At 60.0% G+C, this 53,385-nt stretch carries 63 protein-coding genes (1 of these 63 only partly in view); 35 read left to right on the top strand and 28 right to left on the bottom strand.

Translation table 11 applies throughout. The features are described from left to right. The 19 genes from NBE95_RS20515 to NBE95_RS20425 form a co-directional block, all read right to left on the bottom strand. A protein-coding gene (locus tag NBE95_RS20515; RefSeq protein ID WP_289896710.1) for a hypothetical protein crosses the window boundary here: on the bottom strand, nucleotides 1-1,556 show its 5' portion. 799 nt of this gene lie to the left of the window's left edge; the window shows 1,556 of its 2,355 coding nt (coding positions 1-1,556); it begins with the start codon at nucleotides 1,554-1,556; the stop codon falls past the left edge of the window. A gap of 14 nt (nucleotides 1,557-1,570) precedes the next feature. Beyond that, nucleotides 1,571-1,888, bottom strand: a complete 318-nt coding sequence (locus NBE95_RS20510) for a hypothetical protein (protein WP_289896709.1) — start codon at nucleotides 1,886-1,888, stop codon at nucleotides 1,571-1,573. Further along, entirely contained in the window at nucleotides 1,885-2,151 is a 267-nt protein-coding gene (locus NBE95_RS20505) for a hypothetical protein (protein ID WP_289896708.1), read from the bottom strand. The genes NBE95_RS20510 and NBE95_RS20505 overlap by 4 nt, the downstream gene beginning before the upstream one ends. Nucleotides 2,152-2,164: 13 nt before the next feature. Continuing rightward, nucleotides 2,165-3,769: a DotG/IcmE/VirB10 family protein gene (locus NBE95_RS20500; RefSeq protein ID WP_289896707.1), complete on the bottom strand. Its 1,605-nt coding sequence runs from the start codon at nucleotides 3,767-3,769 to the stop codon at nucleotides 2,165-2,167. Nucleotides 3,770-3,784: 15 nt separating this feature from the next. Continuing rightward, a complete protein-coding gene (locus NBE95_RS20495; RefSeq protein WP_289896706.1) occupies nucleotides 3,785-5,155 on the bottom strand; it encodes a DotH/IcmK family type IV secretion protein in 1,371 nt (456 codons plus the stop codon). After that, nucleotides 5,155-5,676 carry a DotI/IcmL family type IV secretion protein gene (locus NBE95_RS20490; protein ID WP_289896705.1) on the bottom strand — a complete coding sequence of 174 codons (522 nt, stop codon included), beginning with the start codon at nucleotides 5,674-5,676 and terminating at the stop codon, nucleotides 5,155-5,157. Before NBE95_RS20490 ends, NBE95_RS20495 begins: the two co-directional genes overlap by 1 nt. Next, the gene (locus NBE95_RS20485) at nucleotides 5,677-6,333 is read right to left on the bottom strand and encodes a DotI/IcmL family type IV secretion protein (RefSeq protein WP_289896704.1); all 657 of its coding nucleotides are present in this window, start codon (nucleotides 6,331-6,333) and stop codon (nucleotides 5,677-5,679) included. A gap of 3 nt (nucleotides 6,334-6,336) precedes the next feature. Then, nucleotides 6,337-6,687 (bottom strand): hypothetical protein, encoded by a 351-nt coding sequence (locus NBE95_RS20480; protein WP_289896703.1) that lies wholly within the window; start codon nucleotides 6,685-6,687, stop codon nucleotides 6,337-6,339. Beyond that, the gene (locus NBE95_RS20475) at nucleotides 6,684-7,463 is read right to left on the bottom strand and encodes a hypothetical protein (protein ID WP_289896702.1); all 780 of its coding nucleotides are present in this window, start codon (nucleotides 7,461-7,463) and stop codon (nucleotides 6,684-6,686) included. The genes NBE95_RS20480 and NBE95_RS20475 overlap by 4 nt, the downstream gene beginning before the upstream one ends. A gap of 243 nt (nucleotides 7,464-7,706) precedes the next feature. Then, complete coding sequence (locus NBE95_RS20470; protein ID WP_289896701.1) at nucleotides 7,707-8,963, bottom strand: hypothetical protein; 1,257 nt, start codon at nucleotides 8,961-8,963, stop codon at nucleotides 7,707-7,709. A 19-nt stretch (nucleotides 8,964-8,982) separates the two neighbouring features. Further along, nucleotides 8,983-9,735 (bottom strand): hypothetical protein, encoded by a 753-nt coding sequence (locus NBE95_RS20465; protein WP_289896700.1) that lies wholly within the window; start codon nucleotides 9,733-9,735, stop codon nucleotides 8,983-8,985. Nucleotides 9,736-9,835: 100 nt separating this feature from the next. Next, complete coding sequence (locus NBE95_RS20460) at nucleotides 9,836-10,429, bottom strand: hypothetical protein (RefSeq protein WP_289896699.1); 594 nt, start codon at nucleotides 10,427-10,429, stop codon at nucleotides 9,836-9,838. Further along, nucleotides 10,372-10,659: a hypothetical protein gene (locus NBE95_RS20455; protein WP_289896698.1), complete on the bottom strand. Its 288-nt coding sequence runs from the start codon at nucleotides 10,657-10,659 to the stop codon at nucleotides 10,372-10,374. The genes NBE95_RS20460 and NBE95_RS20455 overlap by 58 nt, the downstream gene beginning before the upstream one ends. Continuing rightward, nucleotides 10,656-11,234, bottom strand: a complete 579-nt coding sequence (locus NBE95_RS20450; protein ID WP_289896697.1) for a DUF882 domain-containing protein — start codon at nucleotides 11,232-11,234, stop codon at nucleotides 10,656-10,658. The genes NBE95_RS20455 and NBE95_RS20450 overlap by 4 nt, the downstream gene beginning before the upstream one ends. Further along, complete coding sequence (locus tag NBE95_RS20445) at nucleotides 11,212-12,381, bottom strand: ATPase, T2SS/T4P/T4SS family (RefSeq protein WP_289896696.1); 1,170 nt, start codon at nucleotides 12,379-12,381, stop codon at nucleotides 11,212-11,214. Before NBE95_RS20445 ends, NBE95_RS20450 begins: the two co-directional genes overlap by 23 nt. A 4-nt stretch (nucleotides 12,382-12,385) precedes the next feature. Then, a complete protein-coding gene (locus NBE95_RS20440) occupies nucleotides 12,386-13,294 on the bottom strand; it encodes a type IV secretory system conjugative DNA transfer family protein (protein ID WP_289896695.1) in 909 nt (302 codons plus the stop codon). An 8-nt stretch (nucleotides 13,295-13,302) separates the two neighbouring features. Continuing rightward, nucleotides 13,303-13,608 carry a hypothetical protein gene (locus NBE95_RS20435; RefSeq protein WP_289896694.1) on the bottom strand — a complete coding sequence of 102 codons (306 nt, stop codon included), beginning with the start codon at nucleotides 13,606-13,608 and terminating at the stop codon, nucleotides 13,303-13,305. Beyond that, complete coding sequence (locus NBE95_RS20430) at nucleotides 13,608-14,678, bottom strand: hypothetical protein (RefSeq protein ID WP_289896693.1); 1,071 nt, start codon at nucleotides 14,676-14,678, stop codon at nucleotides 13,608-13,610. The genes NBE95_RS20435 and NBE95_RS20430 overlap by 1 nt, the downstream gene beginning before the upstream one ends. Further along, nucleotides 14,678-14,821, bottom strand: coding sequence for a hypothetical protein (locus tag NBE95_RS20425; protein WP_289896692.1), 144 nt, complete (start codon nucleotides 14,819-14,821; stop codon nucleotides 14,678-14,680). The genes NBE95_RS20430 and NBE95_RS20425 overlap by 1 nt, the downstream gene beginning before the upstream one ends. A 169-nt stretch (nucleotides 14,822-14,990) precedes the next feature. Here NBE95_RS20425 and NBE95_RS20420 point away from each other — a divergent pair, with 169 nt between their 5' ends. Further along, nucleotides 14,991-15,932 carry a hypothetical protein gene (locus NBE95_RS20420; RefSeq protein WP_289896691.1) on the top strand — a complete coding sequence of 314 codons (942 nt, stop codon included), beginning with the start codon at nucleotides 14,991-14,993 and terminating at the stop codon, nucleotides 15,930-15,932. A gap of 187 nt (nucleotides 15,933-16,119) precedes the next feature. On the opposite strand, the gene NBE95_RS20415 is transcribed toward NBE95_RS20420, so the two are convergent. Genes NBE95_RS20415 through NBE95_RS20405 form a run of 3 tightly spaced genes read right to left on the bottom strand, consistent with a single transcriptional unit; the run spans nucleotide 16,120 to nucleotide 17,485 of the window. Continuing rightward, nucleotides 16,120-16,404 carry a hypothetical protein gene (locus tag NBE95_RS20415; RefSeq protein ID WP_289896690.1) on the bottom strand — a complete coding sequence of 95 codons (285 nt, stop codon included), beginning with the start codon at nucleotides 16,402-16,404 and terminating at the stop codon, nucleotides 16,120-16,122. After that, nucleotides 16,401-16,787 (bottom strand): hypothetical protein, encoded by a 387-nt coding sequence (locus NBE95_RS20410; RefSeq protein WP_289896689.1) that lies wholly within the window; start codon nucleotides 16,785-16,787, stop codon nucleotides 16,401-16,403. Before NBE95_RS20410 ends, NBE95_RS20415 begins: the two co-directional genes overlap by 4 nt. Continuing rightward, nucleotides 16,787-17,485: a ParA family protein gene (locus NBE95_RS20405; protein WP_289896688.1), complete on the bottom strand. Its 699-nt coding sequence runs from the start codon at nucleotides 17,483-17,485 to the stop codon at nucleotides 16,787-16,789. Before NBE95_RS20405 ends, NBE95_RS20410 begins: the two co-directional genes overlap by 1 nt. A 714-nt stretch (nucleotides 17,486-18,199) precedes the next feature. Between NBE95_RS20405 and NBE95_RS20400 the strand changes: the two genes are divergently transcribed. From NBE95_RS20400 to NBE95_RS20325, 16 genes are all read left to right on the top strand, one after another. Next, the gene (locus NBE95_RS20400; protein ID WP_289896687.1) at nucleotides 18,200-19,477 is read left to right on the top strand and encodes a hypothetical protein; all 1,278 of its coding nucleotides are present in this window, start codon (nucleotides 18,200-18,202) and stop codon (nucleotides 19,475-19,477) included. A 15-nt stretch (nucleotides 19,478-19,492) separates the two neighbouring features. Then, complete coding sequence (locus NBE95_RS20395; protein ID WP_289896686.1) at nucleotides 19,493-25,735, top strand: strawberry notch C-terminal domain-containing protein; 6,243 nt, start codon at nucleotides 19,493-19,495, stop codon at nucleotides 25,733-25,735. A gap of 354 nt (nucleotides 25,736-26,089) precedes the next feature. Further along, nucleotides 26,090-27,043, top strand: a complete 954-nt coding sequence (locus NBE95_RS20390; protein ID WP_289896685.1) for a DnaA N-terminal domain-containing protein — start codon at nucleotides 26,090-26,092, stop codon at nucleotides 27,041-27,043. Between the two features lie 60 nt (nucleotides 27,044-27,103). Further along, nucleotides 27,104-27,274 carry a hypothetical protein gene (locus NBE95_RS20385; RefSeq protein ID WP_289896684.1) on the top strand — a complete coding sequence of 57 codons (171 nt, stop codon included), beginning with the start codon at nucleotides 27,104-27,106 and terminating at the stop codon, nucleotides 27,272-27,274. Between the two features lie 12 nt (nucleotides 27,275-27,286). After that, a complete protein-coding gene (locus NBE95_RS20380) occupies nucleotides 27,287-27,736 on the top strand; it encodes a hypothetical protein (protein ID WP_289896683.1) in 450 nt (149 codons plus the stop codon). Then, nucleotides 27,714-28,472: a hypothetical protein gene (locus NBE95_RS20375; RefSeq protein WP_289896682.1), complete on the top strand. Its 759-nt coding sequence runs from the start codon at nucleotides 27,714-27,716 to the stop codon at nucleotides 28,470-28,472. The genes NBE95_RS20380 and NBE95_RS20375 overlap by 23 nt, the downstream gene beginning before the upstream one ends. Further along, nucleotides 28,469-29,452 carry a hypothetical protein gene (locus tag NBE95_RS20370; RefSeq protein ID WP_289896681.1) on the top strand — a complete coding sequence of 328 codons (984 nt, stop codon included), beginning with the start codon at nucleotides 28,469-28,471 and terminating at the stop codon, nucleotides 29,450-29,452. The genes NBE95_RS20375 and NBE95_RS20370 overlap by 4 nt, the downstream gene beginning before the upstream one ends. Next, nucleotides 29,452-30,480, top strand: coding sequence for a hypothetical protein (locus NBE95_RS20365; RefSeq protein ID WP_289896680.1), 1,029 nt, complete (start codon nucleotides 29,452-29,454; stop codon nucleotides 30,478-30,480). The genes NBE95_RS20370 and NBE95_RS20365 overlap by 1 nt, the downstream gene beginning before the upstream one ends. Next, entirely contained in the window at nucleotides 30,477-30,809 is a 333-nt protein-coding gene (locus NBE95_RS20360; protein WP_289896679.1) for a hypothetical protein, read from the top strand. Before NBE95_RS20365 ends, NBE95_RS20360 begins: the two co-directional genes overlap by 4 nt. After that, complete coding sequence (locus NBE95_RS20355; RefSeq protein WP_289896678.1) at nucleotides 30,799-31,317, top strand: hypothetical protein; 519 nt, start codon at nucleotides 30,799-30,801, stop codon at nucleotides 31,315-31,317. The genes NBE95_RS20360 and NBE95_RS20355 overlap by 11 nt, the downstream gene beginning before the upstream one ends. Beyond that, a complete protein-coding gene (locus NBE95_RS20350) occupies nucleotides 31,314-32,891 on the top strand; it encodes a hypothetical protein (protein WP_289896677.1) in 1,578 nt (525 codons plus the stop codon). Before NBE95_RS20355 ends, NBE95_RS20350 begins: the two co-directional genes overlap by 4 nt. Before the next feature lie 6 nt (nucleotides 32,892-32,897). Further along, a complete protein-coding gene (locus NBE95_RS20345; RefSeq protein ID WP_289896676.1) occupies nucleotides 32,898-35,186 on the top strand; it encodes a DotA/TraY family protein in 2,289 nt (762 codons plus the stop codon). Then, on the top strand, nucleotides 35,186-37,648 hold the full coding sequence (locus NBE95_RS20340; RefSeq protein WP_289896675.1) for a hypothetical protein: 2,463 nt from the start codon (nucleotides 35,186-35,188) through the stop codon (nucleotides 37,646-37,648). The genes NBE95_RS20345 and NBE95_RS20340 overlap by 1 nt, the downstream gene beginning before the upstream one ends. A gap of 59 nt (nucleotides 37,649-37,707) precedes the next feature. Next, nucleotides 37,708-37,974 carry a hypothetical protein gene (locus NBE95_RS20335; protein WP_289896674.1) on the top strand — a complete coding sequence of 89 codons (267 nt, stop codon included), beginning with the start codon at nucleotides 37,708-37,710 and terminating at the stop codon, nucleotides 37,972-37,974. Nucleotides 37,975-38,134: 160 nt separating this feature from the next. Then, nucleotides 38,135-38,398, top strand: coding sequence for an AbrB/MazE/SpoVT family DNA-binding domain-containing protein (locus NBE95_RS20330; RefSeq protein ID WP_289896673.1), 264 nt, complete (start codon nucleotides 38,135-38,137; stop codon nucleotides 38,396-38,398). Between the two features lie 8 nt (nucleotides 38,399-38,406). Then, complete coding sequence (locus NBE95_RS20325) at nucleotides 38,407-38,796, top strand: type II toxin-antitoxin system VapC family toxin (protein ID WP_036747427.1); 390 nt, start codon at nucleotides 38,407-38,409, stop codon at nucleotides 38,794-38,796. An 88-nt stretch (nucleotides 38,797-38,884) separates the two neighbouring features. On the opposite strand, the gene NBE95_RS20320 is transcribed toward NBE95_RS20325, so the two are convergent. Further along, a complete protein-coding gene (locus tag NBE95_RS20320) occupies nucleotides 38,885-39,460 on the bottom strand; it encodes a hypothetical protein (RefSeq protein WP_289896672.1) in 576 nt (191 codons plus the stop codon). A 10-nt stretch (nucleotides 39,461-39,470) separates the two neighbouring features. Then, nucleotides 39,471-39,848 (bottom strand): hypothetical protein, encoded by a 378-nt coding sequence (locus tag NBE95_RS20315; protein ID WP_289896671.1) that lies wholly within the window; start codon nucleotides 39,846-39,848, stop codon nucleotides 39,471-39,473. A gap of 74 nt (nucleotides 39,849-39,922) precedes the next feature. Between NBE95_RS20315 and NBE95_RS20310 the strand changes: the two genes are divergently transcribed. The 8 genes from NBE95_RS20310 (at nucleotide 39,923) to NBE95_RS20275 (ending at nucleotide 45,373) form a co-directional block, all read left to right on the top strand. After that, nucleotides 39,923-40,660 (top strand): hypothetical protein, encoded by a 738-nt coding sequence (locus NBE95_RS20310; RefSeq protein WP_289896670.1) that lies wholly within the window; start codon nucleotides 39,923-39,925, stop codon nucleotides 40,658-40,660. Between the two features lie 3 nt (nucleotides 40,661-40,663). Continuing rightward, nucleotides 40,664-42,298 carry a M23 family metallopeptidase gene (locus NBE95_RS20305; protein WP_289896669.1) on the top strand — a complete coding sequence of 545 codons (1,635 nt, stop codon included), beginning with the start codon at nucleotides 40,664-40,666 and terminating at the stop codon, nucleotides 42,296-42,298. Next, a complete protein-coding gene (locus tag NBE95_RS20300; protein ID WP_289896668.1) occupies nucleotides 42,295-42,915 on the top strand; it encodes a hypothetical protein in 621 nt (206 codons plus the stop codon). The genes NBE95_RS20305 and NBE95_RS20300 overlap by 4 nt, the downstream gene beginning before the upstream one ends. After that, nucleotides 42,897-43,196 carry a hypothetical protein gene (locus tag NBE95_RS20295; protein WP_289896667.1) on the top strand — a complete coding sequence of 100 codons (300 nt, stop codon included), beginning with the start codon at nucleotides 42,897-42,899 and terminating at the stop codon, nucleotides 43,194-43,196. The genes NBE95_RS20300 and NBE95_RS20295 overlap by 19 nt, the downstream gene beginning before the upstream one ends. 14 nt (nucleotides 43,197-43,210) lie before the next feature. Continuing rightward, nucleotides 43,211-43,804 carry a hypothetical protein gene (locus NBE95_RS20290; protein ID WP_289896666.1) on the top strand — a complete coding sequence of 198 codons (594 nt, stop codon included), beginning with the start codon at nucleotides 43,211-43,213 and terminating at the stop codon, nucleotides 43,802-43,804. Then, the gene (locus NBE95_RS20285) at nucleotides 43,794-44,483 is read left to right on the top strand and encodes an ABC transporter substrate-binding protein (RefSeq protein WP_289896665.1); all 690 of its coding nucleotides are present in this window, start codon (nucleotides 43,794-43,796) and stop codon (nucleotides 44,481-44,483) included. The genes NBE95_RS20290 and NBE95_RS20285 overlap by 11 nt, the downstream gene beginning before the upstream one ends. Then, nucleotides 44,480-44,980 carry a PH domain-containing protein gene (locus NBE95_RS20280; protein ID WP_289896664.1) on the top strand — a complete coding sequence of 167 codons (501 nt, stop codon included), beginning with the start codon at nucleotides 44,480-44,482 and terminating at the stop codon, nucleotides 44,978-44,980. Before NBE95_RS20285 ends, NBE95_RS20280 begins: the two co-directional genes overlap by 4 nt. Before the next feature lie 87 nt (nucleotides 44,981-45,067). Continuing rightward, nucleotides 45,068-45,373: an H-NS histone family protein gene (locus tag NBE95_RS20275; RefSeq protein ID WP_289896663.1), complete on the top strand. Its 306-nt coding sequence runs from the start codon at nucleotides 45,068-45,070 to the stop codon at nucleotides 45,371-45,373. A gap of 109 nt (nucleotides 45,374-45,482) precedes the next feature. Here the strand turns inward: NBE95_RS20275 and NBE95_RS20270 are convergent, their stop codons facing one another. Both NBE95_RS20270 and NBE95_RS20265 read right to left on the bottom strand, forming a co-directional pair. After that, nucleotides 45,483-45,812, bottom strand: a complete 330-nt coding sequence (locus tag NBE95_RS20270) for a hypothetical protein (RefSeq protein WP_289896662.1) — start codon at nucleotides 45,810-45,812, stop codon at nucleotides 45,483-45,485. Between the two features lie 332 nt (nucleotides 45,813-46,144). Next, complete coding sequence (locus tag NBE95_RS20265; RefSeq protein WP_289896661.1) at nucleotides 46,145-46,336, bottom strand: hypothetical protein; 192 nt, start codon at nucleotides 46,334-46,336, stop codon at nucleotides 46,145-46,147. A gap of 348 nt (nucleotides 46,337-46,684) precedes the next feature. Here NBE95_RS20265 and NBE95_RS20260 point away from each other — a divergent pair, with 348 nt between their 5' ends. Next, complete coding sequence (locus NBE95_RS20260) at nucleotides 46,685-47,113, top strand: hypothetical protein (RefSeq protein ID WP_289896660.1); 429 nt, start codon at nucleotides 46,685-46,687, stop codon at nucleotides 47,111-47,113. A gap of 21 nt (nucleotides 47,114-47,134) precedes the next feature. On the opposite strand, the gene NBE95_RS20255 is transcribed toward NBE95_RS20260, so the two are convergent. After that, a complete protein-coding gene (locus NBE95_RS20255) occupies nucleotides 47,135-47,722 on the bottom strand; it encodes a recombinase family protein (RefSeq protein ID WP_289896659.1) in 588 nt (195 codons plus the stop codon). Between the two features lie 118 nt (nucleotides 47,723-47,840). Between NBE95_RS20255 and NBE95_RS20250 the strand changes: the two genes are divergently transcribed. The 4 genes from NBE95_RS20250 to NBE95_RS20235 all read left to right on the top strand — a co-directional run bounded on the left by NBE95_RS20250 (nucleotide 47,841) and on the right by NBE95_RS20235 (nucleotide 49,157). Next, nucleotides 47,841-48,041: a hypothetical protein gene (locus NBE95_RS20250; RefSeq protein ID WP_289896658.1), complete on the top strand. Its 201-nt coding sequence runs from the start codon at nucleotides 47,841-47,843 to the stop codon at nucleotides 48,039-48,041. Nucleotides 48,042-48,065: 24 nt separating this feature from the next. Next, entirely contained in the window at nucleotides 48,066-48,251 is a 186-nt protein-coding gene (locus tag NBE95_RS20245) for a hypothetical protein (RefSeq protein ID WP_289896657.1), read from the top strand. Nucleotides 48,252-48,286: 35 nt separating this feature from the next. Continuing rightward, a complete protein-coding gene (locus tag NBE95_RS20240) occupies nucleotides 48,287-48,562 on the top strand; it encodes a hypothetical protein (protein ID WP_289896656.1) in 276 nt (91 codons plus the stop codon). A 463-nt stretch (nucleotides 48,563-49,025) separates the two neighbouring features. Next, nucleotides 49,026-49,157: a hypothetical protein gene (locus tag NBE95_RS20235; RefSeq protein WP_289896655.1), complete on the top strand. Its 132-nt coding sequence runs from the start codon at nucleotides 49,026-49,028 to the stop codon at nucleotides 49,155-49,157. A gap of 277 nt (nucleotides 49,158-49,434) precedes the next feature. Here the strand turns inward: NBE95_RS20235 and NBE95_RS20230 are convergent, their stop codons facing one another. Continuing rightward, a complete protein-coding gene (locus NBE95_RS20230; protein ID WP_289896654.1) occupies nucleotides 49,435-49,770 on the bottom strand; it encodes a hypothetical protein in 336 nt (111 codons plus the stop codon). A gap of 83 nt (nucleotides 49,771-49,853) precedes the next feature. Here NBE95_RS20230 and NBE95_RS20225 point away from each other — a divergent pair, with 83 nt between their 5' ends. From NBE95_RS20225 to NBE95_RS20205, 5 genes are all read left to right on the top strand, one after another. Further along, nucleotides 49,854-50,432: a recombinase family protein gene (locus NBE95_RS20225; protein ID WP_289896653.1), complete on the top strand. Its 579-nt coding sequence runs from the start codon at nucleotides 49,854-49,856 to the stop codon at nucleotides 50,430-50,432. 225 nt (nucleotides 50,433-50,657) lie between these two features. Then, nucleotides 50,658-51,092: a hypothetical protein gene (locus NBE95_RS20220; RefSeq protein ID WP_289896652.1), complete on the top strand. Its 435-nt coding sequence runs from the start codon at nucleotides 50,658-50,660 to the stop codon at nucleotides 51,090-51,092. After that, complete coding sequence (dut, locus tag NBE95_RS20215; protein WP_289896651.1) at nucleotides 51,089-51,529, top strand: dUTP diphosphatase; 441 nt, start codon at nucleotides 51,089-51,091, stop codon at nucleotides 51,527-51,529. The genes NBE95_RS20220 and dut overlap by 4 nt, the downstream gene beginning before the upstream one ends. Before the next feature lie 252 nt (nucleotides 51,530-51,781). Continuing rightward, nucleotides 51,782-52,264, top strand: a complete 483-nt coding sequence (locus NBE95_RS20210; protein WP_289896650.1) for a hypothetical protein — start codon at nucleotides 51,782-51,784, stop codon at nucleotides 52,262-52,264. A 25-nt stretch (nucleotides 52,265-52,289) separates the two neighbouring features. Beyond that, nucleotides 52,290-53,180, top strand: coding sequence for a hypothetical protein (locus NBE95_RS20205; RefSeq protein WP_289896649.1), 891 nt, complete (start codon nucleotides 52,290-52,292; stop codon nucleotides 53,178-53,180). Nucleotides 53,181-53,385: the final 205 nt, after the last annotated feature.

Raw genomic sequence — 53,385 nt, 5'->3', positions numbered from 1 at the left:
TCAATGAAGCCAGAAGAGGAAGGGCCAATGTCCACGACGCCGATGAATGGCAGGACCGTTCCCGGCGTGAACACTGCGAACTCTGCATTGGTGCGGTTCAGAAAGACCGACTTACCCGACCCCGGTGGGGCCGAAATAAGCGTCAGCCAGAAATTCTGATCCGGGGAATGCGCCTGGAGCGGGACGGGCTTGCCTTCGGGCGAGATCATCACAGATTGCCCTTTGGGATAGATCGAAGCCGTCCGATGGAAAGGCCACGACAGCGACAGCTCGGTGATTGCTCCGGCAGCCTGTTTTGCAACCTTGGCAGTTCGGGTCATGCCTGCGGCCGTCTCGGCAAGCGCCCGCATGGGATCGCCAGCGACCTCGATGATCGTGGGGCTGTTCCAGCTCTCCAGCGCTCTCACAAGCCGAGACCGCCGCTGCGTCAGCAGCTCGCGGTTCTCATGAGGCTCAACCCACGTCACCGCCATGAGGCGAGCGCCGACGAAGGTTTCCCTATCGCCCTGTTTAAGCGCGCGAACCTCCATATTGGCCAGGCGTTTCTGTTCATTCATCGGTGACAGAAAGGCCATCATCGTGTTCATGACATCGGCCAGCGGGGAGATTTTTACCCCCCCGCTCAAATGGAGCGCGTAGCGCCAGGGGATGTCCTCCTCGCCCTGGCCATCGTAGCGTTCCAGCTTCGAGGCAAGGAGATTGAACAGCGGCATCTGGCGCGGGAACATCGAGGCAAAGACGACAGCGTATGAACGACCGCCGAAATCCACGGAGCGCATATCCGACTTCGCCTTTGCGGCGCTGGTCATGATTTGCTGCGACAGCGGCGGCGCGAACAGGCCGGAAAGATCCTTGGTGGCATACTCCTTCAGCTCATAGGACGTGCGCTCGAAGGTGGTCTGGGGCGTCCAGTTCTCCGGGGTCTCGTGGAACAGCAGGGCGCGACGGACAGCGGCCAGGTCGCGGCGCGTGGTGTCCGTGCTGTCGCTCAGCAGCTCCGCCTTGATCTTCGCGCTACGCAGCGCGTCGAGAATGCCGCCGACGAACGACATATGGGGGCCTTCGAGGTTCTGAACCGCGATCAGCGGATTCATCGCCGTGGGCGTATTGATGCGGCCCCAGGTGGCGCGATTCTCGGCAAACTCCGCGTTGGTCTCTTCGGGATAGCCCGCCCCGATGCCCGTCCAGCAGGCGATCAGGATTTCTTCATAGACGATGCGTTCCTTGAGGACCGTCAGGGTTTCCTCGACCAGAACGGATGCGTTCAGCTTCTTTGCCTGCGCCTCGCGCTGACGCTCACGGCGGAAGCGCTCGACATATTCGGAATTGTTGAGCGATCTCTCGAAGGTGATCGTCAGGGAGTGGTGCGGCCCGCGCAGCAGCGCGCCTATGCTCTGCGCAGCCACAGCCATACGCTTCTGGAACTCGTTGGCCGAGGCGATGCTGTCGCAGCCGTGGACGCGGATGATCGAGCAGTTTGCGTGATCGTGCGCGGTGAAATAGGGCTTCGCGCGGTCGAAGCCGTGCAGATCGCAATATTCGTCGGAAAAGGCCATCTTATGCGGCTCCCTTAATGCTGCTCGATCACAAGAATGTCGGGCAGCGTGTCGAAAACGGTGCTGCTGATGTCGTCCAGCTCGGCTTTCGAGCATTGCAAGACACGGATCAGGGCAGTGCGTCCGGCCTGTTCGCGGCGCTTCAGTTCATCCTCGATCCGCCGTTCGGCGTCTCGGGAATACTTCCCCTCCTGATCGCCGCGCTCGATGCTCTGCCAAAGGCTGTGCATCCTCTGAACGAGATCCTTTGCGGCCTGGCGGTCATCGTCCGTCAGGAACTCAGTGTCTTCGGCCGAGACCGGGCCAGTGTAGTAGTAGAAACGGCGGGTCATGCCGGACTCCACAGCAGCGAAGCAAAGCCGTAGATCAGACCCGATACCGAGATCAGACCGGCGAGTATGACCGCCATGATGTGGCCCCACGGCACGTCTTCCCCACCGTTCTCCCGCACATGCCGAGCCATGCGGATGAACGAGTTCAGGGACATAGCCAGGCCGAGAACCGACAGCCCGATGATAATCACGGTGAATGCCAAGCCTATCCATGCCGTCCCAGCCTGGAACACGTCACCCAAATCGCGGGATTCCTCTTCCATCAGCGCCCTGCCCTTACTGCACCTGGCCGAAGGTCAGACCTTCGAGGAATACGATGGAGAGGCCGAAGCCTGCCGGGGCGGTGACGGTCGGTTTTCGCCGGAAGCCCTGCGCTGCGGCCGAGGCCATTTCGTCACCGATGGGCTTTACCGCGCCCATGGCGATAGCGGCCTTGTCTGCATCACTGAACTTGTCGTCGGGGTAGCGGTCGGTGGTGGTGCCATCACCGATGATGATGACGTTATCGGCCCGGTCATATTTGTTCTCGATGATCCGGGTTCCGACATCGCCCACGCCCTTGATGAAGCCGGAGACGAGCAGCGAAGAATAGCGCGAGAGCGTATGACGGTTTACGTTCTTGAAAACGCCGACGCGCAGCTGATCCGCACTGATGCCCATCGCCTGGATCGGCACGACGCGACCGTCCTGCAAGATCAGCTTGTCGAACTCCATGACGGCGCTTTCGGTCGATAGCCGGAGGGTGCCTTGCACCCGTGCGCCGTTCAGGAAAGCAGAACTTGCCGGGCCGTAATCATGCAGCTGGGCGAAAACCGGCAGCTGGGCCGCGTCGTCGCTGTTGAACCCATACATGAGCGTGGCGTAGCGCTGATCCCCCGGCAGAATGAGGGTTCCTGCGTCGAACGCCTGTGCATTGCGGGCGGTGTCGTAGATCCGCGAATTGTTGTCGATCCCGATTGCGGATTGCGCGACCTGGTAGGGCTGTCGCCAGTCGTATTCGGCATCATGATCCTTCGAGAGCGCAGCAAAGGCCCCGCCCCCGATGGCATCCTGCAAAGCGCCCTCGATGTAAGAAGATGGCGTGTTCGGATCGATGGTCCGCATGACGCCCCCGGAAGTGTCGTTCGACGGTTGCGAAGACGACTGTTCGGGCAGCGTGATCCTCGGGGCCGGATCGGGAAGCCCGGTCCCGGTGCTGGTATTCGTCATGCTCGCCGCAGGCTCCGGCAGGCCCGACACAGGCAAGCCAGCGGTTCCGCCACCCTGTCCCGTGCGGTTTCCTCGCCCGGTTGAGAACTGCTGGATCGTCATGGGTGTGAAACCCGTATTCCCCTTGTCCGGGAAGGTCTGGATACTCACGCCGTAAGTGCGATTTGCGGTCAGGGCGCGGCGCAGCATCGCATCCATGAACGGATCGGTGGTATTCGTTGCCGTAGCTTCCGATCCTTGATCGGGCACCTTATATTCGCGCTCTGGCGGCTTGACCGGCTCGATCACCGCCTGCTCCAGCTCTTCCGGCGTCGGCCGGTCTTCCTGATCGACCAGCGCCGATGCCATCGGGTCCGAACTGTCTCCTGAGCTGCCCTCCAGCTGGATAACAGGCGGGGCGGTATAGGCCGGAACGTCACCGACCTGGCGAATTTCCTCTTCCGCGATCCGGCGATTGCTGGTCGCGCGCCGGGCGGCCTCGTCCTCATCGGCAATGACCTGGAACGGATCGGCGTTGGACTCGGGAAGCTGTCGCGGTAGTCTCTGTTGGCTCACACCACCGGCGAAGTTCTCGCCTTCCTTGTCCGATGCCACCATGTTCATGCCGATGATCGCGGCGAAGGCGACCACGACACCCCCGCTTACAAGCGCAATAGTTTTCATATTGGCCATTGGTGATGCCTCCGGTCAGTAATCTGCGGTGAGGGAAAATTCCTGGCCGGTCTGCGCGTCAGACACGATCAGGCTGTTCACGGGCTTGTTGTAGCGCCAGACATTCACCGCCCCCGAGCTGCTGGACGCCGAGGCATCGGCGGTCGGGTTGATCGGGCGGTAGCGACCTCGGACATAGAGCTGTCCGTTATAGACGTAGCCCTCGATGTTCGGCGCACCGAGCATCTGAACGAACCGAGCACCGCGCGGCGGGGTGCCGTTCACGAAATCGGTCAGGAATCGGTCCGGCTGGAAGCCCGTGCGATCCACATTGTTCTGCGGCAGCGCCGACGCGGCAGCGGTAGCATTCGCCACGGCTGTCGGGCTGCGGCCGGGGACTGTAACGGATAGCGTCACGTCCCGCTTCATTGCGCTCTGATTGGTGCCGGGCGAGACGAGCAGGAGGCCGAGCGCGGCCGGAGCGCCTTGCAGTTGCACCGAAATATTCGAGCTGCGGTCGCGGCAGAGCGACAGATAGATCACGTTGCCGCTGCTATCTTGCGTTTTTGCGCCCTGTTCACTCTCGCTCGCGCATTGTGATCCGTTCACCGAGACCATGGATGCCTGGTGGACCACCTTCTCAACAGGCCAAGGATTTCCCGAGCTGTCGATAAAGGCCACATCGGTGATGACGCCCAGGCCCGGATAGATCGGGGTGACACCGCCCGAGGAACGATCAACTGGATTGATCGTCAGCCGCCGCGAAGCATAATCAGGGAACTCATTGGATGCGCCATCATCGACCTCAACCGTGACCATGGCATCCACGGTGGGCCGTTCCTCTCTCGACCCTGCCTTGGCAGAAAAGATAATCGGCTGCGATGCACCCTGGACCGTGACGTTGACCGTTCCCTGCGCCCAGAACTGGCACGGATAGATATTCAGCGTGTTGCCGTTGCCTTGGGCGCCCCGGCTCTGGCGCTGGCCATCTCCCACGCACCCATCGCCGTTCACTGAAAAGACGTTGGGGTCATGCACCACGTCCGAGATCGGCAGAGGACGGAACTGATCGTCCACGAAGGCCACAGCCGTAATAATGCCCTGTCCGAGCGTAAGCGGCTCTGGACTGGCAGGGGTGCCTTTCGACCTGATACGAACCGCTCTCATGGAGAGTTCCGGGGGATTCGCAAAGGAATAGCCGGTTTTCGACCGTTCGCTTTGGGCATCGAGCGTCTTATCGTTCAGCTCTTGCAGCCGCTTGCCCAATTCCTCGGGCGTGAGGCCCTGATTTGCGTTGAGGAAGGTTTGCAGCTCTTCGGGGGACAAGTTCAGGTCTTGTGCCTGAGTCGAGGTCGCGCCGAGAAGGGCGAGGACAAGCCCAATCGCTGTCATATGCCGCTTGAACATCACTTGTTCTCCCCGTGTGTAATAGCGGTCATTGAGACGACGCTATCGATTGCGATGCCGTTAGGGTTCTTTGGCGTGGGGTCCACGCGGAGGACGGTCATGTGGATGACCCGCCTTTCAGACCTGCGGTCTGCGCCAGACTGATAGCTGACGGTTATGGGAACCTCGACTTTCCAGAACATCCGGCCATGATCGATGCCGGTGTTCTGGATCAGCGCTGCGCCATCGGTGACGGCCGAGACGACATAGAAGTTTCGCTGGACCTCGCGAGGGAAGTTCGACTTGGAGAAGCCGTCGATAAAATCCCGCCCACCCTCCGGTGTGAAATAGCTCTGCGTCGCGCGAAGCAAATCTTCACGCCAGTCTACAAAATCGAAGGTGTGGACACTGACGGCAGCGCGGGCCGCGAAATCCGCCAGCAGAGCTTCGTTGATGGGGTCCGTGAGCGTCCGCGCATAGGCTGAACCTGCCCCGAGAAGGGCGAAGGCAAGCCCAATCGCTGTCATGTGCCGCTTGAACATCTACTTCCTCCGGGCATTGGTGTTTTGAACGGAGACAAAGCCGTCGATGGCGACTCCGTTGGGGTTGGCGGGCGTGGGGTCCACGCGCAGAACGGTCAACTGGATGATCCGGCGTTCGGCCTTGTAGTCGGCACCGAACCGATAGGTGATCGTGATCGGAACCTCGACTTTCCAGAACATCCGGCCATGATCGATCCCGGTGCTCTCGATCAGCGGAGCGCCATCGGTGACGGCCGAGACGACATAGAAGTTGCGCTGGACCTGGCGAAGGATGTTCGACCGGGCGAACGAGTCGATGAAATAGCGCCCCCCAACCGGCGTGAAGTAGTTCTGCACCGCATAGGACAGGTTCTCGCGCCAGTTGATGTAGTCATAGGTATGGACACTGATCGCGGCGCGGGCCGCGAAATCAGCCAGGAGCGCTTGCGAGATATTCGGCTCTGTGAGCGGGATCGCCTCACAGACCGCCTTCGCGTCCTGCGTCCAAACCCATTGCGTCTTGGGGTAGGAATTGAACGCGATAATCAAGGCGAGGTTGACAAGCAGCGAAACGACCAGCGCGACCGCCATGCCGATCAGGGCAACGAGCGTGAAGCGTTTCTGGGAGCGAAGATGGCTGTCACGGACTTCGATCTCCGCATGAACGTCCATCGTCATCGGCTATCCTTCGGAAATGGGAGCAAGAGGCTCCAGAACGGGTGTTGAGGGGGTTTCCGGGGCCTCTTCGGCTCCAGCCTGCGCTGCCTCTGCGGTTGCAGGTGAGCAGCCGTATGAGCTGCCGTCAGCGACGTAGGGAACTTCTTCGATCCGGCTCATCAGAAGCGCGTAGAAGCCTCCCGCACAGAGCAGCGAAATGGCGTTGGCTACCAAGAGGCCATAGACCCAGGAGCGCAGACCGGCGATCCGCATGATCCGCACGGACGGCGGCTCTGGCAGTTCGGGCTGCTCCAGCGCCGGAAGTTTCAGCGCGAGCAGTTCTTCCTTGCGCTTGCCAAAGCCGAAGAGCCTCACGATCCGTAGGCCCCCAGCAGTTCGCCGCTATCGCCGGGCATGTTCTTGGCGGGATCGGCCTTGTCGTATCCGCGCGTGAGCGTCACCGTGCCGTCCTCGCGCGGGACCAGGAAGGTGGGGACCGCCAGCCTGTCTTCCGAACCCTGGTAGATCGCCCGCAGGATGGAGAAATTGTCTTGCAGCTGACCTTGGGTTTCGGTCGTGGCGGTGGCCTGCGGAACCTCTCCGGCCACGACAGATGCGACCGCATCCTTGCCAGGCAAGGTCTTCATGCCTTCGATCAGGTTGGAGACGGTCTGCATGTCGCTGACGGCCGCGACCGGAATCCAGTGGATCTTGGCCTTGCCGTTCAGCTCCGCCATGGCGTTCTTGCAATACGGGCAGGTGGGATCGAAAAAGGCGTAGATCGGCTGTTCGTGCTCTGCTTCGCCCTCCGCGACAATCGAACTTGCCTTCGATAGCACATCGAGAATGCCGCTCGCGCTTTCGGCGTCGGCCAGGACCGGCGCGATGGCGCGAGGAACGTCATTTTCGTTGAGCGAAGACTGGATAGGCGCAGGGGCCTGGATCAGGGGAACCTGTTCGGCCAGATCCATGGAGGGCGCAGCGCCATAAGGAATCTGGTTTGTCGGCCCCGGCGCGGCCTGTGCAGCCTGCTGACCCTCAAGAAACTGAACCTTCGCGTAGAGGTGGCCCGCGAAGAAACCACCGCTTCCGGCCATTGCGATCAGGGCGACAGCGCTACCGGCGAGCAGGCCGATTTTGGCATTTGACATTGAGTAAACTCCCGATTGACCAGAAAACTATACCGGCCCATTCGTGAGTTTACAATCTGTTTTTAGATAGATTGATGCCGCCTGAAACACTCATCGAGACCGCCTGCCCCGCTTACCTTCCAGAAGTCCAAATTCGTGAAAATGCTGCCTGGAAGAGATCCAGGCAGATGGCTTGATCTGGGAAACGGCCAGCGTCGGATCAGCCCACCGCCTGCGCGCCAGCTCAGGCTGATCCTCCGGGATTTAGCCCCTTTTCGGCTTTCGCCTTGGATGAACCCCGCGCGGACCTAAGGCGTAGTAGAGAACATGGGCCTTTATGCCAAAACGCTCTGCGATCTCTGCAACGGTCAACGTCGGATCGGTCCACAACTTGCGCGCCAGCTCAAGCTGATCCTCCGGGATTGAACTCGTTGCGGTCTTGCGCCTCGGATGAACTCCCCGTGGACCCAAGGCTTTGTAGAGAGTAAGGGCCTTTATGCCAGAGCGCTCCGCGATCTCTGCAACGGTCACAGTCGGATCGGTCCACAACTTGCGCGCCACTTCCAGACGGGCAGGGTCTGGCCCTGGTCTGCGATAGGAAAACGGCCTTCGCCCGAGGACGTGACGAAGCCGCCCTTCGGTGATGCCTGTGGACGCGACTATCGCGGTCATGGGGATCATCGGATCGGTCCACATCTTGCGAGCCTGCTCAATAATTTCCGCTGTCATGGGCTTGCCCGGCTTGTATCTGGCTTTCCGAAAACCCAGCTCGCGGCGAAGTCGTGTGACAGACAGGTTGAGCACCGCCGCAATCTCGCCTTGCGTCAGCGCAGGATTGTCCCACATCTTGCGGGCCTTCTCCCGCAACTTGGAATCCATCTTCGTGCGGCGCTTGGCTCTGTTCTGCCGAGCGCCGCGTCCGGGCTTAGGACCAAGCTCTGCATACAGGGTGGCGGCTCCTATGCCGGTGACATCCGCGATCAAACGCACGGGCACAGCAGGATCAGTCCACATTTCTCGGGCCTGTTCCAAACGGGCTGGATTGGGCTTCTTCCCCGTCGCTAGGTCCTTCGCTTGCCCCAAAGTCGAGGGTCGAGCACCCAACTCGCGGGTAAGCCTGTAGGGCGATATACCAACTGCATCTGCTACTTGCCGCGCAGACAGCGTTGGGTCTGCCCATAACGGCTGGGCCTTTTCGCGCCAGTCCGGGATCAGGTAGGCGTGGCCACCTTGCTTCGCTACCCGCTCCGGCTTCGCGGAAAGGATCGCTGCCATTTCGGCGTGTGACAATGGTGCGACATCATCCGCCCTGAAAATCTTGGCGTTCTTCGATGGCTGCGCAACCAACCTTCGGTCGCCAAGCTGCTCGATCAGGCTGCTCAAAGGTATCCCTGTCAGGAGCGCTATCGCCGGGCTTGTGAACTGCGCCTCTTGCCAGAGCAGCTTTGCGACAGCCAAAGGGTCAGGCATATCCGTGCTCCCCCGAAGCCGTTGTTCCTGTCCGGGCGCTTTCTTCTTCATGGGCTGGCCTGCCCAAGATCTAAGGCTTGAACGAAGCGCCAGGCTTGGCGCTGGGCCGCGCCTGGGCGCGCTTCTCCAGTTCGGTCACATAGGATTTCTCCGCAATGAGCCGCTGCTTCGTCTCGCTCAGCGCATGAGCCGCGTTTCGCATTTCCTCTGGCGGGACGAACATTGAGCGATTGACCAGCGTGTCATAGTGCTTGGTGGCATCCTCGTTCCAGACACGGCTGCCGAACTCAGCATTGTATTCGCGGCGCAAGCCGCGCCTCGCCTCGTTATAGCTGGATTGGAACTGCGTCTCGACCTTGGCCTGCTTGCTCGCCGCGGATTCGAGGATTTCCCGAGCCTTTTCGTAGTCCTTCGCCTCGATGCTCGCCGTCGCCTCATTCACGGTATCGATCACGTCCAGGGACCGCTCTCGAATGGGCGCGACCGCCTTGTCCCAGATCGTTTCCGCCTTCCCTTCCAGCTTGCGCAATACTGCGTCGGGTGTCGGGGATCGCTCGAACCCCTTGAAAGCGGCCACGCGCATGTCGTGATCCGGCTGGCTCGAAACTTGCAGCTCGGCCAGGATTTCCTGCCGTTCTGTCTGCTGGACCTCGGCCGCGAACAGTATGAGCGCCTGTTCGACGGCATCGCCCCGCACAGGCTCTGACTTCAGATCGTCTGCCGTCAGATCCCGTCGAACCAGCCCTCGTTCCTGAAGCATCTTCAGGTAGGGGGAGTCTGGCTGGATTGCCTGGTCAAAAAGGGCCTTAACGGACGACGACATAGGTGCTCCGAGTTCTTCTTTTGTATGCTCTGGTCTTGACTACTCAATATGCTCTCAGTTTGTCTTTAGATAAAGGGTCTTGTGTCCACCAACTTTTCCGTCAGGCAGCAGAGTTCCGCACAAAGTCGAACAGCAGCGCGTAGCCTATCGGCATGGCGATGCTCCTCTGGAAGCAGAACTTCACTGCCGCAACCGAGCAGCCTGCCCATAGCATCATCGCCGCGTTTTCCCCGCCAGCTGGGGATTTCTCGCCCTCGAATCGTATATCGGTCAGCTTGCAGCCGAACAGCGCTCTATCATCCTCTGCCAGCTGGGCAACTGGTGCAAAAAGATAGGTCTGGGGTCGGACGCGCAAATAGAACTCTCGCGCAAGCGCGTAAAATATCGGGGAAAATGTATCCTCCCTATACCAGAAATCGTTGATGACCATGGACGCGGCCCGGCCTTCTTCCGTGAGCGATTCGCGCTCTGGAACAAGCCTTGGTGCGTTCGGGACCACGAACTCCACTGCATCCGCGTGGCTCAAGCCGTCCACAACCTCGGCCAGCCCAGACGCGATCACGTCGCAGGCCGCATCGCCATCCTTCACGCTCAATGTCTCGAAGACGGCCTCGAAGACGGCCGCCTCAAATACTTCTATCGCACCAGCCATTTGTTGCCCTTCACGAAGCGGGTGAACATCATGCGCACCCACTCGAACGGAGTGATCTTCCATTTTGACTTTAGATAGATGACGAAGCCCAGATAGGCCAGCCACAGCACGAAGACGGGACGCCAGACCCCCAGCGCGAGGGCCGGAACCATGGCTGGCAGGCCAAGCAGAATGGAAGCGTGTAGACCGGCCACGGTCGTCGGAGCGCTGGTAAAGCGCCAGCGTTCGGACACGATCACGTCCGCCCGGTCGAAATCGTCATCTTTGCTCAAAGCGACATCCCCCTGCCCGCCCACCGTCGCCCGGTCTGCCCGGTATCGACATGGGTGAAGTTGCGATAGCGGCCGAGGCCCGAGACATTCAGGGCCGAAGCCATGCGATAAACGTCAGTCGGCGGGAAGCTCCGCAGGTTGAAGTCGCTCGCCCGGCCGATGCAGTGATACGAATTGCGTGCCGCCCCCTCGATGGTGGCGTTGCGGCGCTCGGTTCGGAACCCGGAGTTCATGTCGATCCGGCAGGGAGCGCCTGCGTTCATCGACAGGTTCGTCTGGATGTTCGCCAGGAAGGTGAACAGCATCGGGTCGATATAGACCGCCGCGTCTCCGTCCTTCCAGTCGCGCCACAGCCAGGAGAGCATCTTGACAGCCTGGGGATCATAGCGCCGCCCATCCCAATGTCGGATCGTCAACTCTTCGCCCTTCGAGTTGCGAATCCACAGCCGGTCATAACCGACCTCGGACCAGGGAGAGGCTTCGCCTGCCTTGGGCAACGCATACGAGCCAAGAGCGGCCACGATGCCGAAGACGAGGCCGCGCCGCGTAAGATCATACGCCATCTTCTTCACCATAGGTTTTGTAGAGGGTCAGGCGCTGGCCATCGTCCAGAAGGCCAGCGTCGTAGGCTTCATCGATAGAGGTCCGCATGGAGCGGCCGTTCGCGGGGTTCTGGATCAGCTGACGCAGCACCTCGATATGGCCGGAATATCCAGCCGCCAGCAAAGCTCGCTTGTCGTCGTTGGTGAGATAGAGCCAGTCGCGCAGCACGGTCATCTGATCCGTGTCGCGCACTCGCACCCTGATCTGCGACATGAACAGCCGCGAGGTGTTGACGAGCGCGGCGAACACCTGGTCGTATTGGGCGACCGGAAAGTTCTGGACGAGCCGTTGGAGGATCTCGATGCTGCTGTTCGCGTGAGTGGTGCCAAAGAGAGGGTGGCCACCTGACGCCAGTTCGTTTGCAGCCATGATCGTTTCGGTGTCGCGGATTTCCCCGATGATTGTCAGCTTCGGGTGCCGACGCAGAGCATTGCGGACACCAGCGGCAAAAGACGGCAGGTGAGTGCCGATTTCGCATTGCATGACGCGGGAATGGCGTGACCTAATGGTGTGGAACAGGTATTCCGTGGGAGCGGAGTATTCGAGGATGTTCCCCTTGATGGCGGTGTCGCCTTCCAGGATTTCGCGGATGCAGGCTGAGAAGGTGGTCGATTTCCCGGAGCCGGTGGGACCGGCGATCAGGAACGAACCTTGCGTGACTGCAAAGCGGTCCCGCAGCGTCTCGGGGAAGCCAACCTGATCCAGCGTCATCGGCACAGCGTTGATCCGACGCAGGGTCGCATCGAAACCGAGGCCATTGCCCGCAAAGCCGCCCGTGATGTTCAGACGGAAGCGATGCTGGATCGGTTCGCCATGCTCATCGCGCTCATCCGGGTCATCGACCGTGATGGCCTTGTCGAAATCGGTCCCGCTGCCAACCTTGCCGATCACGGCATCTTGGCCGGTGATCTTCTTGAGGATGCGTTCGACCTGGCTTCCGTTCAGGGTATAGCGCGTCACCGACCTCATCTCGCCCAAGTGCTCGATCTGCACCGGGTTGTCAGTCGTGATGAAAACGTCATCGACTTTCATCCGGGCCATTGCCGCGAGCAGCGGGATGATCGCGTTCGGGTCCGACAGGTGCGGACCCGAATAGTCGATGGGATCTCCTGCCCACATCGGCTTAGCGCCTTTGCCGGAACTTCGGCGCGACCTGGAGCCGCAGGGTGCGTTCGCCCTGGTGCGCGCGAGTGCCGCCTTCGGTCACACGCCAACGCGAAACCTCGGTCTGGAGGTTGGGGAGAGAAACCACGCCCTGCTTGGCCAGGTCGTGGTAGCGCAGCATCCCGCCATAGTCGCGGTTGAGGATGTTCCAGCCGGTGACAAAGCCCCGCCGCGCTTCGGTGATCCCGGCATACCAGCCCGTCGAGGCCCCCTCGCGCCACGCCTTCTCTTCCTCGGCCGTCTCGACCGACAGCCCTTGCGGTGCCGCGATAGGCTGGACCGGCAGGGCCAGATATTCCTGCCAGTTCGGCGGATTCATCGACAGCCGTGCATCCTTCACGATCTCGAAGGAACTGTTGGAGAAGTAGAGCAGCTGGCCCGATGCTTCCTGGATGTTGTTGATCCGGGTGATGACGGGCGGGATCACATACTGCTGGATCATCACGCGCCGGAAATCGTAGCGGTTGTTGAGCAGCTGAACGTAGCGCTGCTTGACCACCGCGTTGATCCGCTCGGCCTCGTCGGCATATCCAGCACGGATGCCGACGCCGCGCGCCGCGTCGTAGATCACGCGCAGCTTGGGATCGGACGGCACGAAGCTCTGGGTCTTCCTGAAGAAGCTGCTGTTGGGGTTCACGATGTCGTTGTATTTGACCCCCCTCGCGGGAGCATTGACGGTTCCGAGCACGAAGGAACTGGTTTCGTCTTCCAGGCCCTTGCAGACGCTCTGGTTCTTGTTTGTCGGGTCAGAGCAATCCGGGGCCGAAGCCACCATGGGCGTTCCCGGCACGGGCAGTTGTTGAGCGCCAGCGACCGTCCCGAAGACAGCGGCGGCACATGCAGCGATCAGAGTGCGCTTCAAGATCATATCGGCCTCTATTTGATTTTGGGCGTGGGCGGATTGGACAGAAGCGAGTCCGCCTCGATGCTCGCGTGATGCTTCGAGCGGACCCGCTCGAAGGTCGAATAGTTGTGGCTGGACGAAAAATGCCGGTCGAACTCTGCACGGTCGAAGTCCTGCATCCGCTCCCAGGCTATGGTGAGCATCGCCCTGACAGCAGCGCTGGAGCGCATCCGCACGGCGCTATCAACGAACTCGCTGATCCCCGCTTCGACCTCACTTTCGGGATTGAGATACGTCTTCACATGACGCAGCTGCGCTTTACGGCCCCGCTTTGCCATTACGAGCGCCCTCCCCCATTCGCAGCTGATGCCGTCCTCGCCTTGAGAAGACCCCGCACCGGAGCCATGCTCGGGTCCGCAACAGAGAGGACGGCATCAGCTGGAAGGCCCTCGGCAACGATGCCGCCAAGAACGTGGGTGCCCCCGCCGACAAAGAGAACGTGGTCAACGGTCTTCGCCTCGATCTCGGCTTTCAGCTGATCGAGACCGGCGTTCATGAGCATGACGCCCACAGCCCGAGCCGATCCTGCGATCAGCTCGGCAACATCAGTCCGGGCGCCCGCGACGATGATAGATGGATCGGTGGCGAGCCTGGGCAGATCGATCACGTCCCGATAGCCGTGCTGCTCGACAAGCCTCGCGTCGATTTCGGCAATGACTGTCTCGACGCCGATGGGAAATTCGCGATACCGGCTCATCTCCAGGGTCGGCAGCGGCTCGCCGGTCCACTCGACGTAGTGAACCCGCGTCCCCGTCACCCCGAGGTCCACCACCGCGATAGTCGCCCCGACTTCGACATGATTCCTGGTGAACTCGCCAAGATCATCCAGCGCCGCCTCGCTCGAAGTGATGGCGAGATCGTAGATGCCCCAGACGGCCTCGGGACTGGTCGTGATCTGACCGAGCTTCCATGCCGATTGAGCCGGGCGACCGGATGTCATGCCAATGGTCGAGACCGCCATCTTGAGCAGGGTGGCTTCGGCCTCTCGAAGCTTCGCCGTATTATCCTCGCCACCGGAAAAGAGGGCCGTCGCGGGCTGCGTCAGGATGACGTTCGTTTTCCCCTTGATGTCGATCTTGGCCATCGCGTGTTCGACAAGCACTCGACGCCGTGCGTTGGCCGGATCGCGGAAGCTAGATGGGTTGGTCGGAAACAGGCCGTGCTTCTGTGCAAGAACGGAATAGATCTGGAAGTTGGCTGTGGTCTTGCCAATGCAGTAGACGCCTGCCGCCTGCTCGCTGACGATGCCGCGCACAACCGCCGAGGGGTAGCTATCGCCCAGAATCTGGTTGCCAACCAGAGCGGCAACCTTCGTCGTGGCGAGGCCCGTATCGATCACGACCAGCATCAGTAACCCGCATACCCGCCAGAGCTATTGATGACGCGATTGACGAATTGTTCGGTCGTCTCGTCGGGTTTGATGGCTCCCTGATTGGTGCTCGCGCAGGCCGAGAGGGCGCACAGGGCGATGACGATTACCAGCTTCTTCATGGTCCGTTTCTCCGGGATTTGGGATACTCGATCCCCCCGGACGATAAGCGGCAATCAATCTAAATACAATACGGAATTTTATGGAATATGTCGGAAAACACTGGCATTTTTTCGCGTCCTACTGTAGTCTAGTGTAGCAACTATCCCCCCGTTAGTGTATGTTAATCAGATGCACGAGAATACCATTCTGGCCTACACCACAAATGCCAACCGGATCACCGCCGAAGTGGCGGAAAAGTTCGGCCGCGTGACCGTTCAGACCTACTTCGACTACCTGATGGAGAAGTCGGCCGAGCTTTGCACAAACACGATCCGCATCTACAAGCGGTCGGTCTGCTACGCCCTTGAATCCGAGGGCCGGGACCGCGAGGCGGATGAACTGCGAGGCATGTTCGATGAGGTGGATAATCCGGCGCGCGGGCGGAAGCTTAAGCTGGTCCGCAGGGTTCCTCACAACATCTTCGAGCGGACTCTGTTCACCCTGCGCGAGAGTAAGTCGAAGACGTGGCAGCAGGCCGCCGATCTTCTTGTAGCGACGGCGATCACGGGATTGCGGCCATCGGAATGGGCGAACGCCACCCTCAAGGGGCGGCTTCTGACGGTGCCCAACGCGAAGCATTCGGAGCTTCGAGGCAACGGCGAAGAACGCGAGCTTGAGCTGTTGGATACCATCACGGTTGAAGAGCGCGCGGCCATCGAGAATACGATGAAGCTGATCCGGGCCAAGGGCTACAAGACCGTCCGACCAAACCTCGCCGTGGCGTTCAAAGCAGCGCTGGGCGAGGCCATCAGGCAGCTTGGGGAAAGCCGCTGGTTCCTGCGCCTGCGCATCTATGATTTCCGGCATCAGTTCAGTGCGGATGCCAAGCACGAGTGGGGGATAGGCACCGGCATGGTGGCGGCAGCTATGGGGCATTCTGTCGAGGATACCGCCGTGCAGCATTACGGCCGTCTCAAGCACGGCAAGGGCGGATTGAAGGTGCGCCCCTCTGCCGAAAGTATTGCGAAGGTCCGCAGGCTGTATCCGGTTCAGGGACCAACGCCCCCTGCCCTTACGCCGCCGACCTCCCCGGCTCCAGCTGGCGGCGGCAAGGTTCGCTTATCCTTCTGACCGGCCAGCGCACGATCATCCAAGAGAGATGACAAGGCCCCGAAGGCGGGTGCTTTCGGGGCCTGTCCTCAAGGCATATGCTTTTTATCAAATACAGCATATGCCTTATTTCATATGGTTTTGTGCGGATGACACCCTTGCCCGGCCTGTGGAGACAATAAGGATCGGAACAGGCCGGGCAAGGGCTTTACGCTTGTGAGGGATCGGATCGACCATGCACAAGGCCGAGGAACCGGCCAATCTCGTCCGCGATTTCGGTTGCCAGTTCCTCGCTGGAATTATGGTGCTGGTAGCTCCGCAGCGCGTGATACGCTGCGGTCAGAAGCTTCCGAGCCTCCGGGTCCGTGGCGGTATCCCCCGAACCTTGTGACAGCTCACGCAGGGCGTTTCTCGCGACGATTTTCGCTTGATCGAGGCTCCCGGCGCACTGGACATTGCGCAACGCTGCTTCCGCAATGCCCTTGTCGGTCATGGCAGAAAGCCCTTCGCTTCGAGAGCTTCGCGGATCAGGGACGAAACGGAAGCAGTGGTGTCGCGGTCGAGCGCCAGCTGTTTCAGGTGCTTTTTCTCCTTCGGGGAGCACATGAAAGCGATCCGATCAGTCCTGGAGTCGGCCGGATCGGCGCTTGGAGCCGCGTCAGAAGCCCCAGGAGCGCCAACAGGGCTTTCCGCGCCCCCTGCCCCGGCAGCAAGCCCTTCGGCCCTCCCTGTGGCCTCCTGGGGCTTCTGCGGGGCATTATCGCCCTTCTCCGACCCGCCGTTGACCGTTGCCCCCTTCTCGACGCCTGTGAGGCGACTCGTTCCCACGTTGAGAATGGCGCTTGCCAGCTTCGTCTTATCGGTTTTCGCCACCATCAGTTTTCCTCCTTTTCGAGTTCGGCAACAGCCTCTTCGGCAAACCGCTGCATGAAGGCTGCGGCCGGTGAAGTCGCCCTGTATTTGAAGACCGACGCTCCCATGAAGGTGGCTTCGGAAATCGCGGTGTATGTTGGAATGGAGTTATCGAAGGTCTTGATTTCCTTCTCTTTCAAAGCCGCCCTGAACCCGGCATAGAGGTTCGTCGCGAGATTGACCCGAGAGATCAATACGCGGACATTGGGCACCTTCCCCATCTGAGCAGCAATCGCCTGGATCTTGCCGTGGACCTCAATGGTCTGAACGAGATCGAAACGGCCGGTATTTGCTGGGATGATCGTGAGGTCAGCCACAGCCGACGCCGCAAGGGATGCCTGTGAATTGTAGCCGCCGCAGTCGATGATGACATAATCGTTGCCATCTTGGGCTTCCTCGATCTTGTCGATCATCGCACCAATCATCACCTGCGCCTGGTCCAGATCCTCTACACCGGCCGGATTCTCGAAGAAGTGCGTGGGAAACGGCAGGTTTTCGGGCGACCCCATGACGGCCTCGGTCAGCATCGCGCGTTCATCCGCGTCGATCAGCGCGACCTTTGCCCCTTTGGAGTGCAGATAGTCTGCAAGGTGGATGGCGGTTGTGGTTTTTCCGACGCCGCCTTTCGTCGTGTAGATCGTGATGACTTTGGGTTCCGACATCGTTTGCCCTCATGGCGTCTAAAGGTTTGATCCTACGGCCTTTTACTAGCTTTGTGACTGACCCCTGCCCCTCTGCACATATTTGTCTATGTGCATTCGGTAATATGGCAAGATGCCAATATTTGCTATGTTGCAGACCCCTCAATGCACATATGCCCATCGGGCATCCTTGGCACCTGCACATGCAGCTAGATGCACATAAGCCAACCCGCCCATTTGCCAACATGCACATTATCAACACGATGTAAAGGGCAAACTTAGCATGTTGCCATATGCGTATAGTGGTTTTGGCGACTATGCCACTATGCATTGTTTGCCTTGTTGCAACATGCGCATAGGTTCATATGTGTGCTCGCACCAATTAGCATTTTTGCATATTGTAATCATATAATGTATGCAAATTCGTTTATCGCACGTCGCGCATATGCACATTTTGCAATCTTCTAAGATTATACCCTCCGCAACTGCACATCAGCCTGTATGGGCGTTTGCGCATTTATGCTTCTTGGCATTTGTGCATAGTCCAATAACGCAATCCTCGAATATGCAAGGTAGGGCAGGGGGCAAAATGTGCATATTTGCATAAGTGTAGCTCGCTTCATTCAAACAAAATACAAATTGACTTTTCTTAGATTTGCCACAACCCTAAGGTCGAGCGGCGGGCTGAAGCCCGTCCCGTATGTGTGAAAACTCCTAGCTAACGGAGAGAACGGAATGATCGATCTTAGCTTTGACGACGACCGCCCGAAGCGGAAGACCCACGGCGATGTGCTGTTGCAGGTCGAGGAAATCCTCGAAGAAGAGGGCGCGGTGGTCGGATTCGATGTTCGCAGCGGCGAAACCTTTAAGGTCCACCTGGCCACGGCCGACGAACTGGCGAAACACTTCGTTTCACCGCGTGACGCGAACCGTCCGTTCGAGGAACGACTCAAAAAAGAGCAGAAGCGCGTGGAGCAACGCCATTCGATCATACACGACCCGGACGATGACACCACGTTGCATGTCGAAGTCGGATCGGTGGTGAAGTTCGAGAACGTGCGAACCTTTTCAACACCGGATGGAGAGGAAAAGACGGCATCGACCTGGGCTCACTCGCTGGTCCGCGACCCGTTGAAAGAGGCACTGATCGTCGGTTCGGTCCAGGCGACGTATTTCGAGACCAAGAAACAGCTGGATGACGGCCGCGAGGTTGTCAATTCCCGCATGGACCTGACCGTAGTGCGCGAGGATGACGCCGCTCCGCTCAAGGGCTTCGACCTGGAAGACGCATTCTCCGGCGAATGGAACGACTTGCCGCTCACTCAAACGGGCGTGGTCATCTCCATGCGCAACCCGAAGGGGGAAACCACAGTCGCCAGCCTGATGACGCCGTATCGCAAGCACGGTGAACCGTCCGTGGAATCGGCGCTGGATGCTCCGCAGGGCAGCTATCAGATTTATGCGGCGGCTGTGGTGGCGGCTGCGACCGGCGCGCGAACCTTTGACGACCTCAAGATCAACGAGCAGGTCAGCCCGAGGAAGGTGGAAAACGCGCGAAAGATCTACGATCACCTCGTTGCAAACCCTGACAGCAACGCGCTCGAAGTCACTGTGATGCCGATGGCGAAGACGCAGTTCATCCCGGCGAAGGCCCTGACCAATTTCCTGAAGGACTACCACGGGACCAAGAACGGGAAGCCGAGCGAGTCCGTCTCGCCGGATGCTGCCGTCAGCTATCAGGGCAAAGGCTTTGTCCCGTCGCAGATCGCCATGTCCAGGCACAACACAGACCCGGAAAACACCCCGGCGTCTGCACGGCTCGTTTCTCCGCAAAACAAGTTCAGTTTCGCGGAAATCGAGTCTCCCCGGAGGATCAAGGATCTTGGGGAAGAGTCGATGGTCCGCGTCCACGGCGAAACCTACGGGGCTAACGGCCCGCAGGCACAGGCGGAAGTCGATCAGGAACAGAGCAAAGGGCGCAAGAAGGCGTTCGACTCGGCTCCCGGCCGGTAATATCGAGAACGGTCCATGGCGTATTTCATTCCTGAACACGATGGCCGCTTCGCGGCTGCCATCGTTGACAATCGGCATGTGGACGGATCGCAGGGCAAGGCACTAGCCGTCTGGAGCGGACCTGGGGAGGGCAGGGCGCGGACGCGCATTCGCTCGATCCTGATGCGTGAGCGTGTGAACCTGGCCGAGATCGACGCGCCTAACGGCGGCACAGTTTTTGTCATGCCGTTGCGCTATGCGAACGCGACCTTCTGGCGGGATTTCATCGACAACCCGGTGCGGAACGGCGTAACCGCAGACCTTTACGAGACCGAGAAGCTGGATCGGGCTGTCAAGAAGCTCGAAACGGTCTCGGGCTTCGCGGTAAAGGAACCAGAGATCGTCGGCCGGAACCGCTATGGCTACACGGTCTATGATCGGGCCTTCGGTCGAACGGCACACAAGATCGGGGATCACCGCGACATTGTGCCCGAGTGGAACCGCAAGGACGGTCAAGTTTACGGTCAGAAGCACCCGGAGATGTTCTTTCGGGCGCGCAACGATTTCGACCTGGCCGAGAACGCGAGATCGGTCTTCATCCAGATGGCCAACGGCGAGGCATTGAGCGAGGCCGAGATCGACCGGCTTTCAGCGGCACTTTCCACCCCAGAATACGCGGTTCGCCCACGCGAACTGATGGAGCATGTCGAAGCCGAGATCAGCCGGTGTGTTGCCACAGGAGAGATCGAGGGCCGCGACGGCCTGGACGCGCTCATGTCCACATTTCCCGGCCAGCGCGAGAGAACGGCCGCAACCATCATCAATCAGCAGTATTCCACGCCATACCCGTTCGGCCTCGCTGCATCGCAGATATTCGGGGACGTGGAAGGCAAGTCGGTTCTTGAGCCGACCATAGGGAACGGGGCGCTTGTTGCTTCCTTTGCGGCTAGGGGCGCGGAGGTGACTGGTTACGAGATCGACCATGGGCGCTTCATGCGGGCAACGCGCGCGCTTGGTGATCTCTCGGCTAGCATCGAGCAGGCTGATTTCATTTCGGCAGCGCAGTGGATCACACCGCAGTCCTTTGATTTTGTTGTTGCAAACCCGCCGTTCGACGGAATGCCCGCCATGATGGACATTCCGGTTTCATCGAGCACCTTCACGACAGACCGGCTACATTATGCGATTGCGGTCGAGTCGATGCAGCGCCTCAAGGTAGGCGGCAGCGCCTTTTTCGTCTTGCCCGCGAACGTCTTCAACCCGGATGAGAAGGGATCGACGGCCAAGCGCTTCCATAACCTGCTGAAGCTCGCCTTCGACCGGGTTGAGGAAGCCGTGGCCGATGGCAGGCTGTATCAGGGCATGGGGACGAACGTGCCGGTTCAGCTCTACGCTGCCCATGGGTTCCGTGAAGAACTGCACCCGTTCCATGTGCTCAAAGACCCAGAGTTCATGGGCACGTCGAGGACGCTGAAAACTTTCGCGGACCTCTACGAATGGGCGGATGAGTGCCGCGCCCGTTTCGGTTATCCGCCGCTTGATGCGGAATGGTCTCGGACGGGCGAAGCACCGACACCAGAGGAAGAGGCGATTCAGCCCGAGCCAGCCGAGCAGCCCGATCCCTGGGCGGTTCCGACGCCCGCGCCGGTTCCCGAAGCCTCGGAACCGCAGGGCAAGCCGGAGCCAGGGCAGGGCGGTCGCCCGCGCCGGACGAGGGCCGCAGCTGGCGGGCGTCCCGGCGGTTCACGGGCTGGGAACGGAGGCACAGGTCAACCAGCGCCGTCAGGACCGGCGACAGTTGCGCCTCCCGAGCCAGCGCCGGTTGACGCCGCGCCGGTTCCACCGCAGCGCAGAACGGCTCCCTCGGAGCCAGTCTTGAAGGATGATCCGCTGCCGCGCTGGTTGACGGACAGCCTGTCGAGCGAAGAAAGCCAGCCCTATAGGCCGTTCTCGCGCGCCGGGGCCGCAACCTCGGTGATTCCGCGGTCGTTGTCGGGCGCTATCTATGGCGCGCTGGAGGCGTTGGACGCCAAGCTCAAGCGCGAGAATGGCCGGGACTACGACATTGACTCCTATGTCGCTGATGCCCTTCGCATCCCGAAAGACGAGCTGCTGAAAGGCGCGCGGCTGTCGCCCGAGCAGATCGACGGTGTGGCGTTGAGCCTGTCTGGCATGAGCGAGGGCAGGGGCGTTTTGATTGGCGACCTGATGGGCCTGGGAAAGGGGCGTGAGCAGGGGGCGATCCTAGAAAGCGCCCTGGCAGACGGCGATCCGGTCATGTTCGTGACGGTGAAGCCGTCGCTTTTCTCGGATTTTCTGGTGCGCGACCTGTCCGATGTGAGCCTGCGGCAAACGCAGGATCGCATCGAGAGCGGGGAAATCAACGTCCACCTGGTCAACTCGACCGGCCTGCTGATGGACCGTGCCGAGCGCGTGATCTACCGGCAGAGGGGCGGGAAGGGTTACGACATTCCGCCCGACGCGAATGTGGTGGCCAGCACCTATTCGCAGTTCCAGAAGGCGGATACCGGGATGCTGCGCCTGGAAGCCGTGAAGGCGTGGATGTCGCATCATATCAGCCAGGGGCGGAAGCCCCGTCTGCTGCTGGACGAGGCCCATAAGGCGGCATCGCCCGATTCCAACACCGGAGAGTATTTCTCGCAGCTGTGCCGCTTCGTGGAAGATCATGGCGGGTCAGTGATCTGGTCCTCTGCCACGGGCATCAAGACCGGGCAGCATATCAATCTCTACTACAGCGCCCTGCCGGATACCGGCCTTGGCAAGCAGGAACTGCTGGACATCATGTCCGGGGCCGATGCCCTTTCGCTCCAGGAAGCACTGTCACATGAGATGGCCGCGAGCGGTTCGCTCTTCGTCCGGCAGCTGGCCGACCAGGGTATCGAGCGCGACTTGCCGCGCCTGGTCGATTACGACCCGGACAAGATCATGCGAGTTCGCGGGAAGGTGGACGGCGCAACCGAAGTGCTTCGGGATGTGATCGAGTTCATGCCACAAATCACCGCCCTGGCGAAAGCGATGGCGAAGGATGAGTTCGGCGGCTCCGTCATGCGCAATGGCGTCGATAAGCTGAAGCTCGACACTAACTCTCCGGTCACGAACCTGCATCACTTTTCGGGCTACCTGACCCTGGCGACGAAGGGGCAGTTTCTGGAAGAGCTGGTGACGGACAGCCTGGCGCGGGGCGAAAAGCAGGTCTTCACCATTGAGCACCTGGGCAAGACGCTGCTGGACTGGAAGAAGGCCCAGCCGGGCGAACTTCTCGATGATGGCAACGGGGGACAATACTTCCTGACACCGCCGAACCTCGGGGATGCGCTCAAGCGCTATGTCGAGAAGGCCGTGAAGATCAAGGCCACGGATGCGATCGGCAACACCATCGAGATCGACCTGTCGGACGAACTAAGCGGATGGGTCGCTGGCATGAATGCCCAGATCGATGAAGCCGATCTCGGAGATATGCGGGTCGATGGCGCCGACATGATTAAGGCCGCTCTCGACAAGATGGGGCTGCGTTGCGGTGAATTGACGGGCCGCACCACGGGCGGCGGCTTTGGCGTCACCGGGGACATGGACGGCCGGTTCTACCTCTATGAGCTGGAAAAGGGGGGGCCGGAAGCCGCCCATCAGATCGCAAACCAGTTCAACAACGGCGAACTCGATGCGCTGGTGCTGAACAAGTCGTCATCGGCCGGGATCTCGATCCAGGCCGCAAGGTCGGTGGGTGAAGATCTTCGTCGGCGCTGCATGTTCAAGATGGAGCTGCAAGCCGACATCGTGGACGAGCGCCAGATCGAGGGCCGAGTGAACCGCAAGGGCCAGGAAGAGGGGCCGCGCTATGTCGCGCCTCTGACGGGCTTCGCCTCGGATGACCGGCTGGCCTCGCTGTTCAACCGCAAGAATCGCTCCTTGTCGGCCTCGACCAACGCTACACGCGAGAACAGCACGAATATCGATGAAGTCGTGGACCTGTTGAACCCGGTCGGCCGGGAAGTCGTCTATGAATACCTGCTGCGCAATCCGCAGCTGGCAGCGGACCTGGACATCAACGTGGGCGATGAGATCACGCCTGACGACAGCCTGACGCGGAAACTGCTCGGCCGGTTGATCGTGCGGCCGCTCGATGAGCAGACCCGGATTCTGGGCGAGATCGATGTGCAGTATCGGATGAAGTCGGAGTTCCTGGACCGGCGCGGTCTCAATCCGAACAAGAACAACCGCCGCGACTGGCGGGGCAGGGTGGTTGACCAAGAGGTTCTGCTTACCGAGAACCGCGCCACCGGCCTTGCCGCGCAGCCAGTGTATTTGACCACCATCGACGCCCCGACCACAGTGGCTCCGATCTCCTATGAACAGGTGGTAAAAAAGGTGAAGCGGGGCCTGTCGAGCGCGCAGTTGCAGGGCGATTTGCCGGAGCTGATGGGGAAGGCGTTCGATGAATATGGCAAGCCAAAGTTCCAGAGCCGCCCGTGGTTGAAGGCCGTAGGGCTTATGGATCGTTCCTTCTTCGACTGTGGCGATTCGCGCGACGTGAACAAGATGGCCGAGGAATTGCAACGGTTCCACGGCATCTACGGGCATAGCAATGTGCTGGCGGGTAAGTTGAAATCCGATGCCGACAAGGCGAAATTGGAGGTTCTGCGGAGCGCGCAGTTCCTGCGTAACATGTCAGAGGCGGTTTCAGTCGGCCGGGCGATCTTCCTGAACGCAGAACTCGTCCCTGATGTGGCTGAAACGCGGCTTGCTTCAGTCGCCAGGTCGCCGGACAACGACGCGGAGACCTGGATACCTGCTGTCGTCACGTCCTACACTGCGTCCGGGGCTTATCCCCTGAACCCGGACTATCATTCCTTCGAGGTCGCTATACCCGGCGAAGCTGAGTCGGTGCGAGTGAAGGTCGGGAACGTCGCCAGACATATCCAGTCGATGGGGGGGTATGACGACTCCTGGCCCTCGGCCAAGCTCGCCATTCCCTGCGACGATTTCCTGCTGCGCTTCCAATACGGCAATCAGCAGGGCCTCGACGCGATCCAGGACTGGCTTGTGCCGCATCCCGACAATGCCGGGATGTTCAAGCGGGCCGCGCCGCAGGGCTACGCCGTCGATAAGTCCTTGCCCCAGGTTGTCACCAGACGGCCGGAGCAAGACGAACTGTTCCGGGGCCTCTTTGATCGAACCGTTGCCGGAGAGGTCATGGAGCAGAAGACGGTGCTCACGGGCAATATGTTCCGGTCTCTGATCCTCACGCGGCAGAAGAACAAGCAGAGCGCGGGCACCAAAATCCTTTTCTCGGACTCGAAGGGCGTCTGGCATCACGGGATCGAGGTAGGGGGCGGGCCGAAGAACGAGAAGCTGCGCCGCATCCGGGACAAGGCACAGGTCACAGCCAGCAGTTCGGCATCGATCACCACGCCGATGCAGATGGATCGGCTGTTCCGCCTGGTCATGGATCAGGACGGTTCGCAGCCGTTCCATCAAGCGCATCGCTACCTCAACAAACCGCCCAGCCCGATCTCGCGGGCGAATGAGATTTACGGCGTGGTCGGGGGAGTTTTGATCGAAGACAAGATTCGCGTGGATGGGTTGCCGCCGATCATGGAAGGTTTGCAGGCCCCGGCCTGCGCATTCGTCGGCCCGGATGTGTTCTCGGAAAAGCTGCTGGAGAACCGCAATGGCCTCTATCGTGGTCTCAACCGAACTGCTGGCGTGATGCTGCGGCCCCATGCGTTCGACGATCACGACAGGGCGCTGGTCGGGGGTTATGCGGCCCAGGCAGATCAGGTCAAAAACGCTATCAGCAGCAGTTACAAGGATTTGAAGCGGGGGGAGATGTATTACTTCCCGCTTCGAGGAACGGCCTCAGTCATCTTCAACCCGAAGAACGAGACCTTGCAAGCCGAGTTCGCGGATCTCGTTGACCGCGCGTCGAACAAGCAGGTGATCCAGCTCGACGGCAAGCTCTACACCGCGCCAACCGGCATGGTGGGGATCTCTGTTCCCTGGTCGTATGACCACGAGGGCGAGCTGGAAGGAGAGGCCAGACAGCTTCATGCGCGAATCTCGGAGGCGCTGTTACGCCTTGGGGAGACGGCCGAACAGCCAGTGCTGTTTACGGGCGCTATGCGCATGATGGTCGAGCGCCTGGATGCGGCATCGTTTGAGCTTCAACGCGAAGCCGAACGCAATCAGGACGCGAACGTAGAGCTGAAAAATCAGGAGGTTACGCACAAATCGCGTCGAGCCTTTGGCCCTAACGCATGAATATACCGGACGAATTTAGATTGACCCCGGAAAAAAATAATGCGTATAGATTTGGGGGAGCTGTGGGGGAATCATGCTATATCTGGCTGATTCCATGTCTTCGGCTACTGAGGATGGTAACGCGAGCGAGAGAGAAAGCCTAGTCTAGAAAAGGAAAACCCGCGAGGCGCGGGGCCATCGCGGGGAAATCCAGAGAACCCAGCCAGCTGCTAACTGGTCACGGTCCAGACGTTGTTCACCTTCGGACCCTATGGATTTTCCCGGACATTTGCAAGCGAAAAGCGCTCTTGAGCGAACAGATTCGTATTGCCTGATGGTCGTGCGACCTCGCCTGACATATCAGGAGAGCAGTCGATGTATGCCTATGAAAGTCCACAATTTAATTCAGGGATGCTGGCGCATTACCTGACAACCCAGCTTGCGCAGATCGGGAAGGCTTCCGGTCTGGTCCTGCTGCTGATTTCCCGCGTCAACTGGAAGGCAGATGCGGATGATTTCGGGCCGCGAGGCACCGTCAACCATCTGACCGTGAGGAAGATGGCCGAGGCGCTTGGCTGCTCACAGAGCACTGTTCAGGAGCATCTGGCAATCCTGCGCGCGGCCGGGATCATCGAGAGCGAGCCGGTAACAGATCGCAATGGCGCGATCCGTTACTGCCGCTTGTGGTTCGCGGGCTTTGTGTCGTGGCTGCAAGGGCGAGAACAGAGACCTGCCGGAACCGGGACTGATGAGGGAGACGCTCCCCCATCCGGGCAGTCGGTAGGGGGGGGGTCCGAAAAACCGGACCCAAATCATAATATAAGAAATCAAAAAATTATTGATCTTGAACAGGTGAAATCTGTTTGGTTCAGCTCTCTCGAAGCCGTCATCCGTGAAGCCGGGCCGAAGCTGGCAAACGGGCAGCGCGCAGACAGCCAGATGGTCTTCGAGCGCTTCCGTTCCTTCAACCTTCGAAAGGGAACGTCCCGGATCAGCCTAGCCGCGCTCCGTGGATTTGCGAAGAGTTTCACCGAGTTCCGACCCAAGGCACCTGAGCCACGACCGGCACGTCAGCTGACAGCGCCACCAAGCTGGGATGTGAGCCGGGCGGAACCTTCATCGCCGGTCGATGCCCAGATGAAGAGCGAACTGAAGGCGCTGCAACCGGAGCTGTTCGATGCTTGGTTCGCCAATCTGTCATTCAGCCGAGAAGGCGACAGATTGCGTGTCAAAGCGCCGACGACATTCATCCGGTCCTACATCAGCAGCCATTACGAGCCGCTGATCCGTGAGGCAGCGGGGCCAGGAGCACAGGTGGTTTTCGCCTAGAGTTCCAGATTGACCATTTCTATCTAAAAACATATTGTTTTTGGATAGGAGGTGCCGGATATGGCTGATCTGGAACATGACCAAGCGAGAATAGGTGGCGCGGTTTTGACCCTGGCCGGTGACGAACCGGACGCTGAGACGGTCGATGACGCTCCCCTGATCCGTGCATGGGTGCTTCACCAGCTGATCGCGAGCGCCTCGACAGTCGAAGCCGTCCTGGACCAAAACTGAAGGAGATGAGCCGTGAAGTTGCCACGCGCTATTGCGCTTTCTGCCTGCTCGATGCTTGTCAGCGCGAGCTTAGCCGTTCCCGCCGCAGCCCAGAGTAGTGGCGGTTGTGTTGTCGAACAGGCGGCGCAGGCCGCGCTGGATCGGCAAATCAGGAGCATCGAAGCTGCCCAGACCGATGTGTCATCGTTTTTCCAGGGCCAGAACTCGTGCATCAACGGCAACCTGCTGAACATGATCGACTTCAGCCGGTTCATGCAAGACCCGACCGGGCTTATCGCGTCCCTTGGACAGGACCAGGTGAATCAACTGCTCAACCAGGCCGTCCAGAAAGCCTGCGACATCGCCAACGAGCAGATCCAGGACGTGACCGGCAATCTCAACACATCGCTCGCGTCCTGGGATTCAGGGCTGGACGATCAGATCAGGAACATCATTTCCGATGGGCAAGTTCGTCTGCAATAGGGCTGTGCTGGCGCTTGGCCTCGTGTTGATGGCCTCGCCAGTAGCGGCGCAGGATCGATTTCAGTCTGCGCTCGGAAAGCTTGAAGCCGTGTGGCGACAGGTCATCAGCGGGGTCGCGGTGAAGACTTCGCAGACTGCGGCCTCCGGCAACCAGGTCGCCAGCACAGCGCTCAAAGCAGCCGAGGCGAACGCTTCCGCTGTCGCGCAGTTCGATGGGCGCTATGGTGTAGGCGAGGCGGCGAACAAGTATGTCGTCGGCCGCGATCAGACGAGCGCCGCTTGTGCGCCTGTCGAGCTGCGTCGTATGGCCAACGTAGCTTCCGAACGAAACAGGCAGCTTGGGTCGGTTGTTGCGGCGGCGGATCAGGAGTTCCTGGAGAACAGCGGGGATGCAGCTTCAGTCCAGTCCACGCTGAACCGCCGCCGCGCCGAGTTCTATTGCTCGCAGGAAGAGTTCGACGCGGGGCTGTGCTCGGCGCTGGCCGGGGTTGGCTACAACACGGGGCCGAAGGCGGGTGATACCAACGCCAGTATCTTCATGAACGGGGGTGCATCAGGCGCGGAAGAGGTCGCCACAAGCCTCGACTACATCGACCGCGTGGCACCGCTGCCGACAGTGGTGCGCAAGACGGGGGCCGAGAGCGCCATTTCCCGCATCATTGCTCTCAAGCAGAGCGCGGAGCGAAGCATGGCGCGCGAGATCATCGGCGGATCGGTAATGGAGGGCCTGGAATGATGGGCAAGAAGGTTTTGGCCGCATCAGCGGTCGCATTGCTGCTCGGGACGGTGGCTTCCTATGCCGCTTCCTGTGCGGGCGTCGAAATGCGGGTGAACTCGCGGACGAGCGAGCTTGAGAGCGACATTCTCAGGCTGGTCCAGCAGCACAAGACGACGATGGAAACGACCGAGGCTCGGCACCGCGCCGAAATCATGTCGGCGTTGGCCGTTGCAACCAAGCAGGCGGCGACAAGCGGTAATCAGGACGCGGCGGTGCGGTTGAAGGCAGAAGAGGCCCATGCGCAAGCGCTGGTCGCCGCGCAGAACCGACAGGCCGTGCTGGACGCGCAGGAACGATATGGCGATGCCGGATTCAATGCTTGCGCCATCGTTGCGAAAAGCCAAGCGGTCGCGACGGCCTTTGCCAGCGAAGAAAGCCGGATGGACGCAATCGCGGACCGGATCGTGAACCGGCCCTATGTCGAGCAGGACGGACGGGCCACGACAGATTGGTTCGAGCTGGTGGGCGATGGTCGTGGCACCTCGGCCTCGACCATCTTCTCCGATAGCTCGACGGATGCCGAGGTCGCCAAATACATCGACTGGCTGATGGGGCCTCCCCAAAGCAGTCAGGGCGGGGCCGGGGGCGCGGTCGGCAACGTGGATCGCTTCCAGCGAGACGCCCAGAGGTCGGTTTCGCAGTATTTGCTGATGAAGGCAGCTGTGAGCCGCGAAGAAGGCAGCGTGGATCATGCGATCTCGGAGTTGTCCGGGACGTGGACCGGGACAGACGGCGGGGCGGATTGGGCCGCGAAGCTGGCGACCTCGCCGCTTCGCGCCGTGCTGCTTGATATGAGCCGTGCGGAAGCGGCGAACCTCGTAGCCGAGGTCCGCGCGCTAGAGCATCAGCTTGATCTTGAGCTGGGGCTGGCCTCGTTCTCGCTCGCCCGGACAACCAAGATGGTCGAGGCAATGGCGACAGACGGGGGGCGGCGCTGATGAAACGGAGCTTTATGACGGCCATCGTGACAACTGGCTTTACCGCCTTGGCGGTTCCGGCCTTTGCGGGCGGAAGCGCCTGCTCGGTTTTCGATCCGACCTGGCGCAACCAGCATTCGTCCACGCAGTCGGCAATTCGTAATGCGATTGACGACTATTCGGCCGAGGTGGCCACGCAAAACCAGACGACAGCGAACCAAATCCTGTCGGCGCTGCGCGCGCTCACTGCTCAAAGGGCGACGGTCGATAACCAGATCGCCACGACCGACCTAAAGGCTAATGAGGCGAATGCCTCGGCTGTGTCGGCCAACATGGCGAGGCTCGCGGTTGCCAGGGCCTATGAGACCTATGGCGATGCGGGCCAGCCGCCCGATAGCTGCGCGGTAGTCGAGAAACTGGCGGATTTTTCGCAGGCTATTGCGACAACGGATGCGTCAGCGCGCGCCTTCGCAACGGCCGAGGGGATCGACGCCAGGCCGGGCGGGACGCCAGACGTGGACGAGAGCATCAGGCGGCGGATCGCTGCGGCGAGCGCCGAGACGCTTAACGTGCGCAAGTCCCTGCTGGACCCGAATGCCAGCGAAGAGACCGTGCAAGCCTTCATCAATAACTTGACCGGCCTGCCTCTCCAGAAATTCTCTCTGGGGGAGGGCGGTGTTTCGGGCCAGGCGGGCACCGCCGCACAGGCGCAGCAAAACCTGATGGCCGCTCGGCTGGAAGCATATCGTTCTCCGGCGCTCTACTCGCTCGGCTACATTCGCAGCGCCCGGACCAACGGGGCGTCGTCCCACACATCAGCAGCGCAAGGGGTCAAGGAACACCTCGACTGGATCGTCGCCCGATATGGCGGCGGCGCGGAATATGAGCGCTGGGCGGCAGCGATGGTCACGAAATCGGAGCCGGGCATCTTGAAGGAGATCGCGCGCATCCGGTCGCTCTCCATGAGCGTCCGGCAGATGCGCGAGGAATCGACCGAACGCATGACGGTGATCGTTGGCACGATGGTCGCCGGGGAGAGCACTCAATGATGATCGAGCTACCCGCCCTCGCGCCATTCGACCCGGATGAGGAAGATCTTGGTTCGGTTCTGTCGCCCGCCTCCATGCTGGGACAGCCCGATGAAATATACGACAGCGGTGTGCCTGGCTGGAAGCAGAACCCGAGCGAGCTGGGAGCCGGTCTCCTTGCCTTCGTTCGGGCTATGAAACCGCTGGCTGATGAGACGCCGAAGATCGCCGGAGACGTGTTCCTCGAACGCTTGAAGGCGCAGGGCGTGGACACATCGGAGGTCTGCATCATGCCTGCCGCGATCCTGCATGATGCGTCAATCGGTGATGAGGCAGCGGATGGCCAGTGATCTGTCCACACTTGAGGCCGTTGGCGAGGAAACAAGTGGCGTTGTCGCGAAAGGCGCACAGGCCATCTTGTCGGAGATCACCTTCTCCAACGTGCTGCGCGAACTCGATCTGCTGCCTGCACTCGGCTGGCGGCACCTGGTGTTGAACCTCGTGACGGAGAAAGGTCAGGACCGGATCGATGATGGCGCACGGTGGATCTATGCGGAGCGGCTGGTGGGCAGCGTTGCGGGTGCGGAGCCGCAAGAACTGATCCTAGTCGCCTTCGGCTCATATCGTGCGCTCAAGGACCATCGCGTGGAACCCCGCATCGATGGCTGTGCCGCGCTGGAAGGCGGCAGCGTCGAACTGGTGAAGGCCGTGCGCTTCCTGGACGGCAATGTCCAGGCTCCGGCCATGATGGAGAATTTCGAGTTCACGTCGAAGCTGCGCCATGCCCGAAGCCAGATCGGCAACCCCGTGATCTATCGGAAATCGCGCAAACCCTATGAAAAGGAGGCAGCGGCATGAGCATCAAGCGATGGTTTGACTTGCAGGACCAGGGCGCAAAGCTCGACCGTAGGGTCGGGGCCAATGGCTCCGGCTATCTTGAGCTTTCGTTCCGTGATGAAGCGGCGATGGATGAGCGCCTTACGGGAGAGCGGGTTGCGGCGGTCGCGCAGGCCGGATGGGTGAAGCCAGAAGATGGTCCAGCTATCCGAAATTATGGCGACTTCCGAGATTTTACGGAGATCGCGCGGGCGCTGTCGGTCGTTTTCGATGATGAGACGGTGGATCGCGCCATCGCGTCGCGCGAAGCCCTGCGCCAGGGCGAAGTGCTCGAAGGCGTGGACCGGCCGATCTATGTTGGCAAAGAGCACATCGACCAGTCGTTGAAATTCCTGCCGGACACGATCCGGTCTCGCGCCATCGAGATGATCGAGAAGGCAAGAGAGCGGCAGCTGACATTCCGCGGTGCAAGCCTGGGCGCAACCGGGGGGAAGCTCTGGGAGCTGGCCGGGCGTGTGAGCGAACGCACGTCCGTTGGGCTGTCCACCAGCATCGCGAAGCTGGCCTCGGCTCGCTACGACGACGAAACCTTCGAGCAGATCGAGAAACTGGCCTCGATCCCGACCGATGCGGCCCGGAACCAGCTGGACGATATACTGCGCCGGATCGATGTCGAAGAGCACCTTTTGCGCGAAGTTCGCAAGGAGGCCATCGCGCTCGGCCGTGACCGGGATCAGGTCGAGGCGAGTGCAGCGGCGGAATATGTGATGGCCCAACCCGACGCGCGGGATCTCGTGCTGGACCTCGATCCGGCGCAGGCGGCGGCTGCGCCGCTGTCGGAAGGGTTCCGGCGCGATGTCCATGGTTTCAAGTTCGAGGTCTCGGCCGACACCACGACACTGGCGGCGCGGGAATACCAGGCCCGGTTGACCAATGCCGTCGAGTTCATTGCCGACACCTTCGGCATGGAACCTTCCGAGGTGTTCGAGCAGAACACGCGGATTCGAGTGGTGCAGGGCCTGGTTGACCGGCACAAGCGCGGGCATCAGATCCAGACGACCCGAAGCGGCAAGGATTTCGAGGGCGAGGATTTTGTGGATGCGTCGGGAGCCATTGTGTTCTCGCAGTCCACCCTGGGCACGGCCCTGCATGAGATGTGCCACGGGCTTTCCCGTCGCCTGGGCGATGATCCAGCGAAATATGACGAGATCATCCATGGTTCCGGTCTGATGGAGGCTTTTGACGGGATGCTGGCGGAAGCCCGGATGAACGTCAGCTATTTTGCCGAGCAGCCGGATTACATCGAGTATCTGCGCGACCCCGAGGAAGTGTTCGCGCGGGTGCTTGAGAACGCATTGCGGACCCGGTGCATCGAGCAGCACGGGACGCTTGCGCCTCTCGGGGGCCATGCCATTTCTGGCCACCACGAGAACTATGCTCCGCTCGATCCGCAGATCATGGAGCGGACGATCCAGGTTGTTCGTAATTATGGCGCATCACGCGGGGTGATGACCGAACTCGGCCTGGAGAACCCCGAGGAAGCACCCGTGCAGCGCCAAGCTGCGAGCCGCAACACCACCATGCGAGGGCGATAACGGTCGATGGAACCCGACGAAAACAGCTTCTCTGACCTTTATAGCGTTGCGGACAGCGACTATGCGCTGAATGCCCTGGAGAAGGTGTTCGGGGGTATCGTGCCCTACGTCTCCGGCCAGGATGACGCCTACAACAACATCGGCACCTTCCTGACGCCATTCATCGGCACGATGAACATCATCATGCTGTGCCTTGCCGTTCTCGTCGGGGCCTATACTTTCTTGTCGCTGGTGGCAGACACGGCTGCTGACGGCGAAGTGCTTGGCCGCTCGGCCGACACGAAGAACACCTTCCTGCGGGCCGGTGCTGCGGCGCTGCTCTTCCTGCCCGTCTCGGGCGGTTTCTCTGTCGTTCAGCTGCTGGCCTTCGGCGTGGCCGTTGGGGGCAGCGGGATCGCGAACGAAGCATGGAACAGGTATTCGCGCGAGACGCTGGACGGGACGGCCTACACCGCCCCCGCAACCAACCTGTCGAACGGCGATTGGGCGATGCGCGGCCAGCTAGCAGATGCGACCTATACGATGGTTCTGGGCCGCCTATGCGAGTTGCACATGGATCGCCTGGCAGGGATCTACAACGTCAACGCCCAGACCACCCGCATGGGGGTGCCAACGACCTCAACCGAGGATGCCAGTTCCGGCCTGTTCTGGGACACCAATGCGTCAGAGACGAAGAGCTACGAATGGTTCTACCAGACGGGCGATGGTGCGGATGCCAGCAACGACATCTGCGGCTCGATCCAGTATTCGATCACCTACAACACGCCCCCGCATGACGAAGATCAGCCGGGGTCTGTGACGTCGCTCTATTCCTTTGCAGACAATCTGAAAACCCTTGCCCAGAACCAAGTCTACAACAGCGTCGTGAACACGCTGAACTCGATAGTGCAGCCCCGCGCTGCGGCGCTGGCGGATAGAATCTATTCCGGGGAGGCGGGGTCAACGACCGGAAGCCTGCGGAACGATGCCGTGGTGCAGGCCGAAATCAAGTCGATTGCCAACGAGGCGGCATTGGCGATCTACAACAGCCGCTCCGGCCTCGCGGGCGACACGGCCGCGATGCAGCAGATCCAGGAGGACATGATCGCCTCGGTCACGGCAAACGGTTGGGTGATGGCACCCGTCTGGCAGCGGATGATGGCGCAGCTTTATGTCAGCGTTCGCGAACTCCAGACGAACCTGGACATGCGGATAGACCGCAACGAGCGTATCGGGAAAATCTTCGGCACCAGCACCTTTGGCTGGTGGGGGTCAGACAACGAGGTCAGCCGCGCGAGCTTCGCGCCGGTCGAACGTGATATGGACTATCTGCGCAGCCACCTGCAATTCGTGCTGTTCAAGATGAAGCAGGCGGACGCGGAGAGCAGCAACACCAATCCGCTGGGAGAGGATGCGGGTGCGGAAATGGGCGGGCAGTCGTTGCGCGGGTTCTATAACTTCTTTATCAATCGCATGGGTCCGAGTGCGACCGGAGGGTCAGCCTTCAAAGACCCATTTATGGAATACACCGATGTCGGGGCAAACCTTTTCTGGATCGCGACACCGCTTGTCGGTGGCAGCTCCATTGCAGAAGGGGTGGCTGGGGTTGTGGGCGCGGATAAGCTCGTGGGGGTCATCACCGGGCCAGTGAAGGCGCTGGGCTATTTCATCCTTGCGATGGCGTTTGCCTATATGTTGCTGATCCCAACGATCCCGATGCTTTATTTTCTGTCGGGCGTTGTCAGCTGGGCGATGCTGGTGATCGAGGCTGTTTTCGCATTACCTCTTGCGCTTCTGATGTGGCTGGTTCCAGCGCGAGAGCCGTCGATGATCGGGCCGTGGAACAAGGTCATGGTGACTCTCTGCGGGCTGTTGCTGCGCCCGTTCCTAATGATCGCGGGTCTAATCGCCTGCATCCTGATGCTCTGGATCGGCAACGAACTTCTGGGCGTGTTCTTCCGCAACATGCTCATGGTGATGACGCCGAACTGGACGATTATGGCGGTCGTTATGATCTGCGGCCTCGTCGGGCTTTACTGCTACGCCACCGTCTTGTTGGCGCTGCACTGCTCTTCCCTCATCAATCTCTTCGGGGATGCTGTGATGGGCTGGATTGGCGGTATTGCCTCGCCGCTGAACCGCGAGACGATGGGTGAAAACCTGGCCGGAACTGCCCGCGCTGCCGCTCCTGTTCCGGGGCTGCATGGCGCAAGGGCCGGTCTCGAATCCGTGGGTGGCGGGGCCGTCCAGGCGCGCAACAAGCTCATAGAGAGACAGCAAAAAAGGAACCAGGCGCGGCTGGGGAGCGGTAACTGATGGCAGAAGGCAAGTCGAACTATAAGGGCGTCTCGAAGCGGGACGAGGTGAAGCTCGACAACCGGCGTGTTGACACGCGCCGGTTGGGCCAGAAGCTCACGGACGAGGCAAATACCCCAAGCGGGACGCTGACCATTTTCATCGCGCTGACGATGGCCTGTGCGGCTTTCTCCTGGATGCCTTTCGTGCCTGAGCTGATCTTCCTGGGCGCTGTGCTCTTCTACCGGAAGCACTACCGCTACAAGAACAAGATCTGGTCCGCACCGGCCCGCGTTCCGTTCTACGTCAACAAGCTGACAGGGCGGGACTATCTGGACGAGATGTCGAACGCGCCGGGTGAGGGCGACATCTATATGGGGTTCTGCCTGGAAACCAACCGCGAGGTCTGGGCCTCTTTGAACGACGCAAGGACGCATCGTCTGGTGTCGGGAACCACGGGTTCGGGAAAGACGGAAGAGCTGTTGGCCGAGACCTGCAATGCCCTGGTCCACGATTCCGGCGTGATGCTGATCGACGGCAAGGGCGAGATGAAAGGCTCGCTCAAAGGCGTCATCTCTCTTGCTCGGCTGTTCTGGCGGGATGAGGACGTTTACAGCCTAAATTATGTGATGGGGGGCCTCGATTCGCAACTGTTCCGGCATGAGAAGCGGTCCAACACCTTCAATCCCCTGCAAAACATGGGATCGAGCCAGATGACCGAGATCCTGATCTCGTTGCTGGCTGCGCCGGGGTCGGACCCGATGTGGAACGACCGGGCCATCGCGCTTCTCCAGGGCCTGATCCCGCCGCTGAACTATCTGAGCGGCCGTGGCTATATCATCCTGAATGCCGAGATGATGTCGCGATTCCTGCCGCTGAACGCGGTCGAAGACCTCTATCACCATTGCGCCTTCATCGATCACAACGGCACGAAGGTCGTTCTGCCACAGGAAGAGCAGGATTTCCTGCGGCAGGAATATCTTGGGGGTCTGAGGATCTACCTTGAGAACATCCCCGGCTACACGGGCGGACCACCGCAGCCCTTCATGGGGCGCGGCAACGGCCCGCCGCCACCGGCAGACGAAGCCCGCGCCGAGGTGGTCAAGCAGCATGGGTTCCTGACCATGCAGGTGGTCAAGCCGATCACCGACCTGTCGTTCAACTACGGTCACATCTACAACACGACCATCGGGGAGATCGACTTCCTCGACATGGCCCGCAATCGGCGGATACTGGTCGGCTTGCTGCCCGCGCTGGAGCGCAGCAAGCAGAACATGCAGCCCTTGGGCAAGATGGCGGTCGCCGCGATCAAGAATACGCTTGCCACCGGCCTTGCCGGGCCGGTCAGCGGCGAATGGCGGCAGGTGATGGCCGACCAGGAAGTGGCGCGTGGCCCCGCACCCTATTTCATCCTCTGCGACGAATACGGCTATTTCGTCGTGGAAGGCTTTGCCGTCGCCCCCGCCCAGGCTCGTTCGCTCGGCTATTCGATCACCTTTGGGGTGCAGAACATCGACAACCTCATGGAAGCATCGGAGAACGAGGGGAACGCCACGCAGGAGAACACCAACATCGCCCTTGTCGGTCGGATTACAGGTGGCGCGGAGAGCAAGACCTACAAGTTTGCCGAGAGCCGGGCGGGGCAGGCTTATGTGCAGATGATCGAGAACGTGGAAATGCGCCAGACGAGCCTGGGAGCTACACGGCTCGATGAAACCTCCAGCCGCCTGCAAACGGTGTCGCGGTTGAGCTATGACGACATGAACGCCCAGAAGGACGGCAAGTTCACTTTCATCCTGGGCACACCGATCTTCTCGCGCCGGGGCAAGAAGGTCATCACGGAGCAGTCGGTCAAAGTTGTGCGTATGCTCTCCCTCTACTGCGGCGGGGTATACAATCCCGATTACGTCAGCCCCGTGAACTCGGCCTATGTGCTGCCACTTGCACCGGATGAACAGGCCAGGATGCGGGCCGAGCTGCAACTGTCGGGCAATCCCGACATGGCGCTGAAGATCAGCAGGACGGCGCAGTCCATCCTTGAAGGGCAGGTAGGGCGTATGGCCTATGGCTTCGAGCTGGAAGGCGGAAAGCGGCGCATGGGGCCGGATGACTGCCTGTCATACCTGAGCTACCGGGCGAGGGAACGGCAACTGAAGCTCGGTGCTCTGCCCGAGGAAGACGGGCGGAAGCTCTTCGATGGCTATTGGCACCTGGTCTCCCGGCTGGAGCAGGGCGAGAAAGAATCGGAGACGGTCAGGGTTGTCCAGGGATACTTGGCGGCGAAAGTTCCCGAACCAGGCTATCGTGCTATGCTCAATGACGTGGTAGTCGATCTTGGGCGGATGCGCTCGGCCAGGTTGCGCGAGCGTGAGGTAAAGCCAGGTGGAACCTTTGACGAGGTGGGCACCGAGGTCGAGAAGGCCGCAGAGACGGTCGAGATCAAGCGGGTCCGGCGCGAGAGGTCATCCGCATCAGCGATGTAGGTTGAAAACGGTCGAAATACAGACTATATTTAGATTGAACTTGTCAAGAGGAGGCTGCGATGAATGAACTTCGGAAGTTGATGGGCGCCATCAACACGGCCTTCTTCGCTGTGCTCAACTTCGTCTTCTTCGTGCGGCCGGGTTCGCATCCGGTGGACTGGCCCGGCGACGATGCAGCGGTCGGCACTCCCGCTGGCCCCAACACGGGTCTCTACGGGAAGGGCTTCCTCTACATGACGCACGAGGATCGCGGTAAGACGATCCAGGCGGATCGTGAGGATCGCCGCCGCAGGGGGCACGATCAATACCACGGGTATAACTGGTAGCCGCAGCGGCTGATCTGCACCGTTGGAAGATATGAAAAGGAGCCGGTTCATCCGGCTCCGTTTTCGTTTCAGTAGGACGGACTGGCAGAGGTGCAGGTTGAAAATCTCCCCAGCATGATGTATATGTTTCTGCATATACACATGAACAGGAGGGGCGATCATGCCGCATCCGCAGCCATATTCAGAGCCTCGTGAAGCCAAGCTCTTCCGTAACAACAAGAGCCAAGCCGTCCGCATTCCCGCAGACTTCGAGATGCCAGGGGATCGGGTGAACATCTATCGTGATGGGAACCGGCTCATCATCGAGCCGGTGCGCCGCAAGAATCTGCTTGAAGTGCTGGCCGGACTAGACCCGCTCGGACCAGAGGATCAGTTTCCTGACGTGGACGAGACGCTTCTCCCGGCCAAGGAAATCGACCTTTGACCCTCTATATGCTCGACACCAATATCGTCTCCGATCTGCTGCGACATCCTGACGGCAGCGCGGCAAAGCGCATTGCCGAGGTCGGCCCGGATGCGATCTGCGTGAGCATCATCACAGCCGCAGAGCTGCGATATGGGTGCGCCAGGAAAGGGTCTGCGAAACTCCTGGCGCATGTCGAAGCGATACTGGAAAGCGTGCAGGTTCTGGCGCTCGATGTGCCTGCTGACGCAGAGTATGGCGGCATTCGTGCCGAGCTTGAGGCCGCTGGTAAGCCCATTGGTCCGAACGATCTGTTGATCGCAGCTCATGCCTACGCCGCAGGCGCAATCCTTGTGACTGACAACACGGGCGAGTTTTCCCGCGTTCGCGGCCTGCGGGTTGAAAACTGGATCAGGTAGACAATGAGCTTGGGATTCGACCCATCAATACTGAAAAAAGCTCCCGATGCGTCAGCTTTGGGAGCTTTTTTCCATGTCGGCCGACAGCTTAAGAGAACTCGTGGCGCAGCCAGTCGCCCAGAGGCGCTTTGGCCTCGTAGAGCCTCTGGTGAACGATTTGCCAGACGCGATACCGGAAGATGATGGCGTTGGTCAGGATCATCGCCGCAATCAGCATGGCCCCGATCAGGGTGAACAGATAGCCGGTCATGAAGTAGTAGAGGAATCCGAAGCCTGCTGCGCAAGCTGCCGCGATCAGGAAGCGGCGCTCCCCAATGCGCAGGCTGTCGATGGTCGCGGTGACGGCTTCGAGCTTCATCTCGATATTTTCTATATAGTCGCAGTTGTTGCAGCCGAGCACATAGGTCGTGTCACCGCCCTCGTGGTTGACGGCCTCAAGCAGGGACACGCTGCGTGGTGTCTGACAGGCCGGACAGGTGCTTGATCTCCGCTTCTTCAGGGCCGAAAGAGCGAAGCTGAAGCTGCTGCCCGCGTCGTTCCAGGACATCCTTTCTTTCGGGATACGCCTGCGCGGATCGAGATCCTTCAGCTTCCGCCACGGGAACAAGACACCAGCGATGGCAGCTCTTCTCGACTTTCTGGGTCGGTCATCATCCTCGGCCATCAGGGAATCCTTATTGCAGCTCGATGTGGACCTGGTTGGGCGTGACCTCGGCCGGAAGCCCACCGGCTGCGACCAGGCCCGCGAGGATGTCGCGAATCCCGCCAAGCGACGAGAACATCGACGCGGGACGGCGGGTTTCCTCTTCATCATCCCCGACACGGGTGCTGAGGGTCATTCCGGCTATGTCCAGCGTGAGACGGTGTTTCGGGAGGCTATGCCCGAGGTCGATCTCGGCCACGGCCGAGAATGTGTCGTCTTGGCGAAGACCGGCATCAACGGCTTCGACTAGCTCCGCGAGATAGTCGGGGAGAGGGCGCTCGAAGCCGTAGCCCTGGCGGTAGCCGTATTCACCGCGATAGGTGCTGGCCGCTTTTTTCATGGCACTCATGGCTTTTTCCTTTCTGTCTATCTAAATACATACTATCTTTCGATGGATTATTCCAGAACTCTCCGCAGGAGACCATGTTGAAACTGACCGCAAGACACATCGCCTTCGCTGCCCTTCTCGGTGTGTTGTCGCAGCCTGCATTCGCCCAGGTGAACGCGCCGGAGAAGACTACTCTAGATCTCGACGGGAAGCTGCCCCCCGAACAACTGCAAGAGTGGGAGGGCGGCAAACGTGTGCTCTTCTGGTCGGTGCCGGATGGGGCCTGGATCGAAATCTTCCGAGCCGGAAATGTGACCGGACTGGTTGAAGATAACCGTTCCTTTTTCAAACGCATCGTGGCGGACGGGCGGCAATGGCAATGGCGCAACGAGGGGTTCGTCCCCCTGGTTGCGGAGGTCGCGGTCGCGGCCGGGCCGACGAACGACGATGACTTTGATGCCGCTGTGTCGATTTTCGAGGCTGACCTTGCCGAGAAGCCCAGCAACGGCGCCGGGAACATGACATTCCTGCACCGCACTGAGAAGGGTGAAATCGTCAAGGCCGTGCAACTGGCGACGACCACCATCTGCGCCGCAGGCGGTTCGGAATGTCCCTTGGTGGTCCTGCGGCCAGGCCGCGATCCACAAGCCTACTTCTTCAGCCTCGACAGTGCATGGGGCTTCTTCGAGGCGGGTGGCAAGCTCCAACTGGAATACCAACGGCCCAAGGCTGTGGTCCAGGTCGATATGGCCACCGGCAACGAAACCGAACTGGAGATGATCGAGCCGAAGGCGGCGCAATCTCCCCCCAACCACCCTCGGCATGTGGAGTAGAAGATGCGCCGCACTCTGTCCGTTCTTGCCCTTTCCCTCACGCTCTCCATGGCAGCTCTGCCTGGAAGCGCTCAATCCATTTCGGGGGGCTTCGATTTTGCAGCTTACCGCACAGCGGTGATGGGGCCGGAATCGGGGCGGCGATACCATATCCTGAACGAAGTCACCGGCAAGGCCGCAGGCGCTTATCAGTTCATGCCGCAGACGCTGGCCGATCTGGGTTATGTCGCCAGTCCGAACGGCACCTGGGAATGGGACAGCGTGGTCTTCACGGCCAAATCCCAGGGAATGGGGGTCAGCACCATCGAGGACTTCCTTACGACCGAAGCTGGGCGCAGGCTTCAGGACCAGGCGTTTGACGAGTTCACGGTGAAGAACTGGCGTAGCTTGAGCGCTACGACGAAAGGCTATGTGGGGAAGGCAGTCAACGGCGTTCTGGTGACGGAAGGCGGCTTGCTGTCTGGCGCACACTTCCTTGGCGCTGGCGGCATGAACAATTTCGTCCGGTCAGGCTTTACCGGCGAGAACCTAAGCAACCTCGACACCATTCTGCGACAGAACTTCCCGTCAGAACAGACGCTGGAGCGGCTTGATGTCTATGTCATGGGCCGGATCGCGAGTGGCGCTGCCGCTCATGGGGGCATCGCTGGGGCATCGGGTTATGGTGGTAGCGCCACGACCGAGGCGGGCGGCAACTACACGACCGAGCAAGTTGCGGAGGCGGCATCGGCCGAGGCCGCGACGGTTTCCGGCGTCTGCCTTTCACGGCTCATGTCCACGTCCGGCCAGCGTGTGTCGTCGCCCTACGGTGTGGATAGGACCGGCCGCGCCTCGAAAGGCTGGCATCAGGGTCTCGACCTGGTGAACAGTGTGGGGCGCGGCGACCCGATCTATGCTGGGGTGAATGGCAGAGTCATCACGGCAGGATCAGGGAGCGGCGGAAACCGCGTCGTCATCGAGACGAGCGACGGATCTCAACGGTTCATTTTCATGCACCTGGACTCGGTTCACCGCGATGTGCGAGGGACCGGGGCGACGGTTACGCCGGATACGCAGATCGGCACCATGGGGGACACCGGCTCGCCTGGCGCTGTCCACCTTCACTTGGGCACGGTGATCCAGGGCGAAAAGCTCCAAAGTGCGGGTATGGAGTCGCGCATCTGGGAATCCCCGCAGGGATGGACCGGATCGAAGGAACGCGCGCCGCTCACTGCCGATCAGGTGGCATCGGCTCTGCCGACCAGCTTCTATTTCATCAACCCCGAACCGTTCCTGCCAAACAGGGTCAACTTCCCGGCCGAGCTGGCGGCGGCATATGCCAGTCAAGGGATTTCGCGGCCTGATGGGCTGACTCTGCCAAATAACTGTGCGGTGGGCGATCTGGCCAGCCAGCCGATGGCGAGCAGCGGAGGGGGAGTATCGGCCGCGGAACTCGGGTCCGACCCAATCGGCCATCTGGCGGATGTCGGTTATGCAGCCGATATGGCCATGGGCGAGTTCCGGGATGCCGTGCTCGATCTGACAAAAATTGCGGCCGACGATTTCACGCGCTCGCATCTTTACGCCTCGGATCGCAAGCGACCGATGGCGGCATGGGCGACACTGGTGTCAGAGACCACAGGAGGACAAACCAGATGAAGACGGCAAAAGCGAAAGCGGCAACAGGGATTCTGTTGCCAACCATGGGTATCGTGTCGGCGTCCATGCTGGCGCTGGCGGCATTGCTTGCGATGCTGCCCGGCTTGGGCTTGGCACAGGAGCCTGCCGAAGACTATCCGCAGGGCTGGGAATGGAACAGCGTATCGACGCAGGATTGGCCGAGCTGTGACCAGAAGTGTCTGCTCGACACCATCAATGCGGCCCGCACGGTCGTCATGTTCCACACCAAGGGGGAACTTCGCCAGGACGAAGCGGAGGCGCTGGTTGGTGCCATCCGCCGTGGTGCTCGCGTCGAGATCTATGTCGGCAAGACGAACAATCTCTCCGACGAGGTGATCTGGATGGCTGACGACATCTACCAGAAATGGGCTGCGACAGCCGATGATACCGAGACTCGGATGATCGGCATGGGCGGTTGCGTCATGGGGAAATCGGACCACCCGTCCTTCGTTGTGGCCGATCCCTTCGCCTGGGGTGCGAACGAGGCCCCGGCTCTGGTGGTGAACGGCAAGAAAACGGACAAGCGCGACGTTGCGGCAGCTGCGTCGGTGGTGGTTGAGACAGAGGACTTCATTCAATGCAAGCTAAAAAGTTGATCGCTGCTGTCGCCTTCGGAAGCATGATTTTCGGGGGCGCAGTCCATGCACAGGGGCCGGAGTTGAAGCCGGTCGATCCGCAAGCTGTGGACGTGGACGAGTATGTGCCGAACCAGTATCTCGATCCCAACCTGCTCGCAATCCAGGTTAGACGGGCAGAGGATCGCATTCTCGCTCTCGAACAGACCAATGAACGCCTCATCAAGGGCTATAATGATCTGGCGGCGAAATATAACGCGCTGCGCGAGTATCTGGATGCTGGCGCAGGGCAGCAGCGGTAATCGGGGGCGGTGACATGGAGATCCCGAGCCTCGATACCGCGCTGGTCCAGCTGACCAATGTTTTTCCCTACTATATTGAGTTCATCCTGGCGGTAATGGCCTTGGGCGGCTTGCTCTCTGTCGCATCCGGCCTGATTATGGCCTATCACCAGGTCAGCGCTGGAAGCAGAGGTCAGACCTTTGGCGAGGGCACACCTACGCCATGGAAAGCACTGATGCTGATCGTCTTGGGCGGTGCGATGTCGGTGCCGCTCGTGATTATGTGGGACGCGGCGGGAACCTTCGTTCTGGGCGGGACGGAGACCTATAATATCCTATCCTACCTGCCGCCTCCAAACACCAGCCCATGGTGTGATCGTGTAAAGGCCGCGATCATTCTGTTCTTCATGTCTATGGGCATCACGGGGGTTGGCTGGGCGACGGTCCTGGTCAGGCAACGCATCCTGCATGAGCGGCAGGGTGGCACCGGAAGAGCCATCGTCTTTTTCCTCGGGGGATTGACGTGCTTCTTCATCCTGGATGCAGCCGAGCTGGTATCGAACAGCATCGGCCTCAACATCTCCCTCGACAACGTGTGCGCCATCATGGGGACCGGCGATGAACCGTAAGCTCCGGGTCATATTGATCGCCGGCGTAATCGCCGCTGGCGCGGCCGCGAAGGCACCGGCAGCGCCGGACTCGGCATTTACTGTAGAGACATCGGGCCAGGCCGAGGGACGGATTGCCTCGCAGGCCGAGCGCGGGGCCGCTGAGCGCCGTGCCGTGGACCTAGTGGCGTCTATGGGCGCTGATGCGCTCAGGGCGCTCCAGCAGCGGCCCCAGGGCCGCGTTGACGCCATAGCGGCGCTGGTCGAGCGTTACGTCGATCTGGGCTTTGTGCTGCGCTCCAGCTTGCCGCGTGATCTTCTCTCCGTGCTCGATGACCGCGAGAGGGTGGCGGTTGCACGGGCCTATCAGGCGTTCGCGGCCGAGGACTATGCGCGAGCCTTCGACAGCTACAAGGGCGAGCAGATCGACGTTGTAAGCGTGACCACCATAGGCCCCGGCGTTGTCCGCGTCAGCACCCGGCTGCGCAGCCCGGAGATCGAGGGCGGGCTATCGATAGATTGGATCGTGGCAGGGCTGGACACGCGCCGCGCAGGGCTTCGCGACCTCATCATCGAGGGAACCTCAACCCTTGCCGGTCAGCAGCAGCTGATTGCTGCACTCTGGAATGATGTAGGAAAGGACAAAGCCGCTTTCCTCAAGCGAATTGCGTCACCTGATCCATGGGGGGATGGCGAATGAAAAGGGTCGTTCACCGGATGCACTGGTGGTTCTTCGTGGATAAACTCGTCCCCTGGCTGTTCGCAGCTGGCGCATTCCTGATGCTGCTGGCTTTCAGCGGGATGGTGCCTGACAGGTTCCCACTATCGCGGCTTTCAGTGCCGCAAGATCTCTACGGGCGAGTGCGCTGGTATTTCGGTGCAGCCATCGCCGCAGGAGCTGTGATCTCGATGCTGATCGCAGTTGTGCAGTGGACCTGCACGACTCTGACGATAGAGGGCGGCTATGTGGTCTATGCGAAGGGCATATTGAGCCGCACCGTGGCGAAGGTGCCGGTTCAGGAAATCGCCAGCATCGATCTGACCCAGACGATTTTTCAGCGCATCCTGAATACCGGCAACCTGGTGATCGACATGCGTGGCGCGTCACTGCTGCGGATGAACTTGCTCGATGATCCTGTCGGGATACAAAACACGGTCCTCGAAATGCGCCAGGGAGGTCGAGAGGATCTGCGCTGACCCTGGCGCTCCAGTTAAGGCGCTTCTCCCTTGCAATGGGGATGCTCGATTGATTCTATGATCTCACAAGAAGCGCATGGGGGAACGATGAACATCGAAGAACTTGACCTGAAGCAGCTGAAGGAATTGCGGTCGAAGGTGGATAGGTCGATTGCCACCTTCGAAGACAGGCGGCGGCGCGAAGCGCTCGAAGCGGTCAAGAGGGCGGCACAGGAGCATGGCTTCGCGCTGAATCAGCTGATCGAGGACGCTGGCCGCTCGCGTCAGCCGGTTGCCCCGAAATATGCCAACCCGGACGATCAAAGCATGACCTGGAGCGGCCGGGGCCGAAAGCCACGATGGGTTGAAGATCTACTCGCGGCGGGCAAGAGCCTGAATGACCTGACGATATAAAAAGGGCCGCGAGAGCGGCCCTTTCCTATCCAGGGTGTCTGTTCAGTTGGCAGGCTCTCGGCACCGTGTCGCCTCTCATCTTCCCCTCTCATTGCGGCTCGGCCGCGCCTTATCTGGACTGATGGCTGCGGATCACTGACATGACCTCTGCTGGTGTCCCCGCCTGGGCCATGTCGCGGCGGATCGCCTCTTCACGGGCGCGCTGGCTGCGCATCGAACGGATCTCGGCTTCCATCTCACCACGCTCGGCCGCATCGCCTAGTCGCTTCATGCCGTTGCGGATCACCCCGGTAAGGGACCGCTTGCAGCTCTCCCAGGCGACGGCCTCTGCGGCGGCGGGATACATCGCCTTGATGTGATGCGCGACCTCGGCCGCGATTGCGCGCGCCGCCATGTCCACGGCGTCGTCAGGCAAAGGTTTCACAGGCAGATTCGGCATGGTTGCGCTCCTTTCGCGCCTTTTATGGATTTCTCACCGTCCGCGCCCGGCCTGCGATAGCGTCATTAGGACCGGGCCAAGCGCCGCGTAGGCGGGGCCTTGCTGTGGGAAGCCGTCGATAGCAGCGGTCAGATCATACATGGGAATAGCGTCACATAGCTCTTTCAGAGCTGCAAACGCTTCTGCCCCGAACTCGCCTTGCGCGGCTCTTCGAACCAAAGAATCGAAATCCGCACATGTTTCAGGGATAGGGATGGCGGAAGTAGCGGCATCTAAGCACTGGAGCCACGCGACTTCGAGGCTTGATGCACGTCCAGCCCAAAACGCCCCGCTCATACTCTTACCCTCCCTTCGTTGATTTGTTCAGCAACCAGATCACAGAAGTCTGGCCATGGGAGGCATGGGTTTGCGCGATCAAGGCTGCGCATGGTTTCGAGCTTTGCTGCATCCCTGAACAGGTCGCCGCCAACGCGAGCGGAGAGCGCGTTCCACTGGTGGATGGTGGGTGCCGTATCGGCTATCATGGCTGCGCTCCTTTCGCGCCGTTGTTGGAGGTTGTCAGTCGAAGAGCGGCAGACCCGCCGCCCGGCTTGCCTTGGCCTTCTTCGTCATTGGCTCATACCCGAATGGGATCAGATAATCGCGCCGTGCAGCTTGCCAGGATTTTTCGGCATGGGCTGTCTGCCGCGTCCAGGTAGGCCGTGCCCTCGCAAGGGCGGCCTTTCGGTCCTTCAGCGGGTAGTCGGCAGGCAACGCGCTCATAGCATCAGCGATCACTGCTGCACATCTCTGTCGCTCTGTAACCTTCACTCTTGCCTCCATTCGCGCCCTTATTGGACTGCATCACTGGCTCGTGCTGTGGGCAGCGGCACATGGTCAGCTTCGTCCATACGCTCCATGTAAACTCCGCACTCCAAGCAGTGAGCGGCAACGAAATCGCGCCAATCCTCTTGGACATTGCCGAGTTGATCGGTGCAAGTCGTCAGCGAATGCTTGGTTTGTCGGCAGAACTCCACGATAGCCTCCTTTTGTTCGGCCTTGCAGTCGGGCAAGCACTCGTCACGGAACCGCTCAAGAGAGCGGATTGTGCTACCTACCTGCCTGTAAGAGCTTATCGCAGCGTCAATCCACGGGCTTTCCTCGGGCGGCGGCGTCATAAGGCGACCGATCACAGCGCCAAGCGCAGCCCCGCCAAAAGCGAAGCAGATGCCCGAGACGGCAGGACTCATGTCTGCAACCGCCCAACCGATGCCGAGGAACGCAGTCCCAACGCCGCCCGAAAAAATATCAAATCGGCCTAGCTTCAATGGTCACTTCCCGCGTTATTTGGAACCACTGGCGGTCTTGTCGCCCAGATGCCGGTAGAGCGTTCTGACGCTCACGCCGACCTCTTCGGAGACTTCTGCCGCAGACATTCTCGGATCTGCCCATAGGCTACGCGCCTTCGCGAGAAGAGCGCCTTTGAGCTTGGCAGGCTGACCTCCGATCATGCCGCTTTCCACTCGCGCCCTGCGCATTTTGGCCGCGACTTCCTTGCGGCCCTGTGCCTCTGCGCGGCTCGCGAACTCCAAGACCGGCAAGGCGTCGGGGTGCCAAGACACCAATTGGGACTGCTCGACATCAAATACGCTGGCTCCGCGCCGCCCGATCTCCGCCAGCGCTTCCAGAACATCGACAGCGGAAGTCCCGAGCCTGGCCGCACTCGCAACCACTAGCTCGTCACCCGGCTCCAGGCTGATGATCGCATGGCGGCGGTTCGGCAGTGCTTCAGCCGGCCTGCCTCGCGGGATCACGTCCACATAGACAGGGCCGAAGTCTGTGAAGTTGTCGATACCAGCAGATGCGAGCGCGTCCTGTTGCTCCTTCAGGCTTGGCCCTGCCTTCGAAAGCCGGATGTATCCTCGACGCATTCCCGAAATCCTGATCGTGTCATTACTTTTGTGTTTGACACAATGGCAGATGTTGTGTCACAAGTCAATTAGAAGTTGCTGAAATTCAGATGCACAACCAATAACCCCGGAGGCTCACATGATCGTCCAGATCGACACTGAGATTGTTACCGACGGCAGGGAAGCCGCCGAGGCGCTGGGAGCTGTCCTGGTCAAAGTGGGTGCCGATATGTCGGTGGTGCGTAAGTGCGGACGCTGGACGGTGTGCGCCCGCTATGCGGCGGAAGACGCAGCCCAGGTCGGACACGCCGTTGCGCTTCATGCCGATCCTTCCAACTAACCACGCCTCCAGAAGGAAAAAGACATGAAACAAGAAACAGGCCCCAGCACCCGGTACTACGTCTTCGGGGCGATCATAGCTACTGGCGTGGCCTTGGGCGTGTACACCCACTTCTCGTCCACGGTGCCCGAGCTCAAGGAGGCGATCCAGGCTTGCGTTGATGCGGGCGGGCAATGGGTGAGCGGCGACTGCTACACGCCTTCCAACTAACCCCGCCCCGGATCGGCTTAATCCCCGGAGGACCGATGACAGAGAACGATCTGACCAAAAGCCTTGAAGCTGAAGTGTTGCGTCAAGGCATGATTGCAATTCGAAAGCTTCTTTGGGAAGGCAGGTCCGATGCGGCATGTGAGGTGGCGGACGCTCTGCACAACTTCACTCAAGTGCATGACAGTGCCCTTTCAAGGGACGGGACGATAGCCGCGCTCGACCAACTGGCGTCATCGCATCCCGATGTTCCGCGCAGCATGACACTCGCCTTTCAATGGCGCGAAATCCAGCGCTTCGTTTCTTCCAAATAACGCCCGTCAGCTTTCGCCACCTTAAGCGCGCGGATGTGCAGCTTGAAGCTGACGCGCTGATTCCCGGACGCGGGCAGATGAAAACCGGAGACGTGGTTCGCGTTCCCAGGACCGCGCTCACCGAAACCGACTGATCCAACTAACCCCTGCCGCCGTGCGCGGCACAGGACCAACACCAGTCCCGCAATAGGAGAACGCGGATGAACAACTCTTTCCTTGATCCCGAACTGGTTGAACTGGTTGGCAGCTTTGGGATGCTTCTTACGCTTCCCTGTGCCGTCCTCTGTATGGTTGTCGGCCGGCGCATGTATTCGAACGGGGACCACGCCTTGGGAAAATTCTATATCGGCTTCGCCATCGTGGTCGTCGCTCTGTTCTTACCCGTGATCATTCTAGACAGATCCAACTAAGCCGCCGTGCTCGCCGCACGACCAACTCCGGGAACTCCCGGCAGGAGGCCGACATGCCGAAGAGGCAAGGTCGGGAGCAGGTAAGGCGCGATCTGTCCCTGCTTCTCGGAGTGACCCCGGAAGGCCGCACTGATCGGATTGAACAGCGCTTGGCCAACGTCGAAGAAGCCACCAACAACTACTGACCACAACGCTTAATGCCCGGAGACCGGAAATGAGGACGAAACAAGACAAAGACTCGGCCCATGCCGACCGCAGAATGGACTTTAAGGAGGCGGCGTGGGTTTTGGCCGTAGGGGTAGCCACCCTCGCCGCGATAGTCGCGGGGATAGTCGCTCTTGCAGCGCTCGTGACTGCATGTGTGTGGACGGTTGGCAAAATCCGACTGCATCTTTTCGGCGTGGAAAGCGGGTTGTGCGAGCTTTACGATACCTGCGCTGCGACCCCGCTTGAATTGGGGGTTCAGCCCTTTTTCGCGATCCTCATCGTCCTGATGGTGTCATTCTTCCTCGGAGCCTGGATGACAGGAAAGTTGGGCTGATGCCCTCTCTCGAACGCCTCCTGATCCCCGAGGCGCATGTCATTGTTCGCCCAGGCCGCGTGGACACGGAGTTGATCGGCCAGCTTCAGCTTCGGTTTGCCGATCAGGGTGGCGTTGTGTTCGACCTGGTTCAGGACGGGGGCAAGCCAAGCGAGTAGTTGACTTGCGGCCTCGGGAGCGCTGGCCAGCTGTTTCGGAAGTTCAAGAATGGTATCGCCTTCCGTGTCCTGGACCGCGAAGTGGTCGCCGGACTCCAAAACACAGGTTGCAATTGACTCGTGACACAACCTATGACAGATTGCCAGTGCAAAAGATAATGTCACACCTTTGGGACATGGGAATGAAGCGCGGATACATCCGACTGTCGAAAGCTGGGCCATCGCTCGAAGATCAACAGAAGGCCCTCGAAAGGGTTGGCATTAATGACTTTTCGGAAGGTGTCTCGGTCTTTGTCGATCCGCCTCTCAAGCGGGGCGATCCACCGACCTGGCTGGGTCGCAATAATGCGGTCCAGAGCCTTCGTCCGGGCGACGAACTGGTGGTCTCCAGTGCATCCAGGCTTGGCACTACCATGAGCGATGTTCTTGCCGTTCTGCGGGCTGTGGGAGAGCGGCAGGCATCGATTCTCGTTGCCGACAGTGGGCATAAGGTCGCTTGGCACCCAGACGCTCTGGCGGCTGTAGAATTTGCCCAAGGTGCCGAACTGGAAAACCGCAGGGAAGTCGCGGCAGCCGCGCGGGCGGCGCAAGCCGCAACAGGCCGTGTTGGTGGAGCGCCGAAGCAGCTGCGCGGCGAAGCACTGGAAAAGGCGAAGCGGCTCTGGGCCGATCAGTCGCTATCCGCTGCCGAAGTGGCCGAACGTGTTGGCGTGACCACAAGGACGCTCTATCGGCGTTTAGGTGAGAGGGGGATGACGTGATCCAAGGGGAGCCGGAAAAATGGCTGAAAATCGAGTGAAGTGGCTCGATGCGCCCTCTGATAGAACAGGGGTCGAGATCGACATCCTCCCAAGCGGATTTGATACGCGGAAGTCCGGCTGCGCGCATTGTGGCGGCACCTTGGATTTTTACTGGACATGCGGTCGCTGTGGTGCCGAGCACTTCCCTGCCGTGCAGCGGCTTATTTCCCAGAAAAGGAGAGAGTAATGAAAAGTATAAAGCCCGAGATATTTGTGAAGGACGGGATGGAAATCCGAGTTTTCAACTCTGAAGGCGAGTCAGATCACGATCTTCGCTATGATCGGGATGATTGTAGCCTGCTGCCGCCGAAAGAATCTGAGAGCGGCGTTTGGGAGATGTGGTGCTCCGACGAGAAGCGGCTTGAATTGAGGGGCGCGGGCATTTCTGAAATTACTGAACCGGACCATATTTGGCTTATTGTATCGGCATCATCCATTGGGTTCCAAGCAGGCTACCAGGACGGAAAGAGCATCATGAAGATTGCCTTCCGAAAGTCGCTCGATGCCCTGACGGGCCGTTCCGCTGATCATGGCCTTATGAGCATGGTTTTGGACGACTGGTCCGATGATGATGAAGGGGCAATTCGCGATCTGCGCGGATCTGGGGCGGCAGTGCAATGAAAAAGCCGAAAATTCACTTTGTGAAAGATCACGACCTTGCGTCCCTGCCCAGCTATGAAACGCCGGAAGCCGCAGGGGCAGACGTGCGATCGGTTGAGACTGTTACGATACATCCTGGCGCGCGCGCACTGGTATCGACCGGGCTGAAATGTGTCGTTGAAGAGGGCTGGGAGATCCAAGTGCGGCCCCGAAGCGGTCTAGCCTTCAAGCAAGGCGTGACGGTTTTGAACGGCCCAGGGACCATCGATAGCGACTACGCCGGAATTTTGGGGGTGCTGCTCGTCAACCATGGGGATGCGCCCTTCGAGGTCAAGGCTGGGGACCGCATAGCGCAGATCGTGGTAGCGCCGGTGACGCAAGGCGAGTTCGGATGGGCCGACGAGATACGCGAAACATCGCGTGGGGCGGGCGGGTTCGGCAGCACAGGGGTTAGCTAACCTGCACGAGGTCGAGGCGATGCGCTCCACGCCGCAACGAGAGGGGAAGATCATGACGAGGATGGCACCACGCGACCGCTACAGCTACATGCCGGATGCCCTGTTCCGCTGCTCCGAGGGCTGCGGGACATTTCGGCGCGACCGATGCGCGGCTCATGGCGGGCCGCTTGTCTGCCCCCTATGCCGATATATCGGAACGCTCACATTCACCGGCAGGCGCGAAAGCGACAAGGCCGAAAAAGGTGCGGCAGAATGCTCTATAGGATAGACCCCGAGGCAATGCAGGCCGCTCGTGATCGCGGCGAAGCCGACCACAAAACCGGAAAGCGACAAAGCGACAATCCTTACGACCTGGACAAGGAGACGACGCTCTATCTTTGCTGGGATGATGGCTGGGTGACATCCAAAGAAATTGCAAATGAGTGCGGAGGAATGACCAAACAACTTACACCTGAACAAGCGCGGATCGCTGAGCTGTTCGGCACGATAGATGTCCTTGAAGCGCTGCTTGTCGGCGTGCTCGCGAAGTCTGCGCGCGAAGGCTCCCTCGATGACACGGCGCTGAAACAACAGATCGCGGCCTTCATCGAAGACAGTCACGAGCCTCAAGAGAATGAGTGGGGAGAGCGTGCAGCGAGCGCGCAACGTGCCACAGCGATACGTATTGGTGGGATGATCGGCATTGGCCAGATTGTCACCAGGGCCGTAAAGCGATCAACGCAAGGCGAAGCCTGACACTTCCAAATAAAGCGGGGGTCAAATGAGCGTGAGGACACGAGGCACATTGTCCGTTGGAGCTAATCGCATTGGCGTTAATGATGGTCTTGCAGGGCGAGTGGCTCATAGTATTTTTGAAGAGGCGCTTAAAAGACGTGCGCTCTGCAACAGCGCGACACCCCGCATGGTTAAGTATCGGAGCAGCGGATTTCTAAAATCAGAGAGCGTTCGAAAGAAATTCGCTGCCGAGCGTTTGAGTGCATACCGTCCAATTGTATTAGATGCTCTAGGTTTCGATAGATATAGAAGACTGGATTTGTTGGTTCTCAACTTCTTGGAAGATGTCGGGGGCACAGGTAAAAAAAAGCTTTGCGTTGCGACTCTATCTTGCCAATTGGCTGAGATTGAAAACTTTGGTCAATTTGAGAACACGATGCTGTGGTGTAACGTGACTAAACATGCAGTGCGGAGGCTTGTTCAAAGAAATAAGGCTAGATCGGTTGGAGACCTAATGCCAATTTTGAAAATGGCAACTGGTTGGATTGCCATTGCCAACCTGATGCAGCACCAAGGATCTTTTGTGGTTCCCGTTGAAGATGGCTTATTCTGCTGTGGGATGGATGGGGAAGTTCAAGATGCTGACACAAAAAAAATTAAGGCACGGTTAGGAAGTATCAGAACCTTTATAGGTCTAGATCAGATGCGACCTGATACACTAAATTCATGGCAGAAGATGGTAAATTTTGGTGGTCTAAAAAGCACCCCACGCGCCTTAGCGTTGGTTAAGGAAAGCACCTGGCTCAACTCTGACATCGTAGACAGCAATACGCGACGACTATTCAAGGTCATGGGCTACGAAGGCCAAAAATGGGACGTGCGATTCAATCGCTGGAAAACAGAAAGTAATCTGGCTTCGCCATACTCATCAAACTAGACTCGCCGCTTCGGCCATTTCGGGAGGGATAATCAGGGTGGTCGGATCAAAGGCTGCCCAGGCGGTTTCGGCGTCTTTGATGGTTCCTGCCCTATGCTACTTTTCGCCCTCGCTTTGCTATTCTGGTCTCTTTCAGGTCGATCAGTTCGATATAGCGCTCCTGGATCGAGGTGGGATCGAGGTAATGGGCCTTGAACCCGTTTAG

Source organism: Paracoccus sp. TOH (assembly GCF_030388245.1).
Lineage (GTDB): Bacteria > Pseudomonadota > Alphaproteobacteria > Rhodobacterales > Rhodobacteraceae > Paracoccus > Paracoccus simplex.
The sequence above is the reverse complement of the archived record's forward strand: the minus strand, read 5'-3'. Positions and strand labels throughout refer to the sequence as shown.

What these genes read in the sequence shown, in the direction of transcription:
- NBE95_RS20265 (WP_289896661.1), bottom strand. Translation starts at nt 46,336, where the DNA reads ATGATAGCCGATACGGCACCCACCATCCACCAGTGGAACGCGCTCTCC.
- NBE95_RS20495 (WP_289896706.1), bottom strand. Translation starts at nt 5,155, where the DNA reads ATGTTCAAGCGGCATATGACAGCGATTGGGCTTGTCCTCGCCCTTCTC.
- NBE95_RS20330 (WP_289896673.1), top strand. Translation starts at nt 38,135, where the DNA reads ATGCCGCATCCGCAGCCATATTCAGAGCCTCGTGAAGCCAAGCTCTTC.
- NBE95_RS20285 (WP_289896665.1), top strand. Translation starts at nt 43,794, where the DNA reads ATGAACCGTAAGCTCCGGGTCATATTGATCGCCGGCGTAATCGCCGCT.
- NBE95_RS20475 (WP_289896702.1), bottom strand. Translation starts at nt 7,463, where the DNA reads ATGTCAAATGCCAAAATCGGCCTGCTCGCCGGTAGCGCTGTCGCCCTG.
- NBE95_RS20395 (WP_289896686.1), top strand. Translation starts at nt 19,493, where the DNA reads ATGGCGTATTTCATTCCTGAACACGATGGCCGCTTCGCGGCTGCCATC.
- NBE95_RS20505 (WP_289896708.1), bottom strand. Translation starts at nt 2,151, where the DNA reads ATGGAAGAGGAATCCCGCGATTTGGGTGACGTGTTCCAGGCTGGGACG.
- NBE95_RS20360 (WP_289896679.1), top strand. Translation starts at nt 30,477, where the DNA reads ATGATGATCGAGCTACCCGCCCTCGCGCCATTCGACCCGGATGAGGAA.
- NBE95_RS20270 (WP_289896662.1), bottom strand. Translation starts at nt 45,812, where the DNA reads ATGCCGAATCTGCCTGTGAAACCTTTGCCTGACGACGCCGTGGACATG.
- NBE95_RS20365 (WP_289896680.1), top strand. Translation starts at nt 29,452, where the DNA reads ATGAAACGGAGCTTTATGACGGCCATCGTGACAACTGGCTTTACCGCC.
- NBE95_RS20470 (WP_289896701.1), bottom strand. Translation starts at nt 8,963, where the DNA reads ATGAAGAAGAAAGCGCCCGGACAGGAACAACGGCTTCGGGGGAGCACG.
- NBE95_RS20210 (WP_289896650.1), top strand. Translation starts at nt 51,782, where the DNA reads ATGCTCTATAGGATAGACCCCGAGGCAATGCAGGCCGCTCGTGATCGC.
- NBE95_RS20485 (WP_289896704.1), bottom strand. Translation starts at nt 6,333, where the DNA reads ATGACGATGGACGTTCATGCGGAGATCGAAGTCCGTGACAGCCATCTT.
- NBE95_RS20465 (WP_289896700.1), bottom strand. Translation starts at nt 9,735, where the DNA reads ATGTCGTCGTCCGTTAAGGCCCTTTTTGACCAGGCAATCCAGCCAGAC.
- dut (WP_289896651.1), top strand. Translation starts at nt 51,089, where the DNA reads ATGAAAAAGCCGAAAATTCACTTTGTGAAAGATCACGACCTTGCGTCC.
- NBE95_RS20315 (WP_289896671.1), bottom strand. Translation starts at nt 39,848, where the DNA reads ATGAGTGCCATGAAAAAAGCGGCCAGCACCTATCGCGGTGAATACGGC.
- NBE95_RS20420 (WP_289896691.1), top strand. Translation starts at nt 14,991, where the DNA reads ATGCACGAGAATACCATTCTGGCCTACACCACAAATGCCAACCGGATC.
- NBE95_RS20220 (WP_289896652.1), top strand. Translation starts at nt 50,658, where the DNA reads ATGAAAAGTATAAAGCCCGAGATATTTGTGAAGGACGGGATGGAAATC.
- NBE95_RS20490 (WP_289896705.1), bottom strand. Translation starts at nt 5,676, where the DNA reads ATGTTCAAGCGGCACATGACAGCGATTGGGCTTGCCTTCGCCCTTCTC.
- NBE95_RS20345 (WP_289896676.1), top strand. Translation starts at nt 32,898, where the DNA reads ATGGAACCCGACGAAAACAGCTTCTCTGACCTTTATAGCGTTGCGGAC.
- NBE95_RS20275 (WP_289896663.1), top strand. Translation starts at nt 45,068, where the DNA reads ATGAACATCGAAGAACTTGACCTGAAGCAGCTGAAGGAATTGCGGTCG.
- NBE95_RS20205 (WP_289896649.1), top strand. Translation starts at nt 52,290, where the DNA reads ATGAGCGTGAGGACACGAGGCACATTGTCCGTTGGAGCTAATCGCATT.
- NBE95_RS20435 (WP_289896694.1), bottom strand. Translation starts at nt 13,608, where the DNA reads ATGGCAAAGCGGGGCCGTAAAGCGCAGCTGCGTCATGTGAAGACGTAT.
- NBE95_RS20445 (WP_289896696.1), bottom strand. Translation starts at nt 12,381, where the DNA reads ATGTGGGCAGGAGATCCCATCGACTATTCGGGTCCGCACCTGTCGGAC.
- NBE95_RS20235 (WP_289896655.1), top strand. Translation starts at nt 49,026, where the DNA reads ATGCCGAAGAGGCAAGGTCGGGAGCAGGTAAGGCGCGATCTGTCCCTG.
- NBE95_RS20325 (WP_036747427.1), top strand. Translation starts at nt 38,407, where the DNA reads ATGCTCGACACCAATATCGTCTCCGATCTGCTGCGACATCCTGACGGC.
- NBE95_RS20385 (WP_289896684.1), top strand. Translation starts at nt 27,104, where the DNA reads ATGGCTGATCTGGAACATGACCAAGCGAGAATAGGTGGCGCGGTTTTG.
- NBE95_RS20350 (WP_289896677.1), top strand. Translation starts at nt 31,314, where the DNA reads ATGAGCATCAAGCGATGGTTTGACTTGCAGGACCAGGGCGCAAAGCTC.
- NBE95_RS20510 (WP_289896709.1), bottom strand. Translation starts at nt 1,888, where the DNA reads ATGACCCGCCGTTTCTACTACTACACTGGCCCGGTCTCGGCCGAAGAC.
- NBE95_RS20280 (WP_289896664.1), top strand. Translation starts at nt 44,480, where the DNA reads ATGAAAAGGGTCGTTCACCGGATGCACTGGTGGTTCTTCGTGGATAAA.
- NBE95_RS20390 (WP_289896685.1), top strand. Translation starts at nt 26,090, where the DNA reads ATGTATGCCTATGAAAGTCCACAATTTAATTCAGGGATGCTGGCGCAT.
- NBE95_RS20255 (WP_289896659.1), bottom strand. Translation starts at nt 47,722, where the DNA reads ATGCGTCGAGGATACATCCGGCTTTCGAAGGCAGGGCCAAGCCTGAAG.
- NBE95_RS20225 (WP_289896653.1), top strand. Translation starts at nt 49,854, where the DNA reads ATGAAGCGCGGATACATCCGACTGTCGAAAGCTGGGCCATCGCTCGAA.
- NBE95_RS20300 (WP_289896668.1), top strand. Translation starts at nt 42,295, where the DNA reads ATGAAGACGGCAAAAGCGAAAGCGGCAACAGGGATTCTGTTGCCAACC.
- NBE95_RS20410 (WP_289896689.1), bottom strand. Translation starts at nt 16,787, where the DNA reads ATGGTGGCGAAAACCGATAAGACGAAGCTGGCAAGCGCCATTCTCAAC.
- NBE95_RS20250 (WP_289896658.1), top strand. Translation starts at nt 47,841, where the DNA reads ATGATCGTCCAGATCGACACTGAGATTGTTACCGACGGCAGGGAAGCC.
- NBE95_RS20400 (WP_289896687.1), top strand. Translation starts at nt 18,200, where the DNA reads ATGATCGATCTTAGCTTTGACGACGACCGCCCGAAGCGGAAGACCCAC.
- NBE95_RS20355 (WP_289896678.1), top strand. Translation starts at nt 30,799, where the DNA reads ATGGCCAGTGATCTGTCCACACTTGAGGCCGTTGGCGAGGAAACAAGT.
- NBE95_RS20375 (WP_289896682.1), top strand. Translation starts at nt 27,714, where the DNA reads ATGGGCAAGTTCGTCTGCAATAGGGCTGTGCTGGCGCTTGGCCTCGTG.
- NBE95_RS20430 (WP_289896693.1), bottom strand. Translation starts at nt 14,678, where the DNA reads ATGCTGGTCGTGATCGATACGGGCCTCGCCACGACGAAGGTTGCCGCT.
- NBE95_RS20440 (WP_289896695.1), bottom strand. Translation starts at nt 13,294, where the DNA reads ATGATCTTGAAGCGCACTCTGATCGCTGCATGTGCCGCCGCTGTCTTC.
- NBE95_RS20295 (WP_289896667.1), top strand. Translation starts at nt 42,897, where the DNA reads ATGCAAGCTAAAAAGTTGATCGCTGCTGTCGCCTTCGGAAGCATGATT.
- NBE95_RS20415 (WP_289896690.1), bottom strand. Translation starts at nt 16,404, where the DNA reads ATGACCGACAAGGGCATTGCGGAAGCAGCGTTGCGCAATGTCCAGTGC.
- NBE95_RS20310 (WP_289896670.1), top strand. Translation starts at nt 39,923, where the DNA reads ATGTTGAAACTGACCGCAAGACACATCGCCTTCGCTGCCCTTCTCGGT.
- NBE95_RS20370 (WP_289896681.1), top strand. Translation starts at nt 28,469, where the DNA reads ATGATGGGCAAGAAGGTTTTGGCCGCATCAGCGGTCGCATTGCTGCTC.
- NBE95_RS20425 (WP_289896692.1), bottom strand. Translation starts at nt 14,821, where the DNA reads ATGAAGAAGCTGGTAATCGTCATCGCCCTGTGCGCCCTCTCGGCCTGC.
- NBE95_RS20320 (WP_289896672.1), bottom strand. Translation starts at nt 39,460, where the DNA reads ATGGCCGAGGATGATGACCGACCCAGAAAGTCGAGAAGAGCTGCCATC.
- NBE95_RS20340 (WP_289896675.1), top strand. Translation starts at nt 35,186, where the DNA reads ATGGCAGAAGGCAAGTCGAACTATAAGGGCGTCTCGAAGCGGGACGAG.
- NBE95_RS20240 (WP_289896656.1), top strand. Translation starts at nt 48,287, where the DNA reads ATGACAGAGAACGATCTGACCAAAAGCCTTGAAGCTGAAGTGTTGCGT.
- NBE95_RS20450 (WP_289896697.1), bottom strand. Translation starts at nt 11,234, where the DNA reads ATGGTGAAGAAGATGGCGTATGATCTTACGCGGCGCGGCCTCGTCTTC.
- NBE95_RS20305 (WP_289896669.1), top strand. Translation starts at nt 40,664, where the DNA reads ATGCGCCGCACTCTGTCCGTTCTTGCCCTTTCCCTCACGCTCTCCATG.
- NBE95_RS20500 (WP_289896707.1), bottom strand. Translation starts at nt 3,769, where the DNA reads ATGGCCAATATGAAAACTATTGCGCTTGTAAGCGGGGGTGTCGTGGTC.
- NBE95_RS20405 (WP_289896688.1), bottom strand. Translation starts at nt 17,485, where the DNA reads ATGTCGGAACCCAAAGTCATCACGATCTACACGACGAAAGGCGGCGTC.
- NBE95_RS20260 (WP_289896660.1), top strand. Translation starts at nt 46,685, where the DNA reads ATGGTCAGCTTCGTCCATACGCTCCATGTAAACTCCGCACTCCAAGCA.
- NBE95_RS20245 (WP_289896657.1), top strand. Translation starts at nt 48,066, where the DNA reads ATGAAACAAGAAACAGGCCCCAGCACCCGGTACTACGTCTTCGGGGCG.
- NBE95_RS20335 (WP_289896674.1), top strand. Translation starts at nt 37,708, where the DNA reads ATGAATGAACTTCGGAAGTTGATGGGCGCCATCAACACGGCCTTCTTC.
- NBE95_RS20290 (WP_289896666.1), top strand. Translation starts at nt 43,211, where the DNA reads ATGGAGATCCCGAGCCTCGATACCGCGCTGGTCCAGCTGACCAATGTT.